The sequence below is a fragment of the Flavobacterium sp. MR2016-29 genome, from assembly GCF_015350695.1.
GTDB lineage: Bacteria > Bacteroidota > Bacteroidia > Flavobacteriales > Flavobacteriaceae > Flavobacterium.
In genome coordinates, this window is sequence record NZ_JADKPU010000005.1 from 230,686 (window position 1) to 288,356 (window position 57,671).

At 33.3% G+C, this 57,671-nt stretch carries 56 protein-coding genes and 1 tRNA gene (1 of these 57 running past the window's edge); 32 read left to right on the forward strand and 25 right to left on the reverse strand.

Annotated features, from left to right (window positions below):
• Positions 1-84 precede the first annotated feature (84 nt).
• From IR010_RS13385 to IR010_RS13430, 10 genes are all read left to right on the forward strand, one after another.
• Positions 85-771 (forward strand): ABC transporter ATP-binding protein, encoded by a 687-nt coding sequence (locus tag IR010_RS13385; protein ID WP_194604506.1) that lies wholly within the window; start codon positions 85-87, stop codon positions 769-771.
• 103 nt (positions 772-874) lie between these two features.
• Positions 875-1,444 carry a cob(I)yrinic acid a,c-diamide adenosyltransferase gene (locus IR010_RS13390; RefSeq protein WP_194604509.1) on the forward strand — a complete coding sequence of 190 codons (570 nt, stop codon included), beginning with the start codon at positions 875-877 and terminating at the stop codon, positions 1,442-1,444.
• A 221-nt stretch (positions 1,445-1,665) separates the two neighbouring features.
• Complete coding sequence (locus IR010_RS13395) at positions 1,666-1,887, forward strand: DUF2795 domain-containing protein (protein ID WP_007138072.1); 222 nt, start codon at positions 1,666-1,668, stop codon at positions 1,885-1,887.
• Between the two features lie 89 nt (positions 1,888-1,976).
• Positions 1,977-5,321, forward strand: a complete 3,345-nt coding sequence (gene secA / locus IR010_RS13400; RefSeq protein WP_194570059.1) for a preprotein translocase subunit SecA — start codon at positions 1,977-1,979, stop codon at positions 5,319-5,321.
• Between the two features lie 215 nt (positions 5,322-5,536).
• Positions 5,537-5,881, forward strand: a complete 345-nt coding sequence (locus IR010_RS13405) for a hypothetical protein (protein WP_194604512.1) — start codon at positions 5,537-5,539, stop codon at positions 5,879-5,881.
• Between the two features lie 119 nt (positions 5,882-6,000).
• Entirely contained in the window at positions 6,001-6,801 is an 801-nt protein-coding gene (locus tag IR010_RS13410; RefSeq protein ID WP_194604515.1) for an MbnP family protein, read from the forward strand.
• Positions 6,802-6,960: 159 nt separating this feature from the next.
• The gene (locus IR010_RS13415; RefSeq protein WP_194570065.1) at positions 6,961-8,001 is read left to right on the forward strand and encodes a cytochrome-c peroxidase; all 1,041 of its coding nucleotides are present in this window, start codon (positions 6,961-6,963) and stop codon (positions 7,999-8,001) included.
• A 284-nt stretch (positions 8,002-8,285) separates the two neighbouring features.
• Positions 8,286-9,245 carry a transporter gene (locus IR010_RS13420; RefSeq protein ID WP_194604519.1) on the forward strand — a complete coding sequence of 320 codons (960 nt, stop codon included), beginning with the start codon at positions 8,286-8,288 and terminating at the stop codon, positions 9,243-9,245.
• Between the two features lie 159 nt (positions 9,246-9,404).
• A complete protein-coding gene (locus tag IR010_RS13425; protein ID WP_194604522.1) occupies positions 9,405-9,971 on the forward strand; it encodes a DUF2306 domain-containing protein in 567 nt (188 codons plus the stop codon).
• Positions 9,968-10,870 (forward strand): YARHG domain-containing protein, encoded by a 903-nt coding sequence (locus IR010_RS13430; protein WP_194570071.1) that lies wholly within the window; start codon positions 9,968-9,970, stop codon positions 10,868-10,870. Before IR010_RS13425 ends, IR010_RS13430 begins: the two co-directional genes overlap by 4 nt.
• 61 nt (positions 10,871-10,931) lie before the next feature.
• Here the strand turns inward: IR010_RS13430 and IR010_RS13435 are convergent, their stop codons facing one another.
• Complete coding sequence (locus IR010_RS13435) at positions 10,932-11,594, reverse strand: TrmH family RNA methyltransferase (protein WP_029272697.1); 663 nt, start codon at positions 11,592-11,594, stop codon at positions 10,932-10,934.
• Positions 11,587-12,222: a hypothetical protein gene (locus IR010_RS13440; RefSeq protein ID WP_194604525.1), complete on the reverse strand. Its 636-nt coding sequence runs from the start codon at positions 12,220-12,222 to the stop codon at positions 11,587-11,589. The genes IR010_RS13435 and IR010_RS13440 overlap by 8 nt, the downstream gene beginning before the upstream one ends.
• Before the next feature lie 136 nt (positions 12,223-12,358).
• On the opposite strand from IR010_RS13440, the gene IR010_RS13445 reads away from it, so the two are divergent.
• The 4 genes from IR010_RS13445 (at position 12,359) to IR010_RS13460 (ending at position 17,676) form a co-directional block, all read left to right on the forward strand.
• Positions 12,359-12,880: a GNAT family N-acetyltransferase gene (locus IR010_RS13445; protein ID WP_194570077.1), complete on the forward strand. Its 522-nt coding sequence runs from the start codon at positions 12,359-12,361 to the stop codon at positions 12,878-12,880.
• The gene (locus IR010_RS13450; RefSeq protein WP_194604527.1) at positions 12,881-13,576 is read left to right on the forward strand and encodes an SIR2 family NAD-dependent protein deacylase; all 696 of its coding nucleotides are present in this window, start codon (positions 12,881-12,883) and stop codon (positions 13,574-13,576) included.
• 198 nt (positions 13,577-13,774) lie between these two features.
• Entirely contained in the window at positions 13,775-15,121 is a 1,347-nt protein-coding gene (gene purB / locus IR010_RS13455; protein WP_194570079.1) for an adenylosuccinate lyase, read from the forward strand.
• Between the two features lie 317 nt (positions 15,122-15,438).
• Complete coding sequence (locus IR010_RS13460; protein ID WP_194570082.1) at positions 15,439-17,676, forward strand: cation:proton antiporter; 2,238 nt, start codon at positions 15,439-15,441, stop codon at positions 17,674-17,676.
• A 69-nt stretch (positions 17,677-17,745) separates the two neighbouring features.
• Here the strand turns inward: IR010_RS13460 and IR010_RS13465 are convergent, their stop codons facing one another.
• From IR010_RS13465 to IR010_RS13475, 3 genes are all read right to left on the reverse strand, one after another.
• Entirely contained in the window at positions 17,746-18,384 is a 639-nt protein-coding gene (locus tag IR010_RS13465; RefSeq protein WP_029272692.1) for a peroxiredoxin, read from the reverse strand.
• A gap of 90 nt (positions 18,385-18,474) precedes the next feature.
• Positions 18,475-19,692: an MFS transporter gene (locus IR010_RS13470; RefSeq protein WP_194604530.1), complete on the reverse strand. Its 1,218-nt coding sequence runs from the start codon at positions 19,690-19,692 to the stop codon at positions 18,475-18,477.
• Positions 19,693-19,722: 30 nt separating this feature from the next.
• Complete coding sequence (locus tag IR010_RS13475) at positions 19,723-20,634, reverse strand: AEC family transporter (RefSeq protein ID WP_194604533.1); 912 nt, start codon at positions 20,632-20,634, stop codon at positions 19,723-19,725.
• A 117-nt stretch (positions 20,635-20,751) separates the two neighbouring features.
• Here IR010_RS13475 and IR010_RS13480 point away from each other — a divergent pair, with 117 nt between their 5' ends.
• The 3 genes from IR010_RS13480 (at position 20,752) to meaB (ending at position 23,111) form a co-directional block, all read left to right on the forward strand.
• The gene (locus IR010_RS13480; protein ID WP_194570088.1) at positions 20,752-21,159 is read left to right on the forward strand and encodes an RrF2 family transcriptional regulator; all 408 of its coding nucleotides are present in this window, start codon (positions 20,752-20,754) and stop codon (positions 21,157-21,159) included.
• Between the two features lie 56 nt (positions 21,160-21,215).
• Positions 21,216-21,857, forward strand: coding sequence for an NAD(P)-dependent oxidoreductase (locus IR010_RS13485; protein WP_029272688.1), 642 nt, complete (start codon positions 21,216-21,218; stop codon positions 21,855-21,857).
• 156 nt (positions 21,858-22,013) lie between these two features.
• Complete coding sequence (gene meaB, locus IR010_RS13490; RefSeq protein ID WP_194570090.1) at positions 22,014-23,111, forward strand: methylmalonyl Co-A mutase-associated GTPase MeaB; 1,098 nt, start codon at positions 22,014-22,016, stop codon at positions 23,109-23,111.
• A 52-nt stretch (positions 23,112-23,163) separates the two neighbouring features.
• On the opposite strand, the gene IR010_RS13495 is transcribed toward meaB, so the two are convergent.
• The 3 genes from IR010_RS13495 to IR010_RS13505 form a co-directional block, all read right to left on the reverse strand.
• Complete coding sequence (locus IR010_RS13495; protein WP_194604536.1) at positions 23,164-25,098, reverse strand: LTA synthase family protein; 1,935 nt, start codon at positions 25,096-25,098, stop codon at positions 23,164-23,166.
• Positions 25,099-25,158: 60 nt separating this feature from the next.
• Positions 25,159-25,386, reverse strand: coding sequence for a hypothetical protein (locus IR010_RS13500; protein WP_017495128.1), 228 nt, complete (start codon positions 25,384-25,386; stop codon positions 25,159-25,161).
• A gap of 118 nt (positions 25,387-25,504) precedes the next feature.
• Entirely contained in the window at positions 25,505-26,890 is a 1,386-nt protein-coding gene (locus IR010_RS13505) for an MATE family efflux transporter (protein WP_194604539.1), read from the reverse strand.
• A gap of 221 nt (positions 26,891-27,111) precedes the next feature.
• Between IR010_RS13505 and IR010_RS13510 the strand changes: the two genes are divergently transcribed.
• Positions 27,112-27,648, forward strand: coding sequence for an outer membrane beta-barrel protein (locus tag IR010_RS13510; RefSeq protein ID WP_029272683.1), 537 nt, complete (start codon positions 27,112-27,114; stop codon positions 27,646-27,648).
• 207 nt (positions 27,649-27,855) lie between these two features.
• Here IR010_RS13510 and IR010_RS13515 read toward each other — a convergent pair whose 3' ends face one another.
• Positions 27,856-28,734, reverse strand: a complete 879-nt coding sequence (locus IR010_RS13515; RefSeq protein ID WP_194570096.1) for a PPK2 family polyphosphate kinase — start codon at positions 28,732-28,734, stop codon at positions 27,856-27,858.
• Positions 28,735-28,957: 223 nt separating this feature from the next.
• Here IR010_RS13515 and IR010_RS13520 point away from each other — a divergent pair, with 223 nt between their 5' ends.
• From IR010_RS13520 to IR010_RS13550, 7 genes are all read left to right on the forward strand, one after another.
• Entirely contained in the window at positions 28,958-29,794 is an 837-nt protein-coding gene (locus IR010_RS13520; protein WP_194604542.1) for a DUF6929 family protein, read from the forward strand.
• Positions 29,795-30,087: 293 nt separating this feature from the next.
• Positions 30,088-30,588 carry an RNA polymerase sigma factor gene (locus tag IR010_RS13525; protein ID WP_029272680.1) on the forward strand — a complete coding sequence of 167 codons (501 nt, stop codon included), beginning with the start codon at positions 30,088-30,090 and terminating at the stop codon, positions 30,586-30,588.
• Positions 30,589-30,590: 2 nt separating this feature from the next.
• A complete protein-coding gene (locus tag IR010_RS13530; RefSeq protein ID WP_194604545.1) occupies positions 30,591-31,562 on the forward strand; it encodes a hypothetical protein in 972 nt (323 codons plus the stop codon).
• Positions 31,563-31,597: 35 nt separating this feature from the next.
• A complete protein-coding gene (locus IR010_RS13535) occupies positions 31,598-33,766 on the forward strand; it encodes a vWA domain-containing protein (protein ID WP_194604549.1) in 2,169 nt (722 codons plus the stop codon).
• Between the two features lie 90 nt (positions 33,767-33,856).
• A complete protein-coding gene (locus tag IR010_RS13540) occupies positions 33,857-34,444 on the forward strand; it encodes an LURP-one-related/scramblase family protein (protein WP_194604551.1) in 588 nt (195 codons plus the stop codon).
• Positions 34,445-34,556: 112 nt separating this feature from the next.
• Positions 34,557-35,273 (forward strand): 3-ketoacyl-ACP reductase, encoded by a 717-nt coding sequence (locus IR010_RS13545; protein ID WP_194604554.1) that lies wholly within the window; start codon positions 34,557-34,559, stop codon positions 35,271-35,273.
• A 166-nt stretch (positions 35,274-35,439) separates the two neighbouring features.
• On the forward strand, positions 35,440-35,949 hold the full coding sequence (locus IR010_RS13550) for a hypothetical protein (RefSeq protein WP_194570108.1): 510 nt from the start codon (positions 35,440-35,442) through the stop codon (positions 35,947-35,949).
• A 121-nt stretch (positions 35,950-36,070) separates the two neighbouring features.
• Here IR010_RS13550 and mtaB read toward each other — a convergent pair whose 3' ends face one another.
• Positions 36,071-37,405, reverse strand: a complete 1,335-nt coding sequence (mtaB, locus tag IR010_RS13555; RefSeq protein ID WP_194604558.1) for a tRNA (N(6)-L-threonylcarbamoyladenosine(37)-C(2))-methylthiotransferase MtaB — start codon at positions 37,403-37,405, stop codon at positions 36,071-36,073.
• A gap of 493 nt (positions 37,406-37,898) precedes the next feature.
• Between mtaB and IR010_RS13560 the strand changes: the two genes are divergently transcribed.
• Positions 37,899-38,417, forward strand: a complete 519-nt coding sequence (locus IR010_RS13560; RefSeq protein WP_029272673.1) for a hypothetical protein — start codon at positions 37,899-37,901, stop codon at positions 38,415-38,417.
• A 100-nt stretch (positions 38,418-38,517) separates the two neighbouring features.
• Here IR010_RS13560 and IR010_RS13565 read toward each other — a convergent pair whose 3' ends face one another.
• The 12 genes from IR010_RS13565 to hisS all read right to left on the reverse strand — a co-directional run bounded on the left by IR010_RS13565 (position 38,518) and on the right by hisS (position 49,732).
• The gene (locus tag IR010_RS13565; protein ID WP_194604561.1) at positions 38,518-39,045 is read right to left on the reverse strand and encodes a GNAT family N-acetyltransferase; all 528 of its coding nucleotides are present in this window, start codon (positions 39,043-39,045) and stop codon (positions 38,518-38,520) included.
• Positions 39,046-39,051: 6 nt separating this feature from the next.
• On the reverse strand, positions 39,052-39,855 hold the full coding sequence (locus IR010_RS13570; protein ID WP_029272671.1) for a Cof-type HAD-IIB family hydrolase: 804 nt from the start codon (positions 39,853-39,855) through the stop codon (positions 39,052-39,054).
• 85 nt (positions 39,856-39,940) lie between these two features.
• Positions 39,941-40,159: a putative signal transducing protein gene (locus tag IR010_RS13575; protein WP_029272670.1), complete on the reverse strand. Its 219-nt coding sequence runs from the start codon at positions 40,157-40,159 to the stop codon at positions 39,941-39,943.
• A 98-nt stretch (positions 40,160-40,257) separates the two neighbouring features.
• Positions 40,258-40,968: an alpha/beta hydrolase gene (locus tag IR010_RS13580; protein WP_228515164.1), complete on the reverse strand. Its 711-nt coding sequence runs from the start codon at positions 40,966-40,968 to the stop codon at positions 40,258-40,260.
• Between the two features lie 126 nt (positions 40,969-41,094).
• The gene (locus IR010_RS13585; protein WP_029272669.1) at positions 41,095-41,760 is read right to left on the reverse strand and encodes a DEAD/DEAH box helicase; all 666 of its coding nucleotides are present in this window, start codon (positions 41,758-41,760) and stop codon (positions 41,095-41,097) included.
• A gap of 105 nt (positions 41,761-41,865) precedes the next feature.
• Positions 41,866-43,029: a sigma-54-dependent transcriptional regulator gene (locus IR010_RS13590; protein ID WP_029272668.1), complete on the reverse strand. Its 1,164-nt coding sequence runs from the start codon at positions 43,027-43,029 to the stop codon at positions 41,866-41,868.
• Between the two features lie 206 nt (positions 43,030-43,235).
• Positions 43,236-44,552, reverse strand: coding sequence for an ABC transporter permease (locus IR010_RS13595; RefSeq protein ID WP_194604565.1), 1,317 nt, complete (start codon positions 44,550-44,552; stop codon positions 43,236-43,238).
• 98 nt (positions 44,553-44,650) lie between these two features.
• Positions 44,651-45,571, reverse strand: coding sequence for an ABC transporter ATP-binding protein (locus IR010_RS13600; protein ID WP_029272666.1), 921 nt, complete (start codon positions 45,569-45,571; stop codon positions 44,651-44,653).
• Positions 45,572-45,727: 156 nt separating this feature from the next.
• A complete protein-coding gene (dnaJ, locus tag IR010_RS13605; RefSeq protein ID WP_029272665.1) occupies positions 45,728-46,837 on the reverse strand; it encodes a molecular chaperone DnaJ in 1,110 nt (369 codons plus the stop codon).
• A gap of 91 nt (positions 46,838-46,928) precedes the next feature.
• Positions 46,929-47,507 (reverse strand): nucleotide exchange factor GrpE, encoded by a 579-nt coding sequence (locus IR010_RS13610; RefSeq protein ID WP_029272664.1) that lies wholly within the window; start codon positions 47,505-47,507, stop codon positions 46,929-46,931.
• 451 nt (positions 47,508-47,958) lie between these two features.
• Positions 47,959-48,029, reverse strand: a tRNA-Trp gene (locus tag IR010_RS13615).
• A gap of 275 nt (positions 48,030-48,304) precedes the next feature.
• Positions 48,305-49,732 (reverse strand): histidine--tRNA ligase, encoded by a 1,428-nt coding sequence (hisS, locus tag IR010_RS13620; RefSeq protein WP_194604567.1) that lies wholly within the window; start codon positions 49,730-49,732, stop codon positions 48,305-48,307.
• Between the two features lie 214 nt (positions 49,733-49,946).
• Between hisS and IR010_RS13625 the strand changes: the two genes are divergently transcribed.
• Positions 49,947-51,191 (forward strand): ABC transporter permease, encoded by a 1,245-nt coding sequence (locus IR010_RS13625; protein WP_194604571.1) that lies wholly within the window; start codon positions 49,947-49,949, stop codon positions 51,189-51,191.
• Between the two features lie 76 nt (positions 51,192-51,267).
• Here IR010_RS13625 and prmC read toward each other — a convergent pair whose 3' ends face one another.
• Both prmC and IR010_RS13635 read right to left on the reverse strand, forming a co-directional pair.
• Positions 51,268-52,131 carry a peptide chain release factor N(5)-glutamine methyltransferase gene (prmC, locus tag IR010_RS13630; RefSeq protein ID WP_029272661.1) on the reverse strand — a complete coding sequence of 288 codons (864 nt, stop codon included), beginning with the start codon at positions 52,129-52,131 and terminating at the stop codon, positions 51,268-51,270.
• An 80-nt stretch (positions 52,132-52,211) separates the two neighbouring features.
• Entirely contained in the window at positions 52,212-52,697 is a 486-nt protein-coding gene (locus IR010_RS13635; RefSeq protein WP_194604574.1) for a GNAT family N-acetyltransferase, read from the reverse strand.
• Between the two features lie 110 nt (positions 52,698-52,807).
• On the opposite strand from IR010_RS13635, the gene ribD reads away from it, so the two are divergent.
• The 3 genes from ribD (at position 52,808) to IR010_RS13650 (ending at position 55,201) form a co-directional block, all read left to right on the forward strand.
• Positions 52,808-53,857, forward strand: coding sequence for a bifunctional diaminohydroxyphosphoribosylaminopyrimidine deaminase/5-amino-6-(5-phosphoribosylamino)uracil reductase RibD (gene ribD / locus IR010_RS13640; RefSeq protein WP_194604576.1), 1,050 nt, complete (start codon positions 52,808-52,810; stop codon positions 53,855-53,857).
• Positions 53,850-54,452, forward strand: coding sequence for an HAD family hydrolase (locus IR010_RS13645; protein ID WP_194604579.1), 603 nt, complete (start codon positions 53,850-53,852; stop codon positions 54,450-54,452). The genes ribD and IR010_RS13645 overlap by 8 nt, the downstream gene beginning before the upstream one ends.
• Positions 54,453-54,568: 116 nt before the next feature.
• Complete coding sequence (locus IR010_RS13650) at positions 54,569-55,201, forward strand: IMPACT family protein (protein ID WP_194570122.1); 633 nt, start codon at positions 54,569-54,571, stop codon at positions 55,199-55,201.
• 31 nt (positions 55,202-55,232) lie between these two features.
• Here IR010_RS13650 and IR010_RS13655 read toward each other — a convergent pair whose 3' ends face one another.
• Complete coding sequence (locus IR010_RS13655) at positions 55,233-55,637, reverse strand: acyl-CoA thioesterase (protein WP_194570124.1); 405 nt, start codon at positions 55,635-55,637, stop codon at positions 55,233-55,235.
• A 187-nt stretch (positions 55,638-55,824) separates the two neighbouring features.
• Here IR010_RS13655 and dnaA point away from each other — a divergent pair, with 187 nt between their 5' ends.
• On the forward strand, positions 55,825-57,252 hold the full coding sequence (dnaA, locus tag IR010_RS13660) for a chromosomal replication initiator protein DnaA (protein WP_029272655.1): 1,428 nt from the start codon (positions 55,825-55,827) through the stop codon (positions 57,250-57,252).
• Between the two features lie 9 nt (positions 57,253-57,261).
• On the forward strand, positions 57,262-57,671 hold the 5' portion of the coding sequence (locus IR010_RS13665; protein ID WP_194604582.1) for a low molecular weight protein-tyrosine-phosphatase. 58 nt of this gene lie beyond the right edge of the window; only the first 410 of its 468 coding nucleotides appear in the window; the start codon lies at positions 57,262-57,264; its stop codon lies beyond the right edge, outside the window.

Here is a 57,671-nt window from a genome sequence, read left to right on the forward strand (position 1 = left end):
CTTTCTGTAACAAAAATCAATTTCATGCTACTCATCGTTTATTGAAAAGTGTTTTGTACTTTTAAAACCAAAATTGTAAACCGAATGGCAAATCCATTAATTAAAATAACTGACATAAAACGAAATTTTGTACTTGGTAATGAAATCGTTTATGTCTTAAAAGGAATTAATCTAGAAATCAACAAAGGCGAATATGTAGCTTTAATGGGTCCGTCAGGATCTGGAAAATCTACTTTAATGAATTTATTAGGCTGTTTAGACACTCCCACTTCTGGACATTATGTTTTAAATGGAAAAGACGTCAGCCAAATGAAAGATGATGAATTGGCCGGAATTCGAAACAAAGAGATTGGTTTTGTTTTTCAAACCTTTAATCTTTTGCCAAGAACTACAGCATTAGATAATGTTGCGTTGCCAATGATTTACGCTGGGCATGCAAAATCAGAACGAAATGCACGTGCCGAAGAAGTTCTAAAACAAGTAAACTTAGCAGACAGAATGGATCACCAGCCAAACCAGCTTTCTGGAGGACAGCGTCAGCGTGTTGCCATTGCCCGCGCTTTGGTGAACAAACCTTCCATTATCTTGGCCGATGAGCCAACCGGAAACTTAGACAGTAAAACTTCTGTTGAAATTATGAAACTTTTTGGCGATATCCATGCACAGGGAAATACTGTAATTCTTGTAACACACGAAGAAGATATTGCTGCTTATGCGCACAGAGTTATTCGATTGCGTGATGGATTGATCGAAAGCGACACCACGAAATAATTTTAGATTTAAAATAGTGTAACCGTTTATTTGGTTAATTATTTAATCGCAAGAAGAAAAACTTAGTTTCTCAGCAACTTAGAAACTTAGCACCTCAAAAAAAATGAAAGTATATACAAAAACTGGTGATAAAGGAACAACGGCTCTTTTTGGAGGCACTCGTGTTCCTAAAGATCATATCAGAATTGACAGTTATGGAACTGTTGACGAATTGAACTCTTATATAGGACTTATTCGTGATCAAGAAATTGATTCTCATTATAAAAGTATTTTAATCGAAATTCAGGACCGTCTTTTTACTGTTGGCGCCATTTTGGCAACGCCACAGGAAAAAGAAGTTTTAAAAAATGGAGAACTTCGCTTAAAAAACCTCGGAATAATTGATTCTGACATTGAATTACTCGAAAACGAAATTGATAAAATGGAAGAAAGCCTTCCGCAAATGACTCATTTTGTTTTGCCAGGCGGACATCCAACCGTGTCACATTGTCATATAGCGCGTTGCATTTGCCGTCGCGCAGAGCGTTTGGCAGTACATTTAAGCCACAATGAACACGTTCCCGAAATAGCTATTATGTACTTAAACCGACTTTCTGACTACCTTTTTGTCTTGGCACGGAAGTTGTCGTCAGACTTAAAAGCGGAAGAAGTGAAATGGATTCCGAGAAAGTAAAAAGTTTACAGTCGCAGTCACAGTTTTACACTGAAACTGGTACTGAAAGCCCAATACTTCGAAAAGAAGTAAACAGTCGCAATTTTCAGTTTTCATACTGCAAACTGGCACCTAAAACTGGATACTTATAGAGACGTTCTTAAATTTTATTAAAATAAATCAAAATTTACTTGTCTTTTTCAGTAAAAAATTTATTTTTGCACAAACTAAACAGATAACAGATGTATTGGACATTAGAATTAGCATCTTATTTAAGTGATGCGCCATGGCCTGCTAACAAAGACGAACTTATTGACTACGCTATTAGAGCTGGTGCTCCATTAGAAGTAGTAGAAAACCTTCAGTCAATCGAAGATGAGGGAGAGATATATGAATCAATGGAAGAAATTTGGCCTGATTATCCAACAGACGAAGATTATCTTTGGAATGAGGATGAATATTAAAAAATAAACCAAAGGAAAAAGTCTCATCACAGAGGCTTTTTTTTTGGTTCAAAATACAACATTTACATATAATAGAAATACAATAAATCATGAGTTTCATAAACAGTATTATTAAAGTCTTTGTAGGTGATAAATCACAGAAAGATGTCAAAGCTTTACAACCTTATTTAAACAAAATTAAAACATTCGAAACCACCTTAATGAGTTTGTCACACGACGAATTAAGAGCTAGAACCGTATATTTTAAAGAAAGAATAAAAGAAGCTAGAGCTGATAAAGATGCTAAAATTACTGCGCTTAAAGCGGAAGTAGAAAACATTGAAGACATCGATAAAAGAGAAGATCTTTATGATGCTATTGATGCTCTTGAGAAAGAAGCTTACGAAATTTCAGAAAAAACGTTATTGGAAATTCTTCCAGAAGCTTTTTCTGTTGTTAAGGAAACAGCTCGTCGTTTTAAAGACAATTCTTTTATTGAGGTTACAGCGACTGCAAAAGACAGAGAATTCTCTGCTTCAAAAACATATGTTACTATTGATGGTGACAAAGCTACATGGGCTAACAAATGGAATGCCGCTGGTAAAGAAATTACTTGGGACATGATTCATTATGATGTTCAGTTAATTGGAGGTATGGTTTTGCATGAAGGTAAAGTTGCCGAAATGCAGACAGGTGAAGGTAAAACTTTGGTAGCTACACTTCCACTTTACTTAAACGCGTTGACAGGAAATGGTGTTCACTTAGTAACGGTAAATGATTACTTGGCAAAACGTGATAGTACATGGAAAGCGCCTTTATTCGAATTTCACGGTTTAACTGTTGATTGTATTGATAATCACCAGCCAAGTACAGAACAAAGAAAAAAAGCATACGACGCAGATATCACTTACGGAACCAACAACGAATTTGGTTTTGACTATTTAAGAGATAATATGGCACATTCGCCAAGCGATTTAGTACAAAGAAAACACAACTACGCAATTGTCGATGAGGTCGATTCTGTATTAATTGATGATGCTAGAACACCGCTTATTATTTCAGGACCGGTTCCTCAGGGAGATCGTCATGAATTTAATGAGTTGAAACCAAAAATCGAAAACTTAGTTAGCCAACAACGTCAGCTAGCAAATGGTTTCTTAGCAGAAGCTAAAAAATTAATCAAAGAAGGAAATACTAAAGAAGGTGGTTTCTTACTATTAAGAGCTTACAGAAGTTTACCAAAAAATAAAGCATTAATTAAATTTTTGAGTGAAGAAGGAATTAAACAATTACTTCAAAAAACTGAAAATCAATATATGCAGGATAACAATCGCGAAATGCACAAAGTTGACGAAGCTTTGTATTTTGTGATTGAAGAAAAAAACAATCAAGTTGAATTAACAGATAATGGTATTCAATACCTTTCAGGAGATACTGATGCAGATTTCTTCGTTTTACCAGATATCGGAACAGAAATTGCAGCTATCGAAAAACAAAAATTAGACAAAGATGCAGAAGCAGAAGCTAAAGAAAGATTATTCCAAGATTTTGGAGTAAAAAGCGAACGCATTCACACGCTTACTCAGCTTTTAAAAGCATACGCTTTATTCGAAAAAGATGTAGAATACGTTATCATGGACAACAAAATTATGATTGTCGATGAGCAGACAGGCCGTATTATGGATGGTCGTCGTTATTCTGACGGTTTGCACCAGGCGATTGAAGCTAAAGAAAATGTAAAAATCGAAGCTGCTACACAAACTTTTGCAACAGTTACATTACAGAATTATTTTAGAATGTACAGCAAATTAGGTGGTATGACAGGTACAGCGGTTACAGAAGCTGGAGAGTTATGGCAGATTTATAAATTGGATGTTGTTGAAATTCCAACAAACCGTGCAATTTCAAGACAAGACAAAGAAGATTATATCTACAAAACAACACGTGAGAAATTCAACGCTGTAATTGAAGATGTAACTGAATTATCAAATGCAGGAAGGCCAGTTTTGATTGGAACAACTTCTGTAGAGATTTCAGAATTATTAAGCCGTATGTTGAAAATGAGAGGCGTTGCTCATAACGTTTTGAATGCTAAAATGCACAAACAAGAGGCACAAATCGTAGAAGAAGCAGGTAAGGCTGGAGTTGTAACTATTGCAACAAATATGGCTGGCCGTGGTACCGATATTAAATTATCTCCAGAAGTAAAAGCTGCCGGAGGTTTGGCAATCGTAGGTACAGAACGTCATGATTCTCGTCGTGTTGACAGACAGTTGCGTGGTCGTGCAGGACGTCAGGGAGATCCGGGAAGTTCTCAATTTTATGTTTCTCTTGAAGATAACTTAATGCGTTTATTTGGTTCTGAAAGAGTAGCTAAAGTTATGGACAGAATGGGATTGCAAGAAGGTGAAGTTATTCAGCATTCTATGATGACTAAATCTATCGAACGTGCTCAGAAAAAAGTTGAAGAAAACAACTTTGGTGTTCGTAAGCGTTTATTAGAATATGATGATGTAATGAACTCACAGCGTGAAGTAGTGTACAAACGTCGTCGTCATGCATTATTTGGAGAGCGTTTGAAACTGGATATTGCAAATATGTTATATGACACTTGCGAATTAATCGTAAGCCAAACAAAACCAATTAACGATTTCAAAAATTTCGAATTTGATTTAATCCGTTATTTCTCTATCACTTCTCCAATTTCTGAAGCTGATTTCTTGAAATTATCTGATATTGAAATCACTGGAAAAATTTACAAAGAGACTTTAGCATTCTATACAGAAAAAACAGAAAGAAGCGCGAGAGAAGCTTTCCCAATTATTAAAGGAGTTTATGAAGAGCCTAACAATCATTTTGAAAGAATTGTAGTTCCGTTTACTGACGGAATCAAAACTTTGAATGTTGTAACTGACTTGAAAAAAGCGTACGATAGTGAAGGGGCTCAATTGATCGCTGATTTCGAGAAAAACATTACGCTTTCTATCGTTGATGAAGCTTGGAAAAAACACTTGCGTAAAATGGACGAATTGAAACAATCTGTTCAATTGGCTGTTCACGAACAAAAAGATCCTTTACTTATCTACAAGTTAGAAGCTTTCAATTTGTTTAGAGGAATGTTAGACAACGTTAATAAAGAAGTTATTTCATTCTTATTCAAAGGTGATTTGCCAGCGCAAAACGTTACTTCTGAAATTCACGAAGCAAGAGAAGTTCGCCAAAAAGAAAACTTCAAATTAAGCAAAGACGAAATTGTAAACAGCGAAGACATCAACCACGAAGCTGGAGAAACAAAACAACGTCAGGTTACAGAAACCATTGTGAGAGATATGCCAAAAATCAATCGCAATGATACCGTAACTGTTCAAGAAGTTGCTACAGGCAAAACTGAAACAATGAAATTTAAAAAAGCAGAAACACTGATCGCAAATGGCGAATGGGTTCTGGTTAAATAAACCACAGTTTACAGTGACAGTATCCAGTTGTTAAACGGAGACTGAAAACAGAGACTGGGAAAAATTCAAAAATCTCCAATTACAATCGTAGTTGGGGATTTTTTTATGTTAAATGACAAAAGAAACATAATAATTAAAAAGAATTAAATGTATTTTTGCAAGTAAAACAACGAAATCAACCCTTGAAGAAGTTTTTTATCATATTACTTTCTTGCATGCTATTAGTACCCTCTTTTGGCAGTTTCTTTGTTTATACCTCTTTCAAATTAAATCAAGAAGAAATCTCGAGAACCATTTGTGTACAGCGAAAAATGGTGAACAATACGTGTAACGGACGCTGTGAACTTCAAAAAAGTTTAAAAAAATACTCCGATAATGAAAAGAAAATGAACAATAACCTGAAAGAAAAATCAGAGATTGTTTATATTCAAAATACAATTACAAACGAATTCAAGTTAGTAGCTCCTATCGAAACAAAAGCAAAAATCTTTGCTTCTTTTGATGAAAAACCTATTTCAGTTGCTATTGCTACTTTTCACCCCCCATCCTATTTTATATAATTTTTTAAATCAAATTTCAATTCGTATTGAAATGAATTTTTCACTGTCATCAAAACAATGAAAATCGTGTTTGCGCACAAAATAAATTTAAAAAAATCAAATTATATAAAATTCATAAAATGAAAAATACTTTATACAGAGCTTTAGCTATTGTAACACTATCTATATCTATAATTTCATGTTCAAACGACGATAACCAAGAAGTTTCAGGAACAGGAAAAATCATCTTAGAATTCGATAACGCATATGGAGCAAACGATCTTATTTTAAATACTCAAGGCAATACTACTTCTAATAATGAGGTGCTAAAAGTGAGCTTAGTAAAATACATAATCAGCAACGTAGTACTAACAAAAGCAGACGGAACTACATTTGTTTACCCAAAAAGCAAAAGCTATTTTATTGCTGATGAAGCTGCAGCAGACGGACACGAATTTGAACTTACTGATGTTCCAGCAGGAGATTATGTAAAAGTAAAATTTGGAATTGGGGTTGATGAAGAACAATGGAAATTAGGCGCTTCAGGTCAAGGTGATTTTTTAGCAAAAGCTGATGCTGCCGGAATGATGTGGTCTTGGGCTGCAGGTTATAAATTTCTTGCTTTCGAAGGTACTTTTACGTCACCAACCGTTACAGCTGCAACACCTTTTATGATTCACACTGGCAAAACAGGAACAGATTATAATTATACAGAAGTGACGCTGGACATGCCAACAAAAGCTTTGGTTCGTACTACAATTAAACCAGAGGTTCACATCATTACAGACCTTTCTAAAATTATAGACGGAACAAACAAAATCAAACTTTCAGACAACAATGCAAATGGCATGGGTGCGATGATTATGAGCGGTACTAATTTGCCGTTAATTACTCAAAATATCAACGCAATGTTTAGAGTAGATCACGTACACAACGACTAAATTCATTTTAAGGAGCACAAGAATCAAAGTTCTAAGACGTGACGTCCCGCTATCCGCTATATCTTTTTTATGGTCCCGAAGACTCGGGACCATAAAAAAGGATGCCGCTGTTATCGGGGCTAAACAAGAACTTTTGTACTTCTAACAAACCAAAAAATCATGCTGAAAATAAAATATCTGCTATGCCTGCTGGTTCCTTTGTTGTGGAGCTGTTCAGATCAGGATGACGAATATGTAAATATTCAACTAGAGTTTAAAGTACCGTCAAACTTTCCTGATTTAGCCTATAACATAGCACTGAATCCGCCAACAGAAAAAGGATTTGAACTGGGAAAAAAATTATTCTATGACGGTCGTTTAGCATCTGACGGAGTGGTTTCCTGCGGATTTTGTCACATTCAATCTAACGCTTTTACACATCACGGTCATACGGTAAGCCATGGTGTAAACGATGCACAAGGTACACGAAATACACCATCGATTCAAAATTTAGCTTTCCAAAATGTATTTATGTATGATGGTGCTGCAGATCATCTGGACCTGCAGCCCATTATTCCGTTAACGAGTAGTATTGAAATGAATGGCGATTTGAATGCGATTTTAAAAATGATGAAAGCCGACAAAGACTATCAGAAATTATTTGGACAAGCTTTTGACGACGGGGCTATTACAACCGAAAATATGCTGAAAGCACTTTCGCAATTTATGGTTATGGTAGTTTCATCAAATTCAAGATTTGACAAATACAGACGAAATGAAAATGGTGGAACTTTAACTGCTGATGAATTGGCAGGCTATGATTTATTCAAATCTAAATGTGCTTCATGTCATGCAACAGATTTACAAACTGATAACTCGTTTCGAAATAACGGCTTAGCAATAAACCCATTAGTAAATGATGTTGGACGTTATAAGGTAACAGAATTGGCAAGTGATTATTACAAATTTAAGGTGCCAAGTTTACGAAATGTAGAAGTCTCTGGTCCTTATATGCACGACGGAAGATTTGGATCTCTTGAACGCGTTTTAGATCATTATGCCAACGGAATTGAGGATTCTAAAACATTGGATCCCATTTTAAAACAAAATGGAAGATTCGGAATTTCGCTTTCTGAAACAGATAAAAAACAAATTATAGCTTTCTTAAAAACGTTGACTGATACTCAATATTTAACTGATAAACGTTTCTCAGAATATTAAAAAACAAATTTAAATACCAAAGTTTGTCATTTCGATCCCGAGGCTTCGGGATCGAAATGACAAGATGGTGTAAATATTTTTACTGCAATCAAAAGTGGCAAAAATAAAATTATAATAAAAACTGGAGCCTAGCCCCGATTGAAGTGGAAAACCTTTTTGAAAAAAGACCTGATTTTTCTTGAGTTTATAGAGCGACCAACGGAAGCTTTATAAACTTATAGAAAAATGGGATTTTGAAAAAAGTTTGAAACGGAAAGCGGGATCAGCTTCTAAAAATAATTAAAATGAAAAAAATAATAGTAATAATTGCTCTTTTGGCTGGTTTTTCGGCCTTTAGTTTTACGGAAAAAGATAGTATTTCAGCTTTTACTTTCAAACGTTTAGCAATGATGGAAGATTTTGATTGCGATGCCTGCGGTTGCTCTGCAAGTGGCGGCAGTATGGGATTTAGCTCGATGCTGAACAATAATTTTGTTGGACTCCGCTATTTCAAACAAAGCTACTCAAGCCGTGACGGTATTTTCGCCAACTCACCTTGGATTGATGAAAATTTTAATACAATTCAGGCTTGGACGAGAATTCCGGTTACAGAGAAAATTCAGATTTCGGCATTGGTTCCGTATCATTTTCATGAGAGAGAATTGACTGCAGGAACCGAAAGCATTTCTGGTTTGGGCGATATTACGGTGATGGCTTTATATACGATTTATGAAACCAAAAAAGACAGCACGATCTTTACGCATAAGCTCAATATTGGCGGGGGCTTAAAAATCCCTACCGGGAAATTTGCGGAGGCAAATAATTTAGGAAGCGTAAACCAAAGTTTTCAATTAGGAACGGGAAGCTGGGACATTCCGCTGGTTTCAGAATATGTAATCAAACATAAAAATTTGGGATTAAATACAACGCTGAATTATATTTTTAAAACAGAAAACAGCAAAAACTATCAATATGGCGATCAGTTTAACTATGCTGGAACGTTTTTTTATTTATTCGATTTAAAATCGGTTCAAATTGTACCGCAGGCTGGTTTAGCTGGTGAAGTTTATCAGACAAACAAACAGCATAATCTTGATTTGCCCAATACAGCCGGAGATATTTTGTTTGGAAAATTTGGTATCGAAGCCGGCAAAGATAAATTTTCGGTTGGCTTAAATGCGATGCTGCCAATTAATCAAAATTTATCAAATGGCAATATGGAAGCAAATTACAGATGGAGTGTGAATTTGAATTATACTTTGTAGCCATTATTTAAAATAATATATTTATAAAAATCCCTTTTTGTTAAACATGGAGGGATTTTCTTATTTTTGGAGTCACATAATCTGCAACAAGCACAATTGAAAAAGAATCTCTTTTTACCTTTTATCTGGACACTCAGTTTTAGCTACTTCTTCATATTAATGATAAAGCTGACTTGGCAATATGTTCCGTTTGGTGATGATGTTGCATTTCTTCAAATAAAACAAACTGAGGTTGAAAGAGTTCCGTTCTATGTTGATTTTTTTTATGTTCATGTGTATTCGGCAATTTTTGTTTTGCTTGCTGGATTTTTTCAATTGAATTCAACTCTTCTAGAAAAATTTCCTGCCATCCATAGAAATATTGGCAAGTTTTATGTCATTGTAATTCTCTTTTTAAGCGCGCCTTCTGGTTTTTTTATTGGCCTTTTTGCAAATGGAGGATTCTACTCTAAAATATCTTTTGTCAGTTTGTCGATTTTATGGTTTTATTTTACGCTTAAAGGTTTTACCGCTATTAAAAACAAAAATATTACAAGCCATAAAGCATTTATGCTCCGAAGTTTTGCTTTAACTTTTTCTGCAGTGACTTTGCGTTTTTGGAAGATTGTTCTTGTACATTTGTTTCATCCTGCACCAATGGATGTTTACCAAATAATTGCATGGCTAGGCTGGGTGCCTAATCTATTAATTATTGAATATTATCTTTATAACCAACTAAAAAAATGAGAAACCTTTTTTATTTATTGTTACCTGTAATCCTTTTTTCCTGCAATTCTAAAGAAAAAAAAACTGCTAAAGACAATGCCGATAATGTTGCCGCTAAAGAAATCAGAACTGATTTATATGGTTCATGGGTTGGCGATTTTACTGTTTTAGAACGTGATACAACCAAACCTGAAAAAGAAAATTACAGCAACAAAATCAATATTATTATCAAGAAAATAACAGAATCTAAAGTTACAGCGCAAAGTGTTGTGGCTGGAAATAATAGACCGCTTTCGGGTACAATGACCATTACTGGAAATACGGTTCATTTTATACTTAAAGAACCTGGCGATGATAAAAATGATGGTGTTTTTGATTTTGAAATAAAAAATGACTCTCTTTTAATTGGAACCTGGGTTGCTAATAACGCTAAAAAAGAGGTTACCAAAAGAAAATTTGAGCTTTATAAAAAAGATTTCAAATACGATCCCAATGTGATGCTTCCTGAAGACGAATCGTATATAGATTATGAAAATCCAAAAGAACAAGAGGTAACAAGTTCAGAAGACGAGGTGGAAGATTCAGAAAGCAAGGAAGATTACACATATGTTTCAACGGTATACAGAGCTGCATCAGAAAGTATTTTGACTCTAAATTCGTCAACAAAAAAGCTAAAAGAATCAGATCTGAAAAATCTAAAGAAAATTGATCTAGAAATTTTGAGAAATACGATTTTTGCAAGACATGGATTTTCTTTTAAAACCAAAACAGTTCGACAATTTTTTGACAGTGTCGAATGGTATATTCCTGTTTCTACTAATGTTGACAATCAATTAACAGCGGTAGAAAAAGAAAATATAGCAATACTGAAGCGTTTTGAAAAATACGCTGAAGATAATTATGATTCTTTTGGAAGATAAATTTAAATTGGTGATTTCCCTGCAAGGTTTTGAAAACCTTTCAGGGAAGGTGAAACGATAATTATATTGGATTTTCTTCGTAATAACGAGCTTCAATTCTTTTAATATCTTTTATAGAATTTCTAGCCCATGCTAAACGTTTTTCAAGAATTTCTTGTTCAGATAATTGCCAATTGATATCTGAATTTCGCAATCTGTTTGTTAGATTCTGAATGATGATTGCAGCAGAAACTGAAATATTCAAACTCTCCGTAAAACCAACCATTGGTATTTTTAGAAAACCATCCGCTTTTTCTAGAATTTCTTCTGAAAGACCGTCTCTTTCGGTGCCAAAAAACAAGGCGCTTGGTTTTGTAATATCAAAATCTTCTAACAAACAATCATTTTCATGTGGGGTCGTCGCAATAATTTGATATCCTTGATTTTTTAAAGTCGAAATACAATTCGAAACCGAATCAAACTGATTGATATCGACCCATTTTTGAGCGCCCATTGCTATTTCTTTATCGATTTTTTTTCCGTAGCGCTGCTCAATTACGTTCAATTCCTGAATTCCGAAAACCTCACAGCTGCGCATTACTGCGCTCGTATTGTGCATCTGAAAAACATCTTCAACTGCAATTGTAAAATGTTTTGTACGATTGCTGAGAACGTTTAAAAATCTTTCTTTACGATTATCGGTTAGTATATTTTCAAGAAATGCGAGGTAATCTAAATCAATCATTATCTATTTTTTTATTGCTAAGTATATTTTTAATCACATCATATAATACAAAAGTATTCCAATCTTCTTTATATGAATAGCCTCTATTAATTTCAATTGGATTTTCTTTAGAATAAATAGAAAAATACGTATTGAATAATCTAAATCTTAGATCTTCCCAAGAAATTTGTGCTTTTTCCTGTTTCATCAATTTTGAAACTGATATTATTACGCCTTCAGGATTAATAACAACATCTCCTATATAAAAAGATTCTCCTGCTTCAAATTCTTCCAAGAAATCATTTACTTGTTTAGAAAAATACAAAGTCCAAAGCCAATTCACAATACTTACATATAGATCATGCTTTTCTTTTTTCTTTACTCCAAAATAAGAATTAAACTTAATTTTTAAAACTTCGTCATTATAGCTTCTAATATAAAGTTGGTATTCCCTTCCAAAAACAAAGTAATATCTAAACCAATTAATGCCGTAACGAAAATCTTTTATTTCTGAAGCTTTAAAAGATGTAAAGCTATTATTTGTTAAATCTTTATCCTCAAATCGAATAAATTCTGGATGAAGATGCAAAGGTCTTTGATAATTATCTAAAAAACTTCTTTTAATCTTTACTTTAAGTTCTGTTGTCAATTTTGTGGCAATTTAATTGGCTAAAATAAGTATTTCGCTCGGAAAATTTATCATTTGATTACTCTTTGATTACTTAATAAATAATAACTTTTTCACTTCAGAAAAACTTTAATTAAATTCGTAAAAACATTGAATTATGCAAACCGTAGAAATTAAAAAAATTGGTCTTTCAGAAATACAAGAATTACAGAAAATAGGCAGGCAAACTTTTTCTGAAACTTTTGCAGATGTGAATTCTGAAGAAAATTTAAATCAATACTTGACAGAAAAGTTTTCTATAGAAAAATTAACTTCTGAATTGACAAATTCTCACTCTCAATTTTACTTTGCCTATCTTCATAATGATATTGTTGGATTTTTAAAAGTAAATTTTGCCGAAACACAAACAGAATTAAAAGACAAAAACGCTTTAGAAATAGAACGTATTTATGTTTTGAAGGAATTTCATGGACATAAAATTGGACAACTTTTATATGAAAAGGCTGTGCAAATAGCAAATGATTCAAACTTAAATTACATTTGGCTAGGTGTTTGGGAAGAAAATCATAGAGCTTTGAATTTTTATAAAAAGAACGGTTTTGTAGAATTTGACAAACATATTTTTAAATTAGGCGACGATGAACAAACCGATTTACTGATGAAATTAACTTTAAAATAAATGAAAAAGAAATTAGTTGTGCTAACCGGAGCCGGAATCAGTGCTGAAAGTGGTATTAAAACTTTTCGTGACAGTGACGGTTTGTGGGAAGGACATGATGTAATGGAAGTTGCAACTCCAGAAGGCTGGCGCAAAAATCAAGAATTGGTTTTAGATTTTTACAACAAACGCCGTCAGCAGTTAAAAGAAGTACAGCCGAATTTAGGTCATCAAATTTTAGCAGAATTAGAACAGGATTTCGACGTACACATTATTACGCAAAATGTAGATGATTTGCACGAACGCGCTGGAAGCACAAAAGTGCTGCATTTGCATGGAGAGTTATTAAAAGTGCGAAGTACACAAAATCGCAATTTAATTTTAGATTGGAAAGAAGATTTATACACTGGCAATTTTGATGAAAACGGACATCAGCTGCGTCCTCATATTGTTTGGTTTGGCGAAGATGTACCTGCACTCGAAGAAGCAATTGAAATTACAGAAACGGCAGATTATTTTGCTGTTATTGGCACCTCTTTGCAAGTTTATCCTGCAGCTGGATTAATTTCATATACATACAGCATTACGCCGGTTTTTTATATTGATCCAAAGCCAATTGCGATTCCGAACATTCGAAATAAAGTTGAAGTTATTGCTAAAGTTGCTTCTGAAGGTGTGGCAGATTTGAGAGAAAAATTAAAAAAAATCAAACACTAATTTCACAGATTTACACTGATTTAATTGACGAAAGCTCAGTTTGAAAAGTTCGGTATTTCCATTTGATAAAGTTGCTTTGTGATAGGTTATTAATGAGAAATAATTTCGTAAAAATGAGTGAAATTAGTGTTTGCTTTTTTGTCTATTTTAATCCGCAAATTCTGTTTATATTTGTGCCTTTCGAAAAACAACATAACAATGACTACTTTAAACGAATTGAATGCTATATCACCAATCGACGGAAGATATAGAAGTAAGACCCTTTCATTAGCCCCATTTTTCTCTGAAGAAGCTTTAATAAAATACCGCGTATTAGTTGAAATTGAATACTTTATTGCATTGTGCGAAGTACCTTTGCCACAACTTAAAGATTTAGACCATAATTTATTTGAAAGACTGCGTGACATCTACAAAAATTTTTCTACAGAAGATGCACTTTGGATTAAAGAAACTGAAAAAGTAACCAACCACGACGTAAAAGCGGTTGAATATTTCATCAAAGAGGCTTTTGAAAAATTAGACTTATCTCAATACAAAGAGTTCATTCACTTCGGATTAACATCTCAAGACATTAATAACACTGCGATTCCGTTATCTACAAAAGAGGCTTTTGAGCAAGTTTATATGCCATCATTGATTTCGTTGATTTCGAAATTAAAAGAATTAAGCACAGATTGGAAAGATATTCCGATGTTGGCGCGTACGCACGGACAGCCAGCCTCTCCTACTCGTTTAGGTAAAGAAATATTGGTTTTTGTAGAGCGTTTAGAAGAACAAATGCGTTTGTTGTTCAACATTCCGTTTGCAGCTAAATTTGGCGGTGCAACAGGAAATTATAATGCACACCACGTGGCGTATCCGCAAATTGACTGGAAACAATTTGGAAGCAAATTTGTAGAAAAAGATTTGGGATTACACCACTCTTTTCCAACTACTCAAATTGAACATTACGATCATTTTGCAGCATTTTTTGATGCTCTAAAAAGAATCAACAATATCATTATCGATTTAGATCGTGACATCTGGACCTATGTTTCGATGGATTATTTTAAACAAAAAATTAAAGCAGGCGAAATTGGATCATCTGCAATGCCACATAAAGTAAACCCAATTGATTTTGAAAACTCTGAAGGAAATTTAGGAATTGCAAATGCAATTTTTGAGCATTTAGCTGCTAAACTTCCAATCTCAAGATTACAGCGCGATTTGACTGACAGTACTGTTTTGCGTAATATTGGCGTTCCGATGGGACATACAATTATTGCTTTTGAAGCTTCTTTAAAAGGACTTAACAAATTGCTTTTAAACGAAGCTAAATTTGCGGAAGATTTAGAGAAAAACTGGGCAGTTGTAGCAGAAGCAATTCAGACTATTTTGCGTCGAGAAGCATATCCAAATCCGTATGAAGCTTTGAAAGGCTTAACGAGAACAAACGAAGCTATTGATAAAAAAGCAATTCATAATTTTATTGCAACTTTAGAAGTTTCTGATTCGGTTAGAGCAGAATTAATGGCAATTACACCAAGCAATTATGTTGGAATATAATTTATAATAAAATAGGGATTTCCTAAATTGAAGAATAAAACAATGTTAAAACCTAGCAAATACGCAGGTTTTTGAAGAAAACCTAAAATATTTTGTCAAAAAAAGCTATCTTTAACGATAGCTTTTTTTATTACTTCTAACCTGATTGGGAAATAGCCCAGATTGAAATGGAAAGCCTTTTATGAAAAAAACTATATTTTTTTGCAGGAACAGAGCGACCGGAGGAAGCTCCTGGTACTGCATTAAAAAATATGTTTTTTGAGTAAAAGCTTGAAATGGAAAGCTGGAATAGCTCCTGAACAAAATACCACCTTTCTATGATTGCCTTAAACGCCGCTGCCGAAACTACACACCATCTGCAACCTTTAATCAGCGACTTGGGATTAATTCTGATGACCGCTGGAATTGCTGTTTTGATATTTAAAAAAATGAAACAGCCTCTAGTTTTAGGTTATTTGATCGCTGGATTTTTAGCAGGAAATCATTTTGATTTTTTCCCCTCTATTACAGAGATGAAAAGTGTTGAAGTTTGGGCAGAAATTGGAGTAATCATCTTGTTGTTTAGTTTAGGACTCGAATTTAGTTTTAAGAAATTAATGAAAGTGGGCGGTACGGCCTCGATTACCGCTCTTACCCAAATTATAACTATGGTTGTAATTGGCTATTTGGTTGGCCGATGGATGAGCTGGTCGCAGATGGACAGTATTTTTCTGGGTGTAATTTTATCTATTTCCTCAACAACCATCATTTTAAAGACGTTTGATGAATTAGGCGTAAAAGCACAAAAATTCGCCGGAATTGTTATTGGGTCTTTGATTGTACAAGATATTGTTGCCATTTTAATGATGGTTTTGCTTTCGACTATTGCAGTAAGTCAGCAATTTTCTGGCAGTGAATTGCTGATGTCTGTTTTAAAACTGGTGTTTTTCTTGACGGCTTGGTTTTTGGGCGGTATCTTTTTTATTCCGACTCTTCTTAAAAAAGCAAAACATTTATTGACAGATGAAATGCTGCTGATTATTTCGCTCGCCTTGTGCTTGACTATGGTAATTTTTGCTTCAAATGTTGGTTTCTCGCCCGCTTTGGGAGCTTTTATAATGGGATCTATTATTGCAGAAACCACGCAGGCAGAACATATTGAGCATTTAGTAAAACCCGTAAAAGATTTATTTGGAGCGATATTTTTCGTATCGGTGGGAATGCTAATTGATCCAAAGATGTTGTACCAACATGCGATTCCGGTAGCTGTATTAACGGTTGTGACTATTTTTGGACAATCTGTAAGTTCTACCATTGGCGCCTTGCTTGCAGGACAGCCTCTTAAACAATCTGTGCAGACAGGAATGAGTTTGTCACAAATAGGTGAATTCTCGTTTATTATTGCAACCTTAGGAATGACATTGAATGTTACAAGTTCATTTTTATATCCTGTCGTAGTGGCAGTTTCAGCGATAACTACTTTTACAACTCCGTTTATGGTGAAATATGCTGAACCTTTTTCTCATTTTTTAGAACAAAAACTGCCTAAAAAATGGGTAAAAAATATTAACCGATATAGTGTAAATGCACAAGCCATAAAATCGGTCAGTACTTGGCAAAAAGTATTGAATGCAAATGTCATTCAAATTGTAATACACACGATCATCATTACGGCAATTATATTATTGTCATCAGAATATGTTGCTCCTTTAGTAGCTGATACGAGATTTGGAAACACATTGGCTGCACTTATTACTTTGATTGCAATTGCACCTTTTTTGTGGGCGCTTTCATTACGTCGTATAGCTGCAGATGAAGTCGAAATATTATGGGAAGAACGTAAGTATAGAGGCGCGCTTTTAATGCTGATTTTAGTAAGAATGAGTCTTGGATTATTTTTTGTTGGATTTTTATTGAATATTTTCTTTTCTCCTTTAGTAGCTTTTGTTGCGCTCATTATTGCTATCGCTGTATATCAAATTTTCCCTAAAAAACTGAACGAACAATATCATAAAATTGAAAATCACTTTTTAAAGAATCTCAACGATCGAGAAAACAAAAAAATCGACAGACGTTATGCGAATCTAATGCCTTGGGACGGCCATATGTCATTTTTTGACATTGGAAGAGAATCAAACTTGGCGGGCAAAACATTGCAGGAATTACGCATTCGAGAAGAGCTTGGAATTAACATTGCGTATATAAAACGTGGTGATGTTACCATTCCGATTCCGACTAAAAATGAACGTTTGTTTCCAGGGGATGAAATTTGTGTTATTGGTACCGATTCTCAAGTAACTGCATTTACAAAATATCTAAATCAAAATGAAAGCGAAGCTCCAAAAACAGTAGAAGAATCTCAAATTGTTTTACGTCAGCTGGAAATTTCTCAGGAAGATTTTATTGAGAAAAACATTGGCCAATTCAGAGCAAAAACTGGCGGAATGGTAGTTGGAATTGAACGAAACGGAAACCGAATTTTAAACCCAGAATCGAATATTATTTTAGGGAAAAACGATATTATATGGGTTGTTGGAGATAAAAAACGAATGAATGAATTAACGAAGAGAGCTTAGTAAAGTTACTAAGCTACTAAGTCTCTAAGGTTTTTTAATTAGAAACTTAGTAGCTTAGAACCTTAGAAACTATTTATTAGGCTGCGGTGTCATACGTAAATATGGTTTTATTGGCGTATGTCCTTTTGGAAATTTTGCAGCAATATCACTGTCCGGAACTGCTGGCGTAATAACTACATCTTCGCCGTCCTTCCAGTTTGCTGGAGTCGCAACACTGTAATTTGCTGTTAATTGCAAACTGTCTATAACACGAAGCAATTCTTCAAAATTTCTTCCTGTAGAAGCTGGATATGTTAATGTCAGTTTTATTTTTTTATCTGGACCTATTACAAAAACAGAACGCACTGTAAATTTCTCGCTAGCATTTGGATGCAGCATATCGTATAAAGTGGCTATTTTTTTATCTTCGTCTGCAATTATCGGAAAATTAACCGTGGTATTTTGAGTTTCGTTGATGTCTTTAATCCACTCTTTGTGCGATTCTAAACCATCAACACTTAAAGCAATTACCTTAGTATTTCTTTTTTTAAATTCCGGAACATAATTAGCAACTGTTCCTAACTCTGTTGTACAAACAGGAGTAAAATCTGCAGGATGTGAAAATAAAACACCCCATGAATCTCCTAACCATTCATGAAAATTGATTGGCCCTTCGGTTGTTTCTGCTTGAAAATCTGGAGCTATATCGCCTAATCTTAATGTTGACATAATTTAAAGTTTTTAGTGCCTCTAAAATTACTTAAAAAAAATAATTAAAAAAAACTAAACTCTACTTTTTCTATCAATTTTAAGATGATATTATTTTTTCTTTTGAATATTTGGCAAGAAATAGGCTAAGACACCAATTAAAGGCAAGTAAGAACTTATTTTGTAAACGTATTCAATACTGGTTTGATCAGCAATATAACCTAAAATCGCCGATCCTAAACCTCCCATTCCGAAAGCAAAACCAAAAAACAAACCTGAAATCATCCCGACTTTTCCTGGTTTTAATTCTTGTGCAAAAACTAAAATTGCTGAAAATGCCGAAGCAATAATAACACCAATAACTACTGCTAAAACTCCTGTCCAAAATAAGTTAGCATAAGGTAAAAGCAACGTAAAAGGTGCTGCTCCTAAAATAGAAAACCATATAATATATTTTCTTCCAAAATGATCTCCTAACGGACCTCCTATTAAAGTTCCAGCTGCAACAGAAGCTAGAAAAATAAACAAGTAGAATTGAGAATCCTGAACTGACATTGAAAATTTACTGATCAAGTAAAAAGTAAAATAACTTGACATGCTTGCCATGTAAAAGAATTTTGAAAATATCAGCAACAACAAAACAATGATTGAAATCGTGATTTTTCTATCTGACAATGAAACAGTTTCTTCTTCTAATCCAGCTTTTTTAGAAGCTCTTAAACTCATGTGATTTTCGTACCAAACGGCAATTCGAGATAAAATACCGATTCCGATAAAACCTGCAATTACAAACCAAATTACATACGTTTGCCCATAAGGCGCAACTACTAAAGCTACTAACAACGGCCCAATCGCACTTCCGGCATTTCCTCCTAATTGAAAAATCGACTGAGCTAAACCTCGTTTCCCGCCTGAACCTAAAAAGGCAACGCGCGAAGCTTCAGGATGAAAAATAGAAGAACCAATTCCGACTAAAGCTACAGAAATCAGCAACATTAAGAATGAACTCGAAATTGACAACAATCCTAAACCTAAAATCGTAAAAATCATCGCCGCCACAAGTGAATATGGCTTTGGTTTTTTATCCGTATAAAATCCGACAAAGGGCTGTAATAAAGATGCTGTAAGCTGAAAAACAAACGTAATTAGTCCGACTTGAGTAAAAGTGAGATTAAAATTTTCTTTTAAAATTGGATATGTAGATGGAATTACAGATTGCATTAAATCATTTAGTAAATGAGCAAATGCAATTGAAAATAATACCGAATAAACTGTTTTTTGAGCTAAAGTACTGCTGTTGATTGCAGCAGTTTGAGGAGATGAATTCATATTGAAGCAGACGAATTAAGTAATCAAAATTTATATAAAACTACAGATAAAATACCAAAAAGCAAGGGTGACAAAAGAAATCGGAATTCCGAAACCAATCATCATACTGCTTAATTTTGGTTTTAAGCCATAAGTTGAAGCTAGAATTGCGCCGGTAATCATGGGCGCCATTGCGGTTTCCATCAATGTAATTTTTATAACCTCAGAATGCTGTTTTAAAATAAAAACATATAAAACCAAAATCACAAATGGAACCAAAATAAGTTTAAAAAAAAGGCCGAGACGCAAAAATCGCCAATGCTGGCTTTTCCTGTCAAAAGTCAATTGCAATCCTACTGATAATAAAGCAAGAGGAGTTACAAAACTTCCAATTTTTAATAATGCAGATTGAATATTTGAATCTAAATCGTACTGAAAAACATTCATTAATATGGCTACAACAAAAGTTATAAAAGGAGGGAAAAATAATATTTTTTTGATAATACTAAATGTATCTGGACTTCCTTTAGAATAAAATGCCGCCACAAAAACACCTAACGTTGAAACCACAACAAAAGTTCCCGGCTGATCTACTAAAACAGCAGTTTCCAGTCCTTTTTTTCCAAACAAAGCTTCTATAATTGGATAACCGAGAAATGACGAATTGCTTAATCCTGCTGTTAAAATTAGGCAACCAATGAGTTTATTTGACCAGCCTAATCTCTTTCCTAGAAAATGAAAAAAAATACAAGCCAATAAAAAAGTAATCCAGCCCGCCCCTATTGGAAATAATAATTCGCTGCTCCATTTTATTTTTGGAATATGATATAAGGTAATGGCCGGCAAACAAAAATAGATTACAATTTTGTTTAGAATCTTGTAAACATTAGTCGGAAATTGTTTTACTCTTTGTAAAATCAATCCCAATGCGAGGAAAAAAAATATTAAAATAAAATTATTCATATCGAAGGTTCATCACAAAAATAGGAATTTATAAATTCTTGACACCGATTAATTTTTCGTTAAAATTCTTTTTTATTAAATAAATCACCTTATATTTGTAACATATTTTATTACAGTATGATTTCAGGTAAATTTGCCATAACGATTCACATTCTTACTTTACTCACAAAATATCCAAATGATTATTTGTCATCTGAATATATTGCCGGAAGTATTAATTTGAACCCAGTTTTGGTTCGAAAAGAAATTGCTAACCTAAAAGCACATCATATTGTAGAAAGTAAAGAAGGCAAAAATGGCGGTACAAAATTGGCGGTAGATTCTTCAAAATTAACTTTAAAAGAAATTTTTGAAATGACTTTTGAAACTATAAATCTGGGTTATGCTAAAAATCAGCCGAATCCTGATTGTCCTGTCGGAAAAAAAATCAATCAAAATTTAGACGCACTGTACGCCGAAATGAATCAAAAAATCAGTTTGCAATTAGACGGAATTTCTCTAGAAGATTTTTCGAATCAATTTTAAAACTATTTTTTTATCTAAAACTGTAACATCTTTTATTACTAATTAAATTGTATATTATGAAAATCGCAATTATTGGAGCAACAGGATTTGTTGGTACGGCCATTTTAAACGAATTAGCAGACAGAAAACACAACATTACAGCTATTGCTAGAAACCCGAAAGAAACATCAAACGCAACTTGGATTGCATCAGATATTTTTAACGAAGAAGCTTTAGCAGAAGCTCTAAAGGGAAATGATGTTGTAATAAATGCTTACAATCCGGGTTGGACAAATCCAAATATTTATGATGATTTCATTAACGGATCAAAATCAATTCAGGAAGCGGTAAAAAAATCTGGTGTTAAACGTTTTATTACAATTGGCGGAGCCGGAAGTTTATTTGTTGCTCCAGATTTACAAGCAGTTGACACTCCAGACTTTCCAAAAGAAATATATGCAGGAGCAAGTGCCGCAAGAGATTATTTGAATATTATTAAAGAGGAAAAAGATTTAGACTGGGCCTTTTTTAGTCCAGCTTTTGAAATGCATGCAGGAACTAAAACAGGAAGAACTGGAAAATACCGTCTGGGTTTAGAAAATCCGGTTTTTAATGACGAGCAAAGAAGTATTTTGTCTGTTGAAGATCTTGCTGTTGTTATTGCTGACGAAGTTGAAACTCCAAAACATCATCAAGTTCGCTTTACTGCAGGATATTAATCAAAGACAGATTTCACGAATTTTCACGAATTCAAAAATCCAAAATATTTAATTTGTGAAAATTCGTGGAATTCGTAAAACATAAAAACAGTTTCAAAGAATCGTTTTTGAAACTGTTTTTGTTTTCTGTACTTTTACAATACCAAAAAGTACATTTTGCCAACTTCAAAAAAACAATCAAGCAGTTTACAAGAAAAAGCTGGAATTTCATCTCCTGAAATTACCAATGTTTCTGCCATCAATCAAATTAAAATAAATAGAAAACAACAGCCTTCTTCTGACGAATTGACTGCTGGAATTCTCAACGGAAACAGAACAGCTTTAAGTCGCGCTATTACTTTAGTAGAAAGTACCAATCCAGAACATACTGATAAAGCAAATGAAGTTATTAAAGGTTGTTTGCCACATGCTAATAAATCTATTCGAGTTGGAATTACAGGCGTACCCGGCGTTGGAAAAAGTACTTTTATTGAAGCCTTTGGAACTTTCTTGACCAATCTAGGAAAAAAAGTAGCCGTTTTAGCAGTTGATCCCAGCAGTTCGCTTTCGCATGGCAGTATTTTAGGCGATAAAACCCGCATGGAAGAATTGGTTAAAGATGAAAATGCTTTTATCAGACCAAGTGCTTCTGGTGATACTTTAGGAGGTGTAGCAAGAAAAACACGTGAATCGATTATTTTGTGTGAAGCTGCAGGTTTTGATACTATAATAATTGAAACAGTGGGCGTTGGACAAAGTGAAACTGCTGTTCACAGCATGGTTGACTTTTTTCTTTTATTGAAAATTTCGGGCGCCGGAGATGAACTTCAAGGCATCAAACGCGGTATTATGGAAATGGCCGATGCAATTGTTATCAACAAAGCAGACGGAGATAATGTAAAAAAAGCAAATCAGGCGAAATTAGAATTTAATAGAGCACTGCATTTATTTCCTCCAAAAAAATCAAATTGGCAGCCAAAAGTTACAACTTGCAGCGCTATTACAAAGGATGGAATTCCTGAAATTTGGGAAACCATTTCTACTTATTTTGAAATGACAAATGAAACCGGTTTCTTTCAAGAAAAACGAAAAGATCAAAATCATTTTTGGATGATGGAAACCATCAACGAACAATTAAAACTGAATTTTTATAACCAGCCTGAAATTATTTCAAAACTGGAACAAAACAAAAAAGCAGTGCAAAATGATGAAATTTCACCTTTCGCAGCTGCTTCTGATTTATTAAAATTTTATTTTAATAAAGGCTCAAAGTGACAAAGGTTCAGAGTAAAACCTTTGCGCCTTTGTCACTTTGAGCCTTTGAACCTTATTTTGCCCTAAGCTTATATTTATTTTCTTTGTATAAATTTCCTGCAGTAATTACATGTGCCAAAGCATCTTTTGCTAATTCTTCATTTAATTTCATCGGAATTAAAGTCGTATCATTTTTAATTTCAAACTGCAGCGGTTTCAAATTGGGCTGCATAATTACAACTTGATTTTCGACTCTAAAAGCATTTATATCATTAAACTGCATAATAGATCTTCCTTGAATTTTCGGATCTAGTTTGCTTAAATTTCTTCCTACCATTGGCGTTTCAAACGAAAGTCCCAAATAACTTAATAAAGTTGGCGGAATATCAATTTGGCTGGCTAATTTACTGTAAACCTCTCCTTTTGGAACTCCAGGCCCCATAATTAATGCTGGAATATGAAATTTATTAATTGGTACTAAATTCTTTCCGTAAGTTCTGGTGTTATGATCTGCAATAACGATGAAAATCGTGTTTTTAAAATAAGCTTCTTTCTTCGCCATTTCGAAGAATTTTCCAATGGAGAAATCAGCATATTTCATGGCGTTGTTTACCGTTGCCGGCTTCTTGTCATAAGGTTTTATTCTTCCAGCCGGATATTCAAACGGTTCATGATTTGATGTTGAAAACATTAAAGAAAAGAATGGTTTATCACCTTTAGCTTTAAAATAATTATTTGCTTTCGTTACTAAATCTTCATCAGAATAGCCCCAGGTTCCTTTAAAAGCATATTTATTTCCATCAGATTCGAAATCTTCCTGATCAACAATATCCTGAAAACCATTTCCGTTGAAAAACGAAGCCATATTATCAAAATTTGCCATTCCTCCGTAAATAAAACTGGTATCATAACCTTTTTGTTTTAAGGCGTCAGCAAGCGTAAAAAATCCTTGCTGTGAATTTCCAAGCCGAACTACACTTTCAGACGGCGAAGGCAAAAATCCAGTTACAACCGCTTCAATTCCGCGCACACTTCTTGTTCCTGTGCAATATAAATTAGTAAACAGCATTCCTTCTTTTGATAATTTATCAAATTCTGGCGTTAAAGGTTTTCCGCCTAAAATTCCAACATATTCTGCACCTAAGCTTTCTTGTAAAAAAATTACCAAGTTATATGGTTTTTTCATCACAGAGTCTGGCTGCTGCACATGAAGAAACGGAATTTCAGCATCTGTAAAATCATTTGGACCGGCGATCATGTATTTTTTTACACGCGCAATAGCTTCCGCTTCCTCCATTTTACCATACATTTTCGTGTTTCCTTCGTTTTTAATCGAATAAGCAGCAAATGCAACCGTGTAAAATGAATTCATTCCCAAACAATTCGTCAGCTGATCTGTTGAAAAAACAGCATTACTAGCGTTAATAGGGCGTTTTGAAGTAAGACTTGATCGCGCACCAAAAAACAATAAAAAAGCTACTAATGGAAAAACCAACAATTTGAATTTATATTCAGAACTAGTGGTATAAAAGTATTTCTTGCCTTTTTTGAAGGCAAAATACAATGCAATTCCTAAGATTAGAAAAGTAACAATAATCGACGTCAGGTAGCTTTTTAAGAGCATTCCAACCACTTCTTTTGGATAAATAAGATAATCTAAAAAAATCTTATTTGGTCTTGTGTCGTACTGTTTTATAAAATCTGGCGAAGCCAATTCTACAAAAAGAATCAGAAATAGAAATAAGAAACTGTAAATTACCAGAAAGTTATTGGTAAACTTCAGCCATTTATTTGGTAAAAATGTAATTAGAACTGCTGGTAAAAAAGACAAATAACAAAGTAAAATCAAATCCATTCGAAGACCGATTGGAAAAATGTACCAGAAATTTGGCGTTTCGACAACTCTATCTTTAAAAATAAAGAATAAAATTATTCGACTTAGCGTCGTAATAAGCAATCCGATTGCTATAAAATTAAAAATAGGTTTTAAAAAACTTAATTTTTTCATTAGAAAATTTAAATATCTTTTTGATTTAAATGCATCATAAAGGCACACAGCTGTGCGTCTTTACTCTTCGTAACGGTTTATTTCTCTGTCATAAAATTCATTTGCAAGAACAATTAAGCCTTCCATTTCAGCATTTAATTCAGCTTCATCAAGATCTTCCGCTTCTTCCATAAACTCAACCTCATCATCTTTTAAGTTGATGATAAATCTTGGATAGTCAAGGTGAATGATGAAAATATCATCTGGAAAATCAGTATTATCTCCAAGTAAAAATTTAGGTAATTCCATTTTATTTATTTTTTGTTTTATTTATTTAAAATGATACAGATTACAAGAACTAAAAAGATTTTAAAATCTGTGTAAGTCGAGTTAATCTGTGGTTTTCAATTTTTTTAATCTTCCAAATTTAGCTATTTGAAACTGAATTATGGATTAATTTTTTTGTCAGGTAATGAAAACGAATGTATAAAAAGACAGCCGCTGAAGTTAAGCCTGCCAAAAGTCCGATCCAGACTCCTTCCGCCTTCCAATCTGTATATTCTCCTAAATAATACGAAATTGGAAAACCAATAATCCAATACGCTACAAAGGTAATATACATTGGAATCTTGACATCCTGCAAACCGCGCAAAGCGCCTAAAACTACTACTTGAATTCCGTCAGAAATCTGGAAAATAGCAGCAATTAATAATAATTTTGAAGCTATGCTTATTACTTCTGTGTTATCTAAAAGCTGTCCTCCGTTTTCCATATTCAAAAAGATATACGGCAAGAATTCATGAAAAGCGACAAACAAAATAGCAAAAACAGTTTCTATAATAATAGCGAGCAAAAAAATCGAACGCGCCACAACCACTAATTTTTTAAAATCCTGCAATCCTCTTTGATTACTCACTCTAATCATAGAAGTAACACTTAATCCCATGGCAAACATAAATGTCATCGAAGCGAGACTCAAAGCAATTTGATTCGCTGCCTGACTCGTTTTCCCAATATTCCCGCAAAGCCAGATCGAAGCCGTAAATAATACTACTTCAAAAAGCATTTGCATCGCCGAGGGAAACCCGATGCTTATTATTTTTTTAATTGTTTCTTTTTTAATTTCTTCAAAGCTGAAATTTTTGAAGAAACGTTTTAAATCATTCCTTCTTGACAGCATAATATGCATGAACATAACCAAGAAGATTCTCGAAATTACAGTTCCAAGTGCCGCGCCGATGATACCCATTTTGGGAAAAATCCATATACCGTAAATTAGTACATAATTAATACCAACATGCAGTACATTTGCCATAACCATTGCGTACATCGAATATTTTGTCATCGACATTCCATCTGCAAATTGTTTATATCCCTGATACATTATAAGTGGAATCAACGAAAAAGCAACCCATCCTAAATATGGTTTTGCAAGTGCAATAACATCTGCTGGCTGATGCAGCAATTCCATAATTGGCTTTGCTAAAATAATAACGCCAAAAAGTACCAATCCTAAAATGGTACACAAAAACAAGCCATGATGAAAAGCAGAACGAATTTTGGTGTCGTTTTTTTCGGCATCGCCTTCTGCAACTATTGGCGTAATAGCTGTAGAAAAACCAATTCCTAAAGACATTGCGATAAAAATCATACTATTTCCTAAAGAAACAGCTGCAAGTTCTGTACTTCCTAATTTCCCTACCATAATATTATCGACTATCCCTATTAAGGTATGGCCGACCATTCCTAAAATTATGGGGTAAGCTAATCTTAAATTATAAGAGAACTCCTTTGTATATTGATTAAAACTCACGCTTCTTCTTTTTTAGTCGGCAAAGATAATCAGAAGCGTCGAATTCTATCCTATTATTAAAAATATAAGCCAATTTTAAGAATAACTCTATAGAAGTTCAAAATTGCTACCTCAAATTCCAAATTTCAAAATTATATAACAATTTCAAAAAATTATATAACGACACCAAAACACCTCAATATTACTTTTACATTATTAATAATTCAAAAAAAATTGTCATTATGAAATCGAGAAATCTAAAATTTATCTGCCTAGCTGCTATAGCTTTATTATCTGCCAACACAACTTTTGCTCAAGACACACAATTAGAAAGCGAAGTTAAAAATTACGATCAAGGTTTCAGATTAGGGTTTGGTTTAAACGGAGGTTTGCCAACCGACAATGCTTACGATTGGTCTCTTGGTGGAGATGTTCGTTTACAATACGATTTGACTAAAAGAGCTTCACTTACATTAACAACTGGTTTTACCAATTTGTTTATGGGAAAAGATGAAAATGGAGTCGATGCAAAAGACCTTGGATTTATTCCTGCAAAAGCTGGTTTCAAAGCTTTCGTTTGGGAAGATCAATTTTATGTATTAGGTGAAGTAGGTGCTGGTTTTGCCGTTACAAACGGATACGATCAAACTACTTTTTTATGGGCGCCAGGAATTGGATACGCTAACAAATACATTGATATTAGTGTTCGTTATGAGGACTACAACAAATTCAAAACCAACCAAGTTGCTCTACGTTTAGCATATGGTTTTGATTTATAAAATACAGGTTTAATTTATTTTTTTGTTTTTGGTATGAACACCCGGCAGATCGCATAGTCTGCCGGGTTTTCGTTTTTATGACAAATTCAAAATAGAGAATTTAAGATAAAAAAAAACTAACGGTCTCGAATCTTCGAGACTGTTAGTTTTTTTTTAAATGCAGTAAAAAGTTATCTAATTTTCTAATTGACCCATTATCTAATTATCCTATTTCTCTCCCAACTCCTTTTTATACATTTCAAAATTGGCTTTTATTTCATCATCTAATTCTGGTTCTTTGATGTCTGTGTATTTTTGCATTTCTTCCCAAATAATTTTAGCAACTATATAACGGGCCATTTCTTTATCATCTGCAGGAATAACGTACCACGGCGCATGATCGGTCGAAGTTTTGTTTATTGCTTCTTCATAATATTCTTGGTATTCATCCCAATGTTCGCGTTCTTTTAAATCGCCGGGCGAAAATTTCCAATTGTGTTTACCTTCTTCCAAACGACGCAATAAACGTTGACGCTGCTCTTCTTTGCTTAAATGCAAAAAGAATTTCATTACAATTGTTCCGTTTTCTGCAATATGACTTTCAAAATTATTGATTTGCTCAATTCTTCTTTTCCAAAATTTAGGCGTAATATCTTCAACCGAATTTATTCCAGGTAAGTTCTCCGCCAAAATAAATTCCGGATGCACCCGAGTAACCAGCACATTCTCGTAATGCGTACGATTAAAAATGGCAAACTTTCCTTTTTCAGGAAGTGCAATATAATGTCGCCATAAATAATCGTGCTCTAATTCACTAGAATTTGGTGTTTTAAAACTATACACTTCCACTCCACGCGGATTAAATTCTTTAAAAACTTCTCTAATTAAACTGTCCTTCCCAGAAGTATCCATTCCTTGAAGACAAATTAAAACCGAATATCTATTGTGCGCATACATTACGTCTTGCAAATCGCTCAATTTTGCCTGAACTTTATCAAGTTTTGCTTCCTTTTCTTCATCATCGGCTTTTACTTTCAGCAAAGTCGGAATCTTGGATAATTTTATTTTATCTGTAACTTTAAAATCTTTTGGATCTATTGACTTCATATTTTCTGAATTTATATATCATAAATATACTAATTTTACGAAGCATATTCCTGCTATTAATCGCAATACTTTTTTAATAAATTGTTTTGTTTTAAGCCATAACAAGAGCTTGGTCCGATCGTTTTGTTCTGTCAAGAAAAAATATAATTCTTTTTTAAAGTATTTCTCCCGAAAGTTCGGGACTATCAGGGCTAGGTATTTATTTTCAAAAAAAAAACATTTCATGGAAAAATTCACATTAGAAATATTATTTCAAATCATCGGAATCGGTTCTGCATCAGGATTATTTTATAATAATGATGCCCTTTACATTATTGGCGACAATAGCGGATTCTTATACGAATATAATATGCAGAATCAGCAATTAAGTCATCATCCTTTAATTGATAATCCTTCGCAAAATATTCCAAAAAATATAAAACCCGATTTCGAATCGATTACACATCATAATGATACACTTTATGTTTTTGGTTCCGGCTCGACGGAAAACCGAAATAAAATGATTGAGTTTGATCTCAAAACTAAAACCATTTTACAAAAAAATAATCTTGTCGATTTATATGCCGTAATGCAAAATTTCGGATCTATAAAACCAGAAGATTTTAATCTGGAAGGTGCTATTTTCGATGGAGAAAACTGGTATTTATTCAATCGAGGAAATGGCATTTCAAATAAAAACACGATTTTTACCATTCACGCAAAAAGTCTAGGAGAAGAATTTGCATTGGTTGCTACCAATTATAAACTGCCAAAAATAAAAGGCGTTCGTTCTAGTTTTACCGATGCTATTTTAGTCGATGACAAAATTTATTTTCTTTCTACTGCAGAAGATACAAAATCAACTTATGATGACGGCGAAATTCTAGGAAGCTTTATCGGCCGAATTGATCTTAAAACCATGAAAATAGATTTCACGCAAAAAATAACGGCAACCAATAAATTCGAAGGTTTGACTTTCTACAAAAAAGAAAATAACAAAATTGAGTTTTTGCTTTGCGAAGATAATGACACGGAATTGTTGGAAACTAAGATTTTTAAATTGAGTTTGCCAGCTAACTAGATTTCTTTACCTGTGAAGCTTTGCGTAACCTTTGTGAATCTCTGTGTAAAAATTATTTCACAGAGATTCACAAAGAATTCTCAGAGGTTCGCAAAGATTAATTATAACCAAAATTAAACGTATTTATGTCATTTACAGATATGACTTATAGTTCCAAAAAATAAATTTTAAAAAATAAACGCCATTTCTAAACTTTTTTTCACCGCATTCCCAACCTTTTTATCTTTTTATCTCTCTATATAAGAAAGACAACAATTGTGATAAACGAAACTCAAATTTCTAACTGCAAAAAAATGAACCGCGAGGCACAGCGTCAGGTTTATGAGCATATGGCTCCAAAATTGTATCGCGTTTGCAAACGGTACCTGAAAAAGGAAGAAGAAATTGAAGAAGCCATGGCTGATGCTTTCTATACTATTTTCACAAAACTGGATCAGTTGAAAGAAGCTAAGGCTTTTGAGGCTTGGGCGCGCAAAATAACCGTCAACCACTGTTTGGCGACCATCAAGAAGAACACCAATTTCAACATGTATCTTGATGATGTCAAATTGCTTTCTCAGCCTTTTACAGAAGAAATTAATTCGTTAGAAGAAGAAGATTTACTCAATTTATTAAACCACATTCCAGACGGCTGTAAAACTGTTTTTAACCTTTTTGTTATAGAAGGTTACGGACATAAAGAAATAGCCAGCATGCTTAACATTTCTGAAGGCACATCAAAATCACAATTGAACGCTTCTAAAACCAAGCTGAAGGAATTAGTAAATAAATTGTATTATCAAAAAGCAAAATAGTCATGGACAATCAAGATAAAATATTCGATAAATTTAAAGAAGCCGCGCAAAACTCGGAACAAAAAGATTTTCCAGGAATGGAAAAAGTCTGGTCGCGTGTTGAAGATAAACTCGACAAAAAAGAAGCAAAAAACAAGATTTCATTATGGAAAAAAGTCGCCATTGCAGCATCTCTTTTGTTATTAATTTCTTTGGGTTCTCAGTTTTTAAAATCAAATAAAACAACGGTAATTCCAGCGGCAGAAGTTGTAGTAAATGAAAAAGAAAAAGAAGCAATTAAAAATCCTTCCTCAGAAAAAGATAATGCTCTTGTTTCAACTGATTCACCAATACTTCCGAAAGCTGAAGCAGAAAAAGTTTTAGACAAACAAATTAAAGAACAGCAAAAAGTTGCCATAAGCGAAGTGCAAGGCAGTTTTTCTGAATCAACAGGAAAAAATGGAGTAAATGCTGTAATCATTGCCGATGAAGTTGCCGCTCCAGTTTCTGTGCAATCAGGATATGTCGATAATGAAGAGCAACAAACAACACTTTCGAAAGCAAAAGAGGCAAAAAGTTTTGGTTATTCAAGACCAATTCAAAGAGAATCAGCGAAAGCTGCCTATTCTGAAGCGCCTCAAATGGCTAAAAAAAGTGCTCCGCTTATTGTTGTTGACGGAAACGCTTTAACACACAGCAATGACGAAAAGCGAGAAAGAATGCTGGAGAAAGAACTTCCGAATCTTAAACCTGAAAATGTAGATTCGCTTATTGTGCTAGATTCTCCTTTATATATTATTGACGGCATTTATTATTCTGAAAATGATTTGTTTGGTCCAAATCCAACAAGTCCATACGCACCTTTAAACAAACAAGAAATTAAAACCATTATGGTTCTTCAAGACTTAGAAGCCACATCAAAATATGGCGAAAAAGGCAAAAAAGGAGTCGTTATTATTACTACCCGAAAAGGGAAACCAGCTTCGCAAAACTAGCTGAAAAACAAACTTTAATTTAAAAACTTACTATCATGAAAAACGTAAAACTTATTTCATTAGCCCTTTCTATGCTTATATGTTTCGTAGTAAAAGCACAGGAAAAAACAATTACAGGAATCGTTTCAGACGAAAGCCAACTGCCGCTTCCGGGCGTAAATGTGATTAATATGAACACAAAAAAAAGTGCTGTAACCAATTTTGACGGATACTACAGCATTCAGGCTCAAAAAGGAGATCTTTTGGTTTTTGAATATATTGGCTATAATTCTCAAAGACAAAAAGTACAAAATTCAACTACGATTAATATAAAATTGCTGCCTGCAAACCAATCGTTGCAAGAAGTCGTAGTTGTTGGTTACGGTTCTAGCAATGCCGAATATGAAGACAATAGTTCTGGATATATTTCTAGAAGAAAAGAAAAAAAAGCTGCTAAAGCAATTCAAGGAAAAGTTGCAGGAATTCAAGTTCAAAACAATGTTCAGTATGTTGCAAGTCCAAGTCAAAGTGTTGCAATCCGAGGAGTTGAGTCTATTTCATCAAAAAACGAGCCTTTATATATTATTGATGGAGTTCCGGTTAAAGCCAAACAATTCGCCAATATTAATCCCAATGATGTTCAAGATGTAAAAGTCTTAAAAGATGCTGATGCTACTTCTCTTTACGGAAATAAAGCAGCAAACGGAGTTGTAATTATTGATACCAAAAACGGAATATACAAAAACCTTACGGAGAAAGAACTCGATGCCAAATTGAAAAACATAAATATTGCGCCTCCAGCTGTACCCAATCAGGAAGATTACGACAATTTTGTAGAAAATGCTTTTGAAAGTCCAAAAACAGCACCGCTTTCAACTTTTTCTATTGATGTTGACAATGCTTCGTATACCAATGTAAGACGTTTTATCAACAACGGACAAGCAGTTCCAAAAGATGCTGTTCGTGTGGAAGAAATGGTGAATTTCTTTAAATACAATTATCCACAGCCAAAAGATCAGAATCCGTTTTCTATCAATACAGAATTGAGCGATTCGCCTTGGAATACTAAAAACCAAATTTTAAAAATTGGTTTGCAGGGAAAAAATATCGAAACAGAAAATTTGCCGGCTTCTAATCTGGTTTTCTTAATCGACGTTTCAGGTTCAATGAGTGATATTAATAAATTGCCATTGCTAAAACAATCGATGAAAATTTTGGTAAACGAATTAAGAGAAAAAGACAAAGTAGCAATTGTAGTTTACGCAGGCGCAGCAGGATTGGTTTTGCCTCCAACTTCTGGAGGAGAGAAAAAAACAATAAACGATGCTTTAGAAAATTTGAATGCTGGAGGAAGTACCGCTGGAGGAGCTGGAATTGAATTGGCGTATAAAATTGCATCTGAAAACTTCATTAAGGATGGAAACAACAGAGTAATTCTGGCAACTGACGGCGATTTTAATGTGGGAAGCACTTCTAATTCTGATATGGAAACATTAATTGAACAAAAAAGAAAAACTGGTGTTTTCTTAACTTGTCTGGGTTATGGAATGGGCAATTACAAAGACAGCAAAATGGAAACTTTAGCAGATAAAGGAAACGGAAATTATGCCTATATCGATAACATTCAGGAAGCCAACCGTTTTTTAGGAAAAGAATTTAAAGGTTCGATGTTTGCGATTGCAAAAGATGTGAAAATCCAGATTGAATTCAACCCAAAACAAGTTCAGGCGTATCGTTTGATTGGATACGAAAACAGAAAACTTCGTCCGGAAGATTTTAAAAATGATGCTATTGATGCCGGAGAATTAGGAAGCAATCATACGGTTACGGCTTTATATGAAATTATTCCTGCTGGAGTTTCGAGCAATTATTTAAACCAACAGCCTGACGATTTAAAATATACTAAAGTACAGGAAACAGGAAATAATTACAATAATGAACTTGCAACCATAAAATTCCGTTACAAAAAACCAGATGGTGACAAAAGTATCGAAATGACAAAAGTAATTGAAGACAAGGTAGTTGCGACAGAAAAAACATCAGACGATTTTAAATTCAGTACTGCCGTTGCGTGGTTCGGATTAAAATTGAGAGATTCAAAACTGATTTCAAATAAATCATCTGATGATATTCTGAAATTAGCCAAACAAGGAATAGCGAGTGATCCCGAAGGTTACAAAGCAGAATTTATTCGCTTAGTTGAGGGTGCAAAATACGATTATTAACCAAGATTTCTTTACATTTGGACTCCTATTGAAATTCATTCACTAGGAGTCCTTTAAATTTATTTACAAATCAATTTCAAACCAAATTTCATGAACCCAATTTTAAATCAGAATATATTTCTTGTAAAAGAACACATTGGAATGTTTAAAGCCGCTAATAATTATGACATTTATAATCCTGAAAGCAATGAGATTATAATGAACTGCAGAGAAAACAATCTTGGCTTTTTTACCAAAATGCTTCGTTTTACAGATTATAAAAGAGCAACACCTTTTGATATTGAAATTACAACTGCTTCTGGAGAGAAACTAATTTCTGTAAAACGCGGCGTTGCAATTTTCCGTTCTACAGTTGAAGTTTTTGATGAAAAAGATCATTTGGTAGGAACCTTCAAACAAAAGTTCTTTTCTATTGGAGGCAAGTTTGATATTTTAGATAAAAATGAAAAACCTGCCGCAACACTTCAAGGAAAATGGACAGGATGGGATTTTAAATTTTCGCATGAAAATAAACAGCTTGCGCAAGTAAGCAAAAAATGGGCAGGAATGGGCAGAGAGTTTTTTACCAGCGCAGATAATTATGTACTGAAAATTGAAGAAACTGTACCGCAGGACAGTCCGCTTAGACAATTAATTTTGGCCGCTGTTATGTGTATCGATATGGTTTTGAAAGAATAAATAAGTTGTTAAACTTAGATTAAGAAAACAGCTAAAAGCATCATTTTAGGAAGCAAAAACAGTATTTTTGTGTAACTAAAATGATGCTTTCTGCATTTCTAAAAACACAATCATGTCAGAATTAAAAAATAAAAATGCACTAATTACGGGAGCCGGAAAAGGAATAGGAAAAGCAATTGCAATTGCATTAGCCAAAGAAGGCGTAAACGTAATTTTAGTTGCAAGAACCCAAGCCGATGTAGAGCAAGTAGCGGCTGAAACTAATAAATTGGGAGTAAAATCTTTAGCTTTATCTGCTGACGTTTCGGATATCAACTCTATAAATAGCGCTGTTGAAAAAGCTTTAGCCGAATTTAAGACGATTGACATTTTAATCAATAATGCGGGGATTGGTGCTTTTGGAAAATTTCTAGAATTGGAACCAAGCGAATGGGAGAGAATTATTCAAGTTAATTTAATGGGAACGTATTATACTACGCGCGCCGTTATTCCAAACATGATCGAAAGACAAACTGGTGACATTATCAATATTTCTTCAACAGCCGGATTAAACGGAAATGCCGTTACAAGTGCTTACAGCGCATCTAAATTTGCTGTTTTAGGCTTAACAGATTCTCTGATGCAGGAAATGAGAAAACACAATATTCGTATTACAGCTTTAACACCCAGCACTGTTGCAACTGATTTGGCAATCGATTTAAAATTAACCGATGGAAATCCGGAGAAAGTGATGCAGTCTGAAGACGTAGCCGAATTGATTATTGCACAACTTAAATTAAACCGCAGAGTTTTTATAAAGAACAGCAGTATTTGGTCTACAAATCCTTAAGAATAAATCTCAATCTTTAAATTCCAAATTCCAATTGAAATTTCCTAAACTTTGAAAGTTTTAAACTTTGACAAAGTTCTAACAAATCCTAAAATCAAATTTAAATTTCAACCAGCATTGGAATTTAAAATTTTTTGGTTTTGGAAATTCTAAAAAAACTAAAATAATGGAACAATATTTAAGACAATTAATTGCCATAGAATTCACTGATAAAAAAGAAATTTTTACAGGATTCCTTATTGATTATTCTGATGACTGGATTTTACTTAGAAATAATCCTGTTGATTATATCTTGGATGGTTTTGTGATTCTGAGAAATAAAAATATAGAAGCAGTTCACAGAGATCAAGATCTGGCATTTACTGAAAAAGTAATTCGATTAAAAGGATTAAAAACAAATGCCGAAGATATTATCCCGATTCGAGATCTAGCATCTATCGTAAATTTCTTAACGAATAAATATGGTATTTTTCAGATTGCGAAAAAATCTGCAAAATCTGCTTATTTAGGGAAATTGCTTGAATTGACTGATGAAGAATTGACAATCGATTTTTTAGATACAAAAGGTCAGTTTGGAGGAGAATTAAGTTTTAATCCAGAAAAAATAAGGGTGATTGAATTTGATACGGATTATATTAATTCTTTGAAATTGGTGATTCCTGAAGATGATAAATAATTTTTAATAAAGTAAAAAGCCCTTTTATCAAGGGCTTTTTTATTTTTTCATTTCGACCAAACTCAGCCAATTAATGTTGCTTATTGTTAGTTTTCTTTTCCAAAAAGAAAAACTATATGATTTAAGCTTCTGCTAATTTGTTTATAAACTCCAGACGAACACTTCCGTCTTCATCAATTTTAGTCAAATTAATTTCTTGTAAAGTATTTATCAATTCTGGATTCCACGGTGTTTTTACTTTTACGTAATTTTCAGTAAAACCATGAATATAACCTTCTTTATTTTCACTTTCGAACAAAACGGTTCTGTTCGTTCCTAATTGACTTTCATAAAAAGCACGACGTTTCTTTACAGACAAACCGCGCAGCATTTTGCTTCGTTTTGCTCTCACATTTGCGGGAACAACGCCAGGCATATTTGCAGCTTCTGTATTATCTCTTTCAGAATAAGTAAATACGTGCAAGTATGAAATATCCATTTCATTCAAGAAGTGATAGGTTTCTAAAAAGTGCTCATCTGTTTCACCAGGAAAACCAACAATTACATCAACTCCTATGCAAGCGTGCGGCATAACTTCGCGAATTTTGTTTACGCGTTCTGTATATACTTCGCGCAAATAACGGCGCTTCATTAATTTTAAAATATCATTGCTTCCGGATTGCAGCGGAATATGAAAATGCGGCACAAAAGTGCGGCTTTTAGAAACGAACTCAATAGTTTCGTTTTTTAATAAATTTGGCTCGATAGATGAAATTCGCAAACGCTCGATTCCTTCAACCTCATCTAAAGCTTGAACCAGTTCTAAAAATGTATGTTCGTGTTTTTTATTTCCGAATTCTCCTTTTCCGTAATCGCCAATATTTACTCCGGTTAAAACAATCTCTTTGATGTTTTGAGCTGAAATTTCTTTTGCATTCTGCAATACATTTTCTAGAGCATCACTTCTTGAAATTCCTCTTGCTAACGGAATTGTACAATACGTACATTTATAATCACAGCCATCCTGAACTTTCAAAAAAGCACGAGTACGATCTCCAATAGAATAACTTCCTACGTAAAAATCGGCTTCGGCAATTTCGCATGAATGAACTTCGCCCATATCATTTTTGCTCAAATCATGAATATAATCGGTAATTTTAAATTTTTCGGTAGCTCCTAAAACCAAATCAACACCATCAACAGCTGCTAATTCTTCTGGCTTTAGCTGTGCGTAACAACCAACTGCTGCGACAAAAGCCTTTTCATTAAGTTTCATTGCCTTTTTTACAACTTGCTTAAACTGCTTATCAGCATTCTCTGTAACAGAACAAGTATTGATGACATAAATGTCTGCAACTTCCTCAAAATCGACACGGTCAAAACCTTCATCATTAAAGTTTCGAGCGATTGTAGAAGTCTCTGAAAAATTCAGTTTGCAACCAAGCGTATAAAAAGCAACTTTTTTTCTATTTTCCATAGGAATAAACTACGTTTTAAGTAGTAAGATATTATATTTACATCTCTTTTAAAGAGGTTGCAAATTTACGTACAATATTCTTTAAAATAAAATCAATAATATACTATATATCAACATTTTGCATTAAACATATATTTCAAAAGATTAATTAAAACAATATTTTAAACAAAACAGCATTATTAATATAAATTGAGGATCAAAAAAGAAAGATGAAATTCAATAAGAATAAAATGACAAAATAATCGATTAAAAGCAAATAATATCGATTAAATACATTTTTTTAAGGATTAAATTCAAATTTTCTTACATTTACTTTTGTTTAGTAAAGTTTTTAGAAGTACATTCACTCTTCCAAAAATTGTAAATTATTTTAATAACAATTTACACATAACAATTTTGTTTTTTAATCGTTATGTTGTTGCTTTGTTGTTATAAAAAATGGGCAGGCCGAAAACCAGAAAGAGTAGGCAAAAATTATAAATTAAAACTCTATATGAAAGCATTTTTACCCACGATCTGCTTGATGTTCTTAACCGTTTTCAGTTCGCAAGCGCAAACTAGTGCTCCGGCTACGAATCCATTTCCATCGATTAGTACTTTGACAAATTGGGCGAGCTTAAATTCTCAATCTCAATTTGATATTGCTATTCGTGCTGTTGGGTTTAAGTTTGAAGTAAAAGAGCCAGGCGAAGGTTCAACTGCCTATACTTATATTCGCAAAGTAACTGTAAATGAAGTAAATTATACTGATAGAATTGTTTATAGAATTACTAGTAATAATTCTGCAAGTATTATTTCATTAGTAACTGCTTCTACTGATTTGGTAAGTTTATACACACCTCAATTAGCAACTTTTAAAAATAACAATTGTAAAACTGAAATGTCTAAAGACAAAAACACTACTTGCAGCTGTTACGAAAGTGCTAATTTTGCAATCGATCTTTGTGACGAACGTGTAAAGCTGACAATGGGTGACGGAAATAAATATTTTGTTTCTGTAGCTAAAAAATAATATAAATACTTTAAATAGTATTACTACGAGCTGTTTTCCAAATCTTTGCAAACTTATCTACTAAGTTTATTAAGATTTGGGACGCATTTCTTAGGGAGAATTATGCGTTTGGGTTTTTCATTTCATACCATACTTCTAATTCTTCGTCATATTCAAAAGAATTTACAAAATGTAATCCCAGCTTTTCTAAAATTCTTCTTGAATTCTCATTTCCTGCATCTGCGTAAGCGTAAATCGCATCTACTTTCATTTCATTAAAAGCATAATCAACAAAAGCTTTTCCAGCTTCTGTAGCATATCCTTTTCCCCAATGTTTTTCAATAAAACGATATCCTATTTCGTAGAAATTTTGGTGATTGTTTATTTTATCTGTGCTAAATTTGATTCCAGACCACCCTAAAAATTCGTTCGTTTCTTTTAGAATTACAGCCCAACGGCCTATCCCAAATTTTTTATACTGCTTTTGAATATTCTCAATTTGAAGAATACTTTCTTCAATATGTTTTATAGGTTTGTTGCCAACAAATAAATGGACATTTGGGTTAGAATCCAATTCGAACATTCCATCAGCATCAGATAGAAATATTTCTCTTAAAATAAGACGCTCGGTTTCGATTGGATTTTTCATCGATAATTAATTAAGAATATAGCGTTGTACAACTTCTGCAACGCCATCATCATTATTAGAAGCTACGATTAAATCTGCCTTGTCTCGTAATTCAGGTGTTACGTTGTCAACCCAAACTCCTAAACCAGCATATTCGATCATTGTTAAATCGTTTCCGGCGTTTCCTACAGCGATAATTTCACTTTGATGAATTCCTAATCGATCTGCTAATTGCTTTAAACTCGCCGCTTTATCGATTCCGTTTTGCGCAGCTTCCAGAAAGAAAGGTTTAGACATTGCAATACTCAAGTGGGGCATTGCCAATTTTAAATCTTTTTCGACTTCTTTTAAATAAGAAGGCTCAGCCAATAAAATACATTTTACAGCTGGTTTCGTAACTGCTGCCTTAAAATCAGAAACTTTATTATGCGGTAATCCTGTAATTTCTTTTTCGATTTCAATATATTCAGAATCAGTTTCGCTTACAATTTCTCCATCAATATAAGTGATAATATGCGTATTCATTTTTACGCTATAATCATATAATTCATGAATTTGTTCTGTAGTTAAGCATTGCTCAAATAAAATTAAATCATCTTTGACAGTACTGATCACAGCACCGTTAAACGAAATGATATACGAATCGTTTAAGTCTAATTCTAATTCTTTAGCAAAGGCTGTCATTGCAGATGTTGGCCGGCCAGAAGCCAAAACTACATAAACACCTTTAGCCTGAGCTTCAAGAAGTACTTTTTTATTTAAATCTGAAATTTTATGATCGTCTGTCAACAAGGTATCATCCATGTCGAGCACTAACATTTTATATTGCATTCTCTTTTATAATTTTCAGTCTCAGTCATAGTTTTCAGTCCATTACTAAAAACTGTGACTGATAACTGCGACTATTTTACTATCATTAAATACTCATTCTAAACTCTTCAATAACGGGATTTGCTTTTGCAAAATCTGTTTCTTGAATGAATACTTCTACAGCTAAATCTGTTTGTCCAAAACCACCCAAACGAGCCGATTGAATATTATCTTTTTTAGTAGTTTCAACTCCTGCTTCTTCCAATCTTTGTTTCAAAGCAATTGCTAAAACTTCACTTCCTGAAAATACCTTCATTAATCCCATGACATTATATTTATTAATGTTAAATTCTTTATTCTTTATTCTTTATTCTTTATTCTTTATTCTTTATTCTTTATTCTTTATTCTTTATTCTTTATTCTTTATTCTAATATATTTTTTAATTGATTCTGAAAATCCTCATTTTCATTAATACCAATATGTTCCTGATTTTTTAATGGATAAAAATGTCCATTCGATTTTAAAAGATTATTTAAACGAACAGAATTCTGATAAGGAATTAATTGATCTTGTATCCCGTGAAAAATATAAATCGGCGCCTTAATTTTTGGCAAATAATCATATGTTTCCAAACTGAATTTTTTCATAAAATCTGGAAAAAACGGAACTCTGGTAGTTGATAATTCTGTAAAACTATAATACGGCGACTGTAAGATTAAAGCTTTGGGCTTATTTTCAGAAGCCAAAATAGCAGCTAATCCCGAACCAATTGAATATCCCGTAATAATGATTTTATTTTCAGGATATTTTGAACACATTTTTTTATAGACAATCGAAATATCTTTATTCAATTGTTCTTCATTTTCAATTTCACCTTCACTTTTACCAAAACTTCTGTAATCTAGAATAAAAATATCATAACCTAAATTAGTATATATTTTAGCAATTTTTCCCCAGGTTTCTAATGTTCCTGCATTTCCGTGAAGATAAAAAATCAATCCTTTTGAATTTTCTGCTTTAAACAACAAACCATTCAGATTAATTCCATCAAACGAACGAATATTTAATTCTTCAAATTTCTGCTGATAATCAAATTTATAATCTCTAGAGAGTTTTGCACTCTGAAAAACCATTCCAACTTGATTGAAATAAACATAGGAAACTAACAACACATAAATAATAACAAAAAAACATATTAAAGCAATAGTCAAAAATTTAAGCGTTCTAATTACTTCCATTGAATATCATCACTAAGTATATTATTCTTCCTCTTCAATTCCGTCTTCTTCTTCATCTAATTCCTCTTCTCCTTCTTCATCCATATCAAATATATAAGGCTCTAATAACATTTTATCTGCCAAAATTTCGATACGTTCTGTCAATGTTTCAGCAAAAATAATACGCTGTGTTTTTGTAATACTGTTTGAAATACGCATGATTTTAGTTTCATGGCGCAATTTTAAGATAGGATCTGCATCGTCTAAAATGAACATTTTTAAACGGTTTACATTGTAACCGGCTGTTGTAAACATATCACTCAATTTATTTGGCGTTCCGATTAAAACATCAACTCCGGTTGAAATGTAGTTTTTATCATAATCCATATCGCCTTTGTCATGAACGCCATAAACTTCTAGATTAGAAAATTTGCCGTACTTCTCAAAAAGTTCGACCATTTCTAAAACTTTAGCTTTGTCTTCAACAAAAATCAATGCGCGAGGCGACTCTTCTGTATGTCCAGACAATTGCTGAATCACATTTACTACGATCGTTGTCGATTTTCCGCTTCCTGCTGGAGAAAGAATAATACAATCTGCACCACTTTTAATTGTCGAAAAAGTTTCCATCTGCAATACATTTGCTTCCGTCAAACCGTTTTCAATTAATGCATCTTGTAATTTTTCGTTTATTTTTTTTAATTTCATTTTTTTAATGCTTTATGCTGTAGGCCGTAAGCCGTAAGCAAAAATTATTTTTAATTTTATTAGCCTAAAACCTAAAAGCTTAAAGCCTATTTCGTGAAGCATTGTCTACTTGCTTGCGAACATTTTAACATCGGTTTCAGAAATCTCTGTTCCTCCCAAAATAATTAATCTTTCGACTACATTTCTAAGTTCACGAATATTTCCTGTCCAATCGTATTCCTGCAATAATTTTATGGCTGGCTGTGAAAATACTTTGACAACATTTCCTTGTTCAGAAGCAATTTTTTCTGCAAAGTGCCTTATCAAAGCTGGAATATCATCTCGTCTTTCATTCAATGGCGGTACTTTGATTAAAATTACAGCCAAACGATGGTATAAATCTTCACGGAAACGACCTTCGGCAATTTCTGTTTTTAAATCTTTGTTGGTTGCAGCGACAACACGAACATCAACTTTAATATCTTTTTCTGCTCCAACTCTGGTAATCATGCTTTCTTGCAATGCACGCAGAACTTTAGCTTGGGCCGAAAGACTCATATCTCCAATTTCATCTAAGAAAATAGTTCCTTTGTCAGCCGCTTCAAACTTTCCGGCACGATCTTTAACCGCCGATGTAAAAGCGCCCTTTACATGACCAAATAATTCACTTTCGATCAATTCACTCGGAATCGCCGCACAGTTTACTTCAATTAAAGGAAAATTAGCACGCTCGCTTTTTTCATGCAATTGATGCGCAACTAATTCTTTTCCGGTTCCGTTTGGACCAGTAATTAAAACTCTTGCTTCTGTTTGAGCAACCTTATCAATCATCACTTTAATATGATTAATTGCGTCGCTATCGCCTACCATTTCGTAATTTTTGCTGACTTTTTTCTTCAGAATTTTATTTTCAACTACAAGTTGTTTTTTATCTAAAGCATTACGAACTGTATTCAATAAACGATTTAAATCTGGCGGTTTCGAAATGTAATCAAAAGCACCTAATCGCATCGTATGAATCGCCGTTTCCATATCGCCATGACCTGAAATCATAACCATCGGAATTTCAGGTTTTATTTTTTTTACTTCTTCTAAAACCTCAACACCGTCCATTTTTGGCATTTTGATATCGCACAAAACCAAATCGTAATCGTTGTTTTTTATCTTCTCAAGTCCCGCAACACCATCTTCTGCTTCATCAACCTGATATGCATCATTTTCTTCTGATAAAATCTTTACCAAAACTCTTCTGATCGATGCTTCGTCTTCTATTATTAGGATTTTACTCATTCTTTTTTTTAAGGTTCAAAGTTGCAAAGGTTCAGAGGTACAAAATTTTAATCTTTGTCGCTATTAATTCCTTTCAACCTTTTATTAGTTATATCTTTTTTTCAAGCCTAGTATAATTCTTAAAGTTGTTTATTTCTAAGTTACAAAAACTCAAATTCAAAAAAACCTTTCAACCTTTGCCTCTATGAATCTTCAACTTTAAAGAGTTAATATTTCAGCCATCTATACAATTCTTTCCATGTTGGTTTTTTGCCGTACATTAAAATACCTACGCGGTAAATTTTTGCCGCGAACCAAACGACTAGGAAAAAGGTAGCAAACAATAATGATACCGAAATCGCAATTTGCCACCACGGCACTCCAAACGGAATTCGCATTAGCATTACAATTGGCGAGGTGAGCGGAATCATCGAAAATACAACAGCAACAGTTCCGTGCGGATCATTTACTACTGTAAAAAAACCAATATAAACACTTAGAATTAAAGGCATAATAATTGGCAAAAGAAATTGCTGTGAATCAGTCTGATTGTCAACAGCAGCTCCAATTGCAGCATAAAATGAACTGTACAAAAAGTAACCGCCTACAAAATAAACTACAAAACCAATTATAATACTAGCGATTGGCAAATTCCATAATTCACTGATATACATTTGTGCTTTTCCTGCAACTTCATGTTGTGCTGTTTGCATTAATTCCGGCGGAATTTTAGCTGTCGGGCCTACATTTACTCCAAAAAATGCCGAAGCGGCAAACATTAATCCCAAACCAATTATCGCCCAGATCATAAATTGTAATAAGCCCGCAAGTGAAGTTCCTACGATCTTACCAATCATTAATTGAAATGGTTTTACAGATGAAATAATAATTTCTATAATTCTGTTTGTCTTTTCTTCGATAACACTTCGCATTACCATATTTCCGTAAATGATAATAAACATCATAATGAGATAACCAAACGCGCCGCCAATTCCGATTTTTATTTCATTTAAACCTTTTAAACTTTCTTCTCCAGAAGCTTTTGACAAATGAATGTTAACATTAGCCTGCGCTTTTTGAATAGCCAACGTATCTAGCTTTGCTTGTTCAAGATTTAATTTTGTGATTTTCTCAGCAATAACGTCCTGTGTTTTTTCTACAAAAGAAATACTTGGACTATTATTCGAAACAAACTCGATTTTATTTTCTAAATCTTTTAAATTTTCTGTTTTTGGAATAACAATCAAGCCATTAAAATCTTCTTTGACAATACTGTCTTTTAAGGCCTTTATATCAATTTCAGACAGATTTAAATATTTAAATTCGCCGTCTTTTTTATTCTGTTTTACAAAATCATCTGCAAACAAACCGGTTTCATCGTGAATTGCAATTCGTTTGGTTTCGGCTTTCATCGAACTCAAATATCCAATAAATCCGGCAATTGCCACAAACAAAAGCGGACTCAAAAAAGTCATAACAACAAAAGATTTATTGCGAACTTTTGCTATGAATTCTCTTTTTATAATTAATGAAATTATACTCATTTTTTAGATTAGTTAGATTTTTAGATTTCTTAGATTGTTAGATTTTTTTGATTCCAAGATTTACTCTGAAAATCTAAGAAATCTAACGATCTCAAGATCTATTCCGTTACAGTTTGAATAAAAATATCGTTTACACTCGGGATTTTTTCTACGAAATGTGTTACTTGACCTCTTTGTGTTAAAAGATGAAGCAATTCGTTTGGCGTAGCATTTCCTATCTGAATATCCAATTTCAAATCATCATTTAAGGATTTAAAATTCGCTGGTGACACAGTGAATTTTTGAGTGATGTCATACATCAGGCCTTCAACATTACTTGTCAAGATTCCAACTTCAAAACTATTGGTTTTGAATTGACGTTTTACATCGCTCACTTTCCCTTCGATTAATTTATTCGATTTATGAATCAAAGCAATATGATCGCAAAGTTCTTCAACACTTTCCATTCTGTGCGTCGAAAAAATAATTGTTGCGCCTTGTTCTTTCAATGCCAAAATTTCATCTTTAATCACATTTGCATTAACTGGATCAAAACCAGAAAAAGGCTCATCAAAAATCAATAATTTAGGTTTATGCAATACACAAACTACAAACTGAATTTTTTGCGCCATTCCTTTAGAAAGTTCTTGAATTTTCTTGTTCCACCAGCCTTGAATTCCTAAACGGTCAAACCAGTATTCCAACTGCACTTTTGCCTCTGCTTTAGAAAGCCCTTTCATTTGTGCCAAATAAAGACATTGTTCACCTACTTTCATAGAGGTATACAAACCTCTTTCTTCAGGAAGATAACCAATGGTCTGCACATGCTTTGGCTGTAATCTTTCTCCATCTAAAATTACTTCACCGCTATCGGGCAATGTAATCTGATTTATAATTCGGATAAGGGAAGTTTTTCCAGCTCCATTAGGACCTAATAGTCCATAAATACTGCCTTTTGGCACATTCAATGAAACTTCGTTAAGCGCTACATAATCACCGTATTGTTTTACGACTTTATGTACTTCGAGTAAGTTGCTCATGCGATTTTTTAGATTTTCTGCGTCAGTATTGCCTTAATGGCCTTGCGTGTGTAAAAGTAAATAATTCATAGCGAATCTTGGTATAATTACACAAAAAACCCATTCTAAATTTGCATTAGAATGGGTTTTAATTTATTTTGACATTTAAAAAAAGTTTTATGAAAACATATCTTTTACTTTCTCAAAAAATGATTTTTCTGATTTTTCAGGGTTTGGAATAAAATGTTCGTCGTTTAAAGCATTTTCAAAAAATTGTTTTTGCTCTTTATTCAACGTTTTTGGAGTCCAAACATTTACATGAACTAGCAAATCTCCGCTTCCATAACCGTTAATACTTGGAATTCCTTTTCCTTTTAATCTTAAGATTTTTCCAGATTGAATTCCTTCTTCAAGTTTAATACGAACTTTTCCGTTGATTGCTTCAATATCTTTAGAAACTCCTAAAACTGCTTCTGGGAAACTGATGTATAAATCAAAATGAATATTTTCGCCTTCACGTTTCAAGAATTCGTGTTCTAATTCTTCAATAGCTACAATCAAATCACCTGGAACGCTGTTTCCTGGAGCATCGTTTCCTTTGTTCGAAACTTTAAGCTGCATACCGTCAACAACACCAGCTGGAATTTTAATAGAAACTGTTTCGTCTTCTAAAACCATTCCTTGAGCATCTGCTTCAGAAGGTCTTTTATCTAAAATCTGACCAGAACCACCACAAGTAGGACAAGTAGATGCAGATTGCATTCTTCCTAAAATCGTGTTAGTTACACGCATTACCTGACCTTGACCGTTACAAGTCGAACAAGTTTTATAGGTAACACCTTTAGCCTGAACTTTACGTTTAACTTTTACTTTTTTCTCAACACCATTTGCAATTTCTTCTAAAGTCAATTTTACTTTAATTCGAAGATTGCTTCCTTTAGCGCGACGTGGACCGCCTCCGCCTCCACCGAAACCGCCAAATCCTCCACCAAAAATATCACCAAACTGGCTGAAAATGTCATCCATATTCATACCTCCGTGACCTCCGCCAAATCCGCCAGAACCATCAAATGCTTGATGACCGTATTGATCGTATTTTGCTTTTTTGTTAGGATCGCTTAAAACTTCGTAAGCCTCTGCAGCAAGTTTGAAGTTTTCTTCTGCCTCTTTGTCGCCTGGATTTTTATCCGGGTGATATTTCAAAGCACTTTTTCTGTAAGCTTTTTTAATTTCGGCAGCGTCAGCATTTTTTGAAATGCCTAGTATTTCGTAAAAATCTTTTTTCATAATTTAGGTTAAATTCCAATCCCTATAGTAACGGGATAAATTCCAAAATCCAATTCTTAAAAAATTGATATTCAGAATCTAATTTTAGTTTTTAGTTTCCGATAACCACTTTAGGGAAACGAATAATTTTGTCTCCTAATTTGTATCCTTTTTCAATAACATCAACAATTTTCCCTTTTAATTTATCAGACGGCGCTGGAATTTGGGTAATTGCCTCAGCAAAATCAGCATTAAAAGCATCACCTGCTCTTACTTCAACTTGCTCTAAACCTTTAGAAACCAAAGTGCTTTTCAATTTTTCGTGAATCAACTCAACTCCTTTTTTCAAATTTTCATCCTCAGATTTGTTGATTTCTACAGCGGCTCTATCAAAATCATCCAAAACAGGAAGCATTGCTAACAAAACTTCTTGATTTGCAGTTTTAAATAAATCCATTCGCTCTTTTGAAGTTCTTTTTTTGTAATTTTCAAATTCGGCAAATAATCTCAAAAACTTATCTTTTTCCTTTGCCAAGTCTTGAGCTAATTGCTCTTCAACACTTAATTCTTCAACAATTAACTGCTCACCGTTGGCATTGTTCTCTAACGTTACATCATCTAATTCCTGATCGAACTCTGTATTTTCCGTAGTCATATTACTTTTATTTTTAAAAATATTCTTAAACTTCATTTTTTATTCTTTCTGTTGGATTGCAAAAGTACTGCCAAATTTTATAAAATGTCAAATTGTCACTTTATTAAAACTGAGCCTTTTAAAAAGCCAAATTTACCTAAAAAAATTTAGTATAATTTTAAGACTATTACGTTTTAGTTTGTAGTATATTTGGATTCCAATTGGAAACTATATTATTACCTATCAAAATTGAATTTAAGGGTTAGCCTCGGCTTTATAAATAATTATTAATTCAAGTTTACCTTATATTAAAAAAAGCTTCGCCTATTTCAGACGAAGCTTTTTTTTATGCTTTTTCAAAAATTTTACCGCAAAGAACGCTAAGTTATTTTACTCTTAAGCTTTTATGAAAAAAATTCGCAAAGCTTATATTTATTTAGCTTTGCGAACTTTATGCTTTTTAAAGAATCCTTATAAAATCTTTGCGCTCTTTGCGGTAAAAACGTTGCACGGGCGGAGGGATTCGAACCCCCATCAACGGTTTTGGAGACCGCTATTCTACCCTTGAACTACGCCCGTAACTTAAGGTCGGCAAATTAAAAGTTTTTTTTCTTTTCCAGCAACTATTTCAAGCAGAGATTTAAAAAGAAAACTCTTTAAATCCGCGCGATACAAAGGAAAAACCTTTGCTTCAAACAGTTAAGGTATAACTTTTCATTTCACCCAGATTTAAAAAGATTTACGCAGATTTATTTTATAAAACAATCAAATTAGATCTGGTCGAATCTGCAAAATCCGCTTAAAAAAAAATCTAAACAATTCTTTTAATCTGTGGCAAAACCATTTACCACAAATTATGCCAACAAAGCATTTTTCAACCCTTCGAAATCCACAGAAACTTGTTCGCCTGAAACTAAATTTTTAAGCGAATAGGAATTTGAAGCAATTTCCTGATCACCGGCAATTACGGCAAACGGAATCAAACGTTTATCTGCATATTGAAATTGTTTACCCACTTTTACGTTATCTGGATAAAGCTCTACTTTTATATTTTCATTTCTCAATTTCTGGATAGCTTGAGAAGCGTATAAAGCTTCCTTATCTCCGTAATTAACAAATATAGCTTTTGAAGTCGCCGCAACGGTTTCCGGAAACAACTGCAATTCTTCTAAAACCAGATAAATACGATCTAGACCAAAAGAAATCCCGACACCGCTCATATTTTTCAAACCAAAAATACCCGTCAAATCGTCGTATCTTCCACCACCTCCAATAGAACCCATTGAAACTGTTTTTGGTGCCGCTACTTCAAAAATAGCTCCTGTGTAGTAATTTAAGCCGCGCGCTAAAGTTACATCCAAATCTAAAGTTGCAGTTGACAAACCTAAAGCCGCCACATTGTCGCAAATAAATTTAAGTTCTTCAACTCCTTTCATACCCTCTTCTGATGAAGCCAATAAATTTGAAAGCTGACTAATTTTTGCTGCAAACGTTCCATTAAAACTAAAAAGTGGCTGAACTTTTACCAAAGCTTCTTCGGAAATACCTTTTTCGATCATTTCTTTTTTAACTCCGTCTTCACCAATTTTGTCTAGTTTATCTAAAGCAACCGTAAAATCGATTAATTTATCTGAAGCTCCAATAACTTCAGCAATTCCAGATAATATTTTTCTATTATTTATTTTGATGGTAACACCTTCTAAACCTAAAGAAGTAAAAACAGTGTCATATAATTGTACCAGTTCTACTTCCTGCCACAGTGATTTTGATCCCACAACATCGGCATCACATTGATAAAATTCTCTGTAACGCCCTCTTTGTGGCCTGTCTGCTCTCCAAACCGGCTGAATCTGATATCTTTTAAACGGAAATTCAATTTCATTCTGGTGCTGTACCACGTATCTTGCAAACGGAACTGTTAGATCATAACGCAATGCTTTTTCTGAAATTTTTCCAGTGAACTTATTCAATTCAATTCTTTGATTCAAATCAATAGTTTCAGCAGAATTAACTTGCAGCGATTCTATAGACTCCGGCAGTTCAATTTTGTTTTTATTAAAAAAGAAATTACCTGAATTCAATATTTTAAAAATCAAACGATCGCCTTCTTCTCCATATTTCCCCATTAAAGTATCTGAATTTTCAAACGAAGGAGTTTCAATCGGCTGAAAACCAAATTTCTCAAAATTATTTTTTATGGTCTGAATAATATATTGACGTTTTGACACCTCTGCAGGCGAAAAATCTCTTGTTCCTTGTGGTATGCTTGGTTTTGAAGCCATTTTTTTAGATTATTAGATTTTTGGATCTTTAGATTCTTAGATTGCTTTTTTACTTGAAATCTTAAATTTAATGATCTTAAGATTATTGGAATTTTTCAAATTTTAGATTTCTCTTAAATTCTAATCGAGTGCAAATATCTTATTTTTTAAAATAAATATTGGCAGTTCGAAAACAAACTTGTAACAAAAAACGTATTTTCGTGACAAATTGGTCATGATGCTAAAATTATTTAAAGAAAATATCCGAATTGCTTTTGGTTCTATCAAAACACAATTATTGCGAACCATTCTTACCGTTTTAATTATCGCTATCGGAATTACCGCTTTGGTTGGTATTCTTACCGTTGTAACTGCGCTCGAAAATACCGTTTCGACCAATTTTGCTTCTATGGGAGCAAATACTTTCAACATAAATCAATACGAAAACAATCTTAAAAATCGCGGTGGAAATGAGCGTGAAATTATAAATCCGATCATTTCTTACCCAGAAGCTGTTGCTTTTAAAAATAAATACAAATATCCTTTTACCGAAACTTCGCTGTCTTTTACAGCAACTTCAACAGCAGAAGTAAAATATGGAGATAAAAAAACAGATCCTGAAATTACGATTGTGGGAGTCGATGAACATTTTATCTCGAACTCAGGTTTAGAAACTACTTTGGGCCGTTCGTTCAATCAATTTGATATTGATAATAATACGTATTCTTGTATTGTAGGTTCTGATTTCGAAAAAGGTTTATTGAAAGATGTGAATCCGATTGACAAAATCATTTCAATTCGCGGAGCACGTTTTAAGGTTATTGGCGTTTTAAAAGAAAAAGGTTCCACTTTTGGACACAGTCAGGATTTACGTGTTTTAATTCCGATTCAGGTAGCGCGTTCTTTATTTACTTCTCCAAATATAAATTACACAATGAGTGTCATGGTTTCTAAAAAAGAACTTTTAGATCCTGCGATTGATAACGCGACCAGCACAATGAGAAGAGTTCGTAAATTGAATCCGGTTCGTGATAATAATTTTGGAATTGGCCGAAGCGATGATTTAATTAATCGTATTCTCGGAATCACGCAATATTTAGGCTGGGCTTCCTGGATTATCAGCATCATTACAATTTTAGGATCGTCGATTGCCTTGATGAACATTATGATTGTTTCGGTTACAGAACGCACTCGAGAAATTGGCGTTAGAAAAGCATTAGGCGCAACAAAAATTACAATTTCAGTTCAGTTTTTTATCGAAACTTTATTAATTGGACAAATTGGAGGTTTGGTTGGAATTGTATTGGGAATACTTCTTGGTTTTGCAATTGCAACAGCAATGAGTTTTGCATTCGTCATTCCGTGGACCGCTATTTTTGCTGCTTTCGCTACCAGTTTTGCTGTTGCGATTGTGTCAGGATTATATCCGGCAATAAAAGCTTCGCAATTAGACCCTATTGAGGCATTGCGTTACGAATAGTTTTTTTTTTCTAGTTTACAGTCCTCAGTTTACAATTCTTACTGAGAATGTAAACTGAGACTGTAAACTCTAACTACTAAGTTCTGGAAACCTTGCAGGAAATCATGCGGTCGTTATCGTAAATATCTTTTCGAAGATCAATATTTATAAAATCCATTTTTCCCAATAAATCAATCATTTCTTTTCCTAAATATTGATTGATTTCAAAATACAATTGTCCGTTTTCTAAAAGATTATTTTGAGCCAGCGATGCAATCTTTTTATAAAAAACCAAAGCATCATTATCTTCTACAAAAAGTGCCAAATGGGGTTCATAATCCAGCACATTCTTTTTGATTTCTTCTTTTTCTAAATTGCGTACATATGGCGGATTTGAAACAATCACATCAAATTGACATTTTAGTTCGTCAGTTATTAAAATGTCCTGAAAAATAAAAGTTACTTCTACATTATTATTTACAGCATTTCTTTTGGCCGTTTCTATCGCTTTTTTCGAAACATCAATAGCATACACTTCTGCATTTGGCAAGTTTTTAGCCAATGAAATTGCAATACAGCCACTTCCGGTTCCGATATCAAGAATTTTTATCTTTTTAGATTCATCAATTTTTTTATTTTCATTGATAATCCATTCGACTAATTCTTCCGTTTCTGGTCTTGGAATCAAAACATGCTCATTTACTTCAAAATCTAAACCATAAAAATTGGTTTTTCCCAATAGATATTGAATCGGCACTTCCTTTTTTAATTGATTTAACAAGGAATTCCAAACCACAAAATCGCTTTCCGAAAAATTCAGCTCATGATTTAAAGCCAAATCAATTTGTCGCAGCTTGTGCTTGTCTTCTAAAATTAAATAGAAAAAACTCTCCGCTTCATACGCATCGTAAAAAGGCGATAATTCTTTTATAAAATGAGTACGGTATTGTTTGATTCTCATTACGGGTTTTTGAGTATTATTTTTAGCAAAGCCAATTTATTTCAAATAAGTATCGCAAAACAAATTCTGTTACAATTTGTCTACAAAACTTTCAACATCCAAACAGGGCAAGAACTGTGCCCAGTACAACCTAATGGCGCATCTAAATATTCAAAACCTGATTTTTTATATAATTTTTGAGCCGCATGCATAAATGGCATCGTTTCTATATAACATTTTTCAAAACCAAAATTTCTAGCTTCTTCCAAGCATTTTTCCATCATTTTACTTCCAATTCCTAAACCGCGTGTCTCTGGCAAAAAATACATTTTTTGAAGCTCACAAATTTTAGGATCCCCATTTTCTAAAGGCGCAATGCCAGCAGAGCCAACAATTTTTCCTTCATTTTCAACCACAAAATAAACAGATTGAGATTTATTGTATTCTTCAAACATCAAATCTAAATACGGATCTTCATATGCCGTGCCCACTTTAGGAATTTCCATTTCATCAAAAACGGATCTTATTAATTGTGCAACTGCCTGATTGTCTTCTTTTTTAATCTCTCTGATAATCCAATTCTCCATATTTCGTTTATTAGTGTAATGTCACACAAAAGTAAAAATACTTTTTTGAAAGTAGGCTAACTATAACATTAACTATCGTGACTAAACTCAAAAATAACTACTTTTGTATCGTGAATCTACATGAAAAATACTTAAAACGCTGTATTGAACTTGCCAAAAATGGTTTTGGAACAACATATCCAAATCCGATGGTAGGAAGCGTAATTGTATATAACGGCCAGATTATTGGCGAAGGCTGGCACAAAAAAGCTGGAGAACCACATGCAGAAGTAAATGCCGTTCGATCTGTAAAAAACAAATCACTGTTAAAAAAAGCAACTATTTATGTGAGTTTAGAACCTTGCAGCCATTTTGGAAAAACGCCTCCTTGCTGTGATTTGATTATTGAAAATAAAATCCCAAATGTGGTTGTTGGAACAGTAGATCCTAATGAAAAAGTTGCTGGAAATGGAATCAAAAAATTACTAGAAGCTGGAGTAAATGTAACGGTTGGCATTTTAGAAGATGAATGTAACGAACTCAATAAACGCTTTTTTACTTTTCATCAAAAAAAGAGACCTTATATTATATTGAAATGGGCTGAAAGTCAAGATGGTTTTTTGGCACCAGAAAAAGAACTTAATCAAGAAAGAAAACCAGTTTGGATAACCAATACGTATTCAAGACAATTGGTACATAAATGGAGAAGTGAAGAACAGGCTATTTTGGCAGGAACGCAGACTGTTATTGACGACAATCCGAAATTAAATGTTAGAGATTGGGCAGGAAATAATCCGATACGAGTTATTTTAGATCAGAATAACCGAATTTCTCGAGACAGTTTTATTTTTGATGACAGTGTAAAAACCATTGTATTTACAAAATCAGAAATAAGCTTTTCAGCAGAAAAGACGAGCTTTGAAGTAATCGATTTTAATCAAAATATAATACCGCAAATTTTGACTGTTTTGCATCAAAATCAAATTCAGTCTATTATTATAGAAGGCGGTTTAAAAACTTTACAATCTTTTATCGATCAAAACACTTGGGACGAAGCCCGAATTTTTATTGGAGAAAGTATTTTTAATAAAGGAACAAAAGCGCCAATTCTTCAAAAGAAAACCATAACTAAAACCCATATTCAAAACGACGAATTAATATACGTTAGAAATCATGATTGATACTATAATTTTTGACTTTGGAGATATTTTTATCAATTTAGACAAACAAGCTACTATTTCAGGATTGCAGCAATTAGGTATGACCGAATGGAATGCAGAATTAGATCGTTTAAATCTTTTGTTTGAAACTGGCGATATTTCGCATGATGATTTCATAGGAGGTTTTCAAAAAGAACTGCCAAATGCTTCTGTTGAAGAAATTCTCAAAGCCTGGAATGCTGTTTTAGCAGATTTTCCTTTATATCGATTAGAATTCCTTCAGATGCTTTCAAAAAAATACCGTTTGTTTTTATTGAGCAATACGGATTCTATTCATATTGAAACTTTCGAAAATAAAAGTGGTGTTTCATTTTACAGCGATTTTTACCAATGTTTTGAAAAAGTTTATTTTTCCTTTGAAATTGGAATGCGAAAACCAAATGCTGAAGTTTTTCAATATTTAATCAACAAACATGAATTGTCTCCAAAACGAACTCTGTTTATAGACGACAAAAAAGAAAATACAGATTCTGCAGCATCTTTAGGTTTCCATGTATGGAATTTACAAGTTGGCCAGGAAGATGTTGTCGATTTATTTGATAAAAAAATACTTTAGCTTATTTTTATCTTCCCCGCAGATTTTGCCGATAAAGCAGATATTTAAAACATCTTATAAAAACAAATCTGCAGGAGAAAAGGTTTAGCAACAAAATTTAATCTAGAAATTTACTTTTGGAATATAACGACACCTATAAAACCATTGCTTTTGAGTCTGAAGAAATACTTTTTAAAGAAAAAGGAAGCAAATTTTTTGGCTACGCTTTTCCTATAGAAACTGAAGATGAAGTAAAACCCATTATAGAAAGCTTAAAAAAACAACACCCGCACGCTGTTCATTTTTGTTACGCTTATCAATTAGGTTCGGCTCCAAAAATATCATATCGCGCCAATGATGATGGAGAACCCAGCAATACGGCGGGCGCACCTATTTATGGCCAAATTCAGTCTTTTGGGGTAACGAATGTTTTAGTTGTTGTGGTTCGGATTTTTGGAGGAGTTAAATTAGGCGTAGGAGGTTTAATCACAGCTTATAAAACAACCGCACAAATGACACTTGATGTTTGCGAGATTGTCGAAAAGACAATCGATGTTCATTTTTTAATTTCTTTTGATTACAAGAACATGAATAAAGTGATGCGTGTCATTAAAGAAAAAAAACTTGAAATTACTTCTCAAGAAATGGAAATAGATGAAATTTCTGGATTGCCAATTGGAAAAATTATGACAAAAACGCGAAAAAAAAATGCCGAATCAGTATTCGACATTTTTGATTTAATGTTTGAAATTGACATCAAAACTATATAATTTGATATAAATTTGCACTTCCTTTTAACAATTATACTAGTGTTTTAAATAATTCTAAAATATAATCTGGCGGAGCCGTTGGGCGGCCTGATTTTAACGAAATAAATACTAAAATAAACACGGCAGTTGTTAATAACTCGTTCGCTTCATTATAGATTGCGCAGTCGAATTCAATCTTAACCGATGACTGACTTTTGAAAGCAGTATGAATCGTAAGAAGCTCATCATAACGCGCAGATTTTTTATAATTTATTTGCATCGAAACAATTGGGAGACCAATACCGCTTTCTTCCATACTTTTATACGAAATCCCTTTGTTTCTAAGCCATTCCACGCGTCCGATCTCGAAATACGGAATGTAATTTCCGTGATAAACAACTCCCATTTGATCCGTTTCTGAGTAACGTACACGCACTTGCGTTTGATGATTTTTCATTATTTATAGATTAAAAAATTTAAACTTCTTAAAGTTCACGTACAACATTTTTTTATAAAATTAGACCCCAAAATATTTTTTTTTACAGAAATTTGTTCACATATTTGTTATCCCGAAATACGGAATAAAATTGCTCCCTTTTTATTAGGAGAATCTTTATCAATAATAAAAAAATTTAATTGAATCTATGACTAAAACTGCTCAATCGGTATGGGAAAACTGTTTGTCCTTTATAAAAGACAATATTCAAGATCAAGCCTATAAAACTTGGTTCGAACCAATCAAATCAGTTGAGCTAACCGACAACGCGTTATATATTCAAGTTCCAAGTAAATTTTTCTACGAATGGCTAGAAGAACATTACGTTAAATTATTGAAAGTTGCGCTTACCAAAGAACTGGGAAAAAACGCAAAGTTACTTTATAAAATTAAGATGGAGAACACTTATGGCAATAAACAACCGTTTACCGAACAGTTGCCAAGCGCCAACAGAGTGCCAATGAAACCGCAAGAAGTTGATGCTCCGTTTAAAAACTTAAATCCTGAACTTAAAAACCCGTTTGTAATTCCTGGAATCAGAAATTTAAAAATTGAGTCGCAGTTAAATGCAAACTACAGTTTTGATAATTTTCTTGAAGGAGATTCTAACCGTTTGGCTCGTTCTGCTGGTATGGCTGTAGCCAACAAACCTGGAGGAACATCATTTAATCCGTTATTAATTTTTGGAGGAGTTGGTTTAGGAAAAACTCACTTAGCACACGCTATTGGTGTTGAAGTAAAAGATAAATATCCTGAAAAAACGGTTTTATATATTTCTGCCGAAATTTTCACACAACAATATATTGATTCGGTTAAAAAGAATAATCGTAATGATTTCATTCACTTTTACCAGTTAATCGACGTTTTGATTATTGATGATGTTCAGTTTTTATCAGGGAAATCAGGAACTCAGGATGTATTTTTCCATATTTTTAATTACTTGCACCAAAACGGAAAACAAGTAATTTTAACTTCGGATAAAGCTCCTGTAGACATGCAGGATATTGAGCAAAGATTATTATCTCGTTTTAAATGGGGATTATCTGCTGAATTGCACCAGCCAGATTATGAAACTCGTATTTCAATCTTAAAAAACATTCTATACCGCGACGGTGTTGATATGCCGGAAGACATTATTGAATATGTTGCCCGTAATATCAAAACTAATGTTCGTGAACTTGAAGGAGCTATTATATCATTGATCGCTCAATCTTCTTTCAACAAAAAAGAAGTTACAATTGAGTTAGCGAAAAGTGTTGTCGAAAAATTTGTTAAAAACGTAAAGAGAGAAATCTCTATCGATTATATTCAAAAAATTGTGTCTGATTATTTTCAGTTGGATATTGAAACGCTTCAATCCAAAACTAGAAAAAGGCATGTTGTTCAGGCGAGACAATTGGCTATGTTTTTTGCAAAGAAATTTACTAAAGCTTCTTTGGCAAACATTGGTTCACAAATTGGAGATCGCGATCACGCTACAGTATTACACGCTTGTAAAACAGTTGACAATTTAGTTTCTACAGACAAACAATTCAAGAAATTTGTCGAAGACATCAACAAAAAATTAACGCTATAAACGCGAATCATGCCAGTAAAAATTTTAATGGTTTGTTTGGGAAATATCTGCAGATCACCATTAGCTGAAGGTATTTTAGCATCAAAATTACCAAAAGACAAATTCATCGTTGATTCAGCCGGAACTGGATCTTGGCATGTAGGTCACTCACCTGACCAACGTTCAATAGCCGTCGCTCAAAAAAACGGTTTATGTATTGACAATCAAAAAGGAAGACAATTTAAAACTTCAGATTTTGATGAATTCGATTATATCTATGTTATGGATAATTCGAATTATCGTGATGTCATTCATTTAGCAAAAACTCCAGAACACGAAAGCAAAGTTCATCTTATTTTAAACGAATTATTTCCGGATGAAAATGTAGATGTTCCCGATCCTTACTTTGGCGCTGTAAATGGTTTTGATAATGTTTATCA

Bases quoted from the DNA above. Each gene is read 5' to 3' on its own strand.
- IR010_RS13560 (WP_029272673.1), top strand. From the start codon at position 37,899: ATGAAAGCATTTTTACCCACGATCTGCTTGATGTTCTTAACCGTTTTC.
- IR010_RS13600 (WP_029272666.1), bottom strand. From the start codon at position 45,571: ATGAGCAACTTACTCGAAGTACATAAAGTCGTAAAACAATACGGTGAT.
- IR010_RS13610 (WP_029272664.1), bottom strand. From the start codon at position 47,507: ATGAAGTTTAAGAATATTTTTAAAAATAAAAGTAATATGACTACGGAA.
- purB (WP_194570079.1), top strand. From the start codon at position 13,775: ATGACTACTTTAAACGAATTGAATGCTATATCACCAATCGACGGAAGA.
- hisS (WP_194604567.1), bottom strand. From the start codon at position 49,732: ATGGCTTCAAAACCAAGCATACCACAAGGAACAAGAGATTTTTCGCCT.
- IR010_RS13510 (WP_029272683.1), top strand. From the start codon at position 27,112: ATGAAATCGAGAAATCTAAAATTTATCTGCCTAGCTGCTATAGCTTTA.
- IR010_RS13565 (WP_194604561.1), bottom strand. From the start codon at position 39,045: ATGAAAAATCCAATCGAAACCGAGCGTCTTATTTTAAGAGAAATATTT.
- IR010_RS13515 (WP_194570096.1), bottom strand. From the start codon at position 28,734: ATGAAGTCAATAGATCCAAAAGATTTTAAAGTTACAGATAAAATAAAA.
- IR010_RS13550 (WP_194570108.1), top strand. From the start codon at position 35,440: ATGGAACAATATTTAAGACAATTAATTGCCATAGAATTCACTGATAAA.
- IR010_RS13470 (WP_194604530.1), bottom strand. From the start codon at position 19,692: ATGAATTCATCTCCTCAAACTGCTGCAATCAACAGCAGTACTTTAGCT.
- IR010_RS13430 (WP_194570071.1), top strand. From the start codon at position 9,968: ATGAGAAACCTTTTTTATTTATTGTTACCTGTAATCCTTTTTTCCTGC.
- IR010_RS13625 (WP_194604571.1), top strand. From the start codon at position 49,947: ATGATGCTAAAATTATTTAAAGAAAATATCCGAATTGCTTTTGGTTCT.
- IR010_RS13425 (WP_194604522.1), top strand. From the start codon at position 9,405: ATGATAAAGCTGACTTGGCAATATGTTCCGTTTGGTGATGATGTTGCA.
- IR010_RS13545 (WP_194604554.1), top strand. From the start codon at position 34,557: ATGTCAGAATTAAAAAATAAAAATGCACTAATTACGGGAGCCGGAAAA.
- IR010_RS13645 (WP_194604579.1), top strand. From the start codon at position 53,850: ATGATTGATACTATAATTTTTGACTTTGGAGATATTTTTATCAATTTA.
- IR010_RS13385 (WP_194604506.1), top strand. From the start codon at position 85: ATGGCAAATCCATTAATTAAAATAACTGACATAAAACGAAATTTTGTA.
- IR010_RS13435 (WP_029272697.1), bottom strand. From the start codon at position 11,594: ATGATTGATTTAGATTACCTCGCATTTCTTGAAAATATACTAACCGAT.
- IR010_RS13415 (WP_194570065.1), top strand. From the start codon at position 6,961: ATGCTGAAAATAAAATATCTGCTATGCCTGCTGGTTCCTTTGTTGTGG.
- IR010_RS13445 (WP_194570077.1), top strand. From the start codon at position 12,359: ATGCAAACCGTAGAAATTAAAAAAATTGGTCTTTCAGAAATACAAGAA.
- dnaJ (WP_029272665.1), bottom strand. From the start codon at position 46,837: ATGAAAAAAGATTTTTACGAAATACTAGGCATTTCAAAAAATGCTGAC.
- IR010_RS13535 (WP_194604549.1), top strand. From the start codon at position 31,598: ATGAAAAACGTAAAACTTATTTCATTAGCCCTTTCTATGCTTATATGT.
- IR010_RS13580 (WP_228515164.1), bottom strand. From the start codon at position 40,968: ATGGTTTTTCAGAGTGCAAAACTCTCTAGAGATTATAAATTTGATTAT.
- mtaB (WP_194604558.1), bottom strand. From the start codon at position 37,405: ATGGAAAATAGAAAAAAAGTTGCTTTTTATACGCTTGGTTGCAAACTG.
- dnaA (WP_029272655.1), top strand. From the start codon at position 55,825: ATGACTAAAACTGCTCAATCGGTATGGGAAAACTGTTTGTCCTTTATA.
- IR010_RS13495 (WP_194604536.1), bottom strand. From the start codon at position 25,098: ATGAAAAAATTAAGTTTTTTAAAACCTATTTTTAATTTTATAGCAATC.
- IR010_RS13485 (WP_029272688.1), top strand. From the start codon at position 21,216: ATGAAAATCGCAATTATTGGAGCAACAGGATTTGTTGGTACGGCCATT.
- IR010_RS13465 (WP_029272692.1), bottom strand. From the start codon at position 18,384: ATGTCAACATTAAGATTAGGCGATATAGCTCCAGATTTTCAAGCAGAA.
- IR010_RS13520 (WP_194604542.1), top strand. From the start codon at position 28,958: ATGGAAAAATTCACATTAGAAATATTATTTCAAATCATCGGAATCGGT.
- IR010_RS13390 (WP_194604509.1), top strand. From the start codon at position 875: ATGAAAGTATATACAAAAACTGGTGATAAAGGAACAACGGCTCTTTTT.
- IR010_RS13475 (WP_194604533.1), bottom strand. From the start codon at position 20,634: ATGAATAATTTTATTTTAATATTTTTTTTCCTCGCATTGGGATTGATT.
- IR010_RS13590 (WP_029272668.1), bottom strand. From the start codon at position 43,029: ATGAGTAAAATCCTAATAATAGAAGACGAAGCATCGATCAGAAGAGTT.
- IR010_RS13570 (WP_029272671.1), bottom strand. From the start codon at position 39,855: ATGCAATATAAAATGTTAGTGCTCGACATGGATGATACCTTGTTGACA.
- IR010_RS13575 (WP_029272670.1), bottom strand. From the start codon at position 40,159: ATGGGATTAATGAAGGTATTTTCAGGAAGTGAAGTTTTAGCAATTGCT.
- IR010_RS13540 (WP_194604551.1), top strand. From the start codon at position 33,857: ATGAACCCAATTTTAAATCAGAATATATTTCTTGTAAAAGAACACATT.
- IR010_RS13410 (WP_194604515.1), top strand. From the start codon at position 6,001: ATGAAAAATACTTTATACAGAGCTTTAGCTATTGTAACACTATCTATA.
- prmC (WP_029272661.1), bottom strand. From the start codon at position 52,131: ATGAGAATCAAACAATACCGTACTCATTTTATAAAAGAATTATCGCCT.
- IR010_RS13460 (WP_194570082.1), top strand. From the start codon at position 15,439: ATGATTGCCTTAAACGCCGCTGCCGAAACTACACACCATCTGCAACCT.
- IR010_RS13420 (WP_194604519.1), top strand. From the start codon at position 8,286: ATGAAAAAAATAATAGTAATAATTGCTCTTTTGGCTGGTTTTTCGGCC.
- IR010_RS13635 (WP_194604574.1), bottom strand. From the start codon at position 52,697: ATGGAGAATTGGATTATCAGAGAGATTAAAAAAGAAGACAATCAGGCA.
- IR010_RS13530 (WP_194604545.1), top strand. From the start codon at position 30,591: ATGGACAATCAAGATAAAATATTCGATAAATTTAAAGAAGCCGCGCAA.
- IR010_RS13395 (WP_007138072.1), top strand. From the start codon at position 1,666: ATGTATTGGACATTAGAATTAGCATCTTATTTAAGTGATGCGCCATGG.
- IR010_RS13405 (WP_194604512.1), top strand. From the start codon at position 5,537: ATGCTATTAGTACCCTCTTTTGGCAGTTTCTTTGTTTATACCTCTTTC.
- IR010_RS13480 (WP_194570088.1), top strand. From the start codon at position 20,752: ATGATTTCAGGTAAATTTGCCATAACGATTCACATTCTTACTTTACTC.
- IR010_RS13500 (WP_017495128.1), bottom strand. From the start codon at position 25,386: ATGGAATTACCTAAATTTTTACTTGGAGATAATACTGATTTTCCAGAT.
- IR010_RS13585 (WP_029272669.1), bottom strand. From the start codon at position 41,760: ATGAAATTAAAAAAAATAAACGAAAAATTACAAGATGCATTAATTGAA.
- IR010_RS13595 (WP_194604565.1), bottom strand. From the start codon at position 44,552: ATGAGTATAATTTCATTAATTATAAAAAGAGAATTCATAGCAAAAGTT.
- IR010_RS13655 (WP_194570124.1), bottom strand. From the start codon at position 55,637: ATGAAAAATCATCAAACGCAAGTGCGTGTACGTTACTCAGAAACGGAT.
- secA (WP_194570059.1), top strand. From the start codon at position 1,977: ATGAGTTTCATAAACAGTATTATTAAAGTCTTTGTAGGTGATAAATCA.
- IR010_RS13450 (WP_194604527.1), top strand. From the start codon at position 12,881: ATGAAAAAGAAATTAGTTGTGCTAACCGGAGCCGGAATCAGTGCTGAA.
- IR010_RS13525 (WP_029272680.1), top strand. From the start codon at position 30,088: ATGAACCGCGAGGCACAGCGTCAGGTTTATGAGCATATGGCTCCAAAA.